Origin of the sequence: Saccharothrix sabaoui (assembly GCF_051756985.1) — a bacterium.
GTDB lineage: Bacteria > Actinomycetota > Actinomycetes > Mycobacteriales > Pseudonocardiaceae > Actinosynnema.
This window is the reverse complement of sequence record NZ_JBPKJK010000001.1, coordinates 57,672-115,342: the sequence shown is the minus strand read 5'-3', so window position 1 is coordinate 115,342 and position 57,671 is coordinate 57,672. Positions and strand designations below refer to the sequence as shown.

Sequence of the window (57,671 nt, the reverse complement as noted above, 5' to 3'; positions counted from 1 at the left end):
GCTCCAGTCGTCCTGTAGCCGCATTCTTACGCTAAGCGTGTCCGACCAACCACACAGGGCGAACCCCGAAGGGCGAGGTTGGACCAGACAGCGGAACACCCGCTGCTCCACGAACGACGAGGGCAGGCCGGCGTGCAAGGGGCATCCAGCCCGCGGCGGCGGAACGCCGGCCCGCCCTCGTCCCCTTCTCCACCTGGAGACGGGTCATCCGGTAGGGGATGGCCCCGATCCTTTGCCCTCCCCCCAGTGGAAGGGGCCGCGGCCGGGAACCGAACCCCCGACCGCGGCCCCTTCGACCATTCCGGGGCGGTTGTCCCGGGGCTCCGGCTCAGGCCACTTCCTCCAACTGGGCGGGCACCGCCGCGGCGCGGGCGGCGGCACGGCGGCGGCGCAGCACCACCACGGCGCCCACCGCGACCGCGACCCCCATGAGCACCCACATCGCCCCGTTGAAGACGGACTCGATGTACTTCGCCGAGGCGCCCGCGGCCGACCCGATGCCGATGTGCAGCGCCGACCAGCCGACCGCGCCCGCGATCGAGGCGGGCAGGAACCGGCGGTACTCCAGCTTCGAGGCGCCCGCCGAGGCGGGCACCAGGGTGCGGACCACCGGCATGAACCGGGCGAAGAACACCGCCCACGCGCCGCGCTTGCGCAGCAGGGCACCCGCGTTGTCCCAGTGCTCCTGGCCGAGCTTGCGCACCACGCGGCTCTCGCGCATCCGGTCGCCGTACCGGCGGCCCAGGAAGTAGCCGATGCTGTCGCCCGCGATGGCGCAGACCGACACCACGAGCCACATCACCAGGAACCGGGGCACGCTGGTGACCGTGGTGGCGGCGAGCAGCAGGGCGCTCTCGCCCGGTGCGATGAACCCGACGCCCAGCGTGCACTCCGCCAGCGTCAACGCCCCCGTGACCGCCAGGACGGCGGGTTGGGGCAGACCGGCCAGCCCTTCCAGGGCGTCGGTCAGCAGAGCCATGTGTCGTCCCCCAGTGATCGCGGTGTGCGCCCGACCCGGTGGAGCGGCCCGCGGCGCCGTTGCGACGCGCAGGGTAGGGCCTCCGGGTGCGGGGCGGGTGGAGTGGACCCGGTCCAGCGGGGTCCTGGACCAGTCCACCGCGATCACGACCGGGCGCGCATCGGACTTAAGTCTGATGCGACCCCTGATCTTCGGGGGGTGGCCGGGGCGGGGGGAGGCAGGGGCGCTCGGCCGTGCGCCCGGCTCCCGCACCGGTCGGCCTAAGGGTCAGCGCGGGTCTAGCGCGCCCGCCTTCGCGGAACCGAGGAACCGCGACCACTGCGCGGAACCGAAGTCCAGCTCGCCGCCGGCCCGGTTCTTCGAGTCCCGCACGCCGGCGCGCGCGGTGTCGAGCGCGATCTCCACGCACTCCGGACCGCCCGCGGACGACCTCGTGCTCTTGCGCCACTCTCGCTGCATGGGTCCCACGCTCCTGGTTCAGGTGTGCTCCCGCGCCACCCGCTCGATCAGCTCGGCCGAACCGGCCGGGTCGAGGGATCGGGCGCAGAGCCGCGCGAACGTGTCGGAATACCCGAGCACGTCGGCCGGCTGCTCCAAATAGACGTCGCTCCTCGTGCTTTCGATGTATACCACGTCCGGGTCGAGCTTCTCCGGGAACGAGAGGATCACGAACCGGCCGTCCATCGCGGGGTGGCCGCCGGTGGCGAAGGGGACCACCTGGAGGGTGACGTTCGCGAGCCCGCCGACCTCGCGGAGCCGGTGCAGCTGCTCGCGCATCACGGCGGGGCCGCCGACCACCCGGCGCAGCGCGGCCTCGTCGACCACGACGTGCAGGCGCAGCGGGTCGTCCTCGCGCAGCAGGGCCTGCCGCGCCTTGCGCAGCTTCACCCGCCGGTCGACCTCGGCCGGGGCGGCGCCCGGCAGCACGTCGCCGATCAGCGCCCTGGTGTAGGTCTCGCACTGGAGCAGGCCGGGCACCATCAGGCCCTGGTAGGCGCGCACCGACTCGGCGTCGGCCTCGAACCCGACGTAGCGGCCGGGCGCGATGTCGCCGAACTCGTCCCACCACGCCTTGCGGCGCGCCTCGCGGGCCAGCTGCACCAGCTCGTCGCTGGTGTCCCGGTCCGCGCCGTAGGCGGCCAGCATGTCGCGGACGTCGCGCGGCGTGACGCCGACGCGGCCGGTCTCGATGCGGCTGATCTTGGAGGCGGAGCACTCCAGGCGCTCGCCGACCTCCTCGATGGTGACACCGGCGGCCTCGCGCAGCCTGCGCAGCTCGCTGACCAGCCTGCGCTTGCGCAAGGTGGGGCTGCTGCCGCGGGGCATCCGCACCTCCTCGTGACGACGACCGCCCACCAGTTTGTGCCGGTCACCCGGTGGAGCAAAGAGACGTCATCCATTCGTGTAGTGCAACTTGCAGTCCGGCGGTGGGCGGGCACAGGCTGCTGGGGCAACCGACCCGGAAGGAGCGCTGAAAAGGTGTCCGCCACCGTCTTCAGCCAGCTCGACAAGTCCTTGCACGAGCACCTGGACACCCTGGTCCGCCTCGCGGCGACCGGCGACGACGAGACGGCGGTGGACCTGGCCCGGGGCGAGCTGCCCCGCGTGGTCACCGCGCTCCGGTCGCTGCTCGCCGAGCACGCGCCCGACGAGCACGGCCGCTGCCCGACGTGCCGCACGCGCCGCTGGAGCCGCCGGCTGCCCGCGCCGTGCCGCGCCTACCTCGGCACGCAGCTGTGCCTGACCGCGGCCGGCGACGAGCCCTCCGGTCGGCGCAGGCACCTGCGCCGCGTCGGCTAGCCCCCCGACGAGCGGGTTCGCCCGCTCCCCCGCCGGACGACGCCGCTCCCCCGAGCACGAGCCCGTCAGCGCCGTCCGGCGCGGGCGCCCGGGGCGGGACCCCCGCACCCCCGACCGGGTCGGTCCCGCCCCGCGGCCCCGCCGTCACACCCGCACCGGCTCCAGGCGGTCGCGCTCCGGGTCGACCAGGTAGACCCGGGCCGCCGAGATGTCGAAGTACGTGCCGACCAGGCGCAGCGACCCCGCCGCCACGGCCTCCCGCACGCTCGGGTAGGTCATCAGGTTGTCCAGCTGCTGGGCGACGTTGGCCACCGCCAGCCGCTCCACCGGCGGCAGGTCCGACTCGCCCGCGTGGAACCGGATCAGGCTGGGCTCGGCCGCCCGCAGCCACGCGTGCAACCGCGTGCCGGGCTTCGCCGAGCCGTGCACGACCGCCTTCATCGCGCCGCAGTCGGAGTGGCCGCACACCGCGATCGTGTCGACCGCGAGCACCTCCACCGCGTACTCGATCGCCGCGCCCACCGAGTCGTCGGCGGTCGGCGGCACCAGGTTGCCGATGTTGCGCACGCAGAACAGGTCGCCCGGCCCGCTGGTCGTGATCAGGTTCGGCACCACGCGGGAGTCGGCGCAGGTGATGAACAACTGGCGCGGGCGCTGGCCCCGTTCGGCGAGCTCGGCCAGGAAGGGGCGCACGAGCGGCGCGGTGGTGCGCTCGAACTCGTGCATGCCGCGGATCATCGGGTCGGTGCCCACCAGGCCGGTGCCCACCAGGTCGGTGACGGCCGGGTCGGTGACGGCCGGGTCGGCGCTCGTCCGGTCGGCTCTCGTCCGGTCGGCGCCCACCGGGTCGGCGTCGCCGCGCTGCCGGGGCACGGTGACCGCCCGCGCGCGCTGCCAGTGCGCCCACGGCGCGAACCAGCGCGGCAGCGGCGACAGCGGGGTCTTGCGCCGGGCCGGGATGCCCCTGGTGGCCTTGCTGAACCAGGTGTCGTGCACCTCGTCCACCTCGACGGTGCCGCCCAGCCGCTCGTAGCCGGTGCGCCAGTCGTCGATCGCCTCGTAGGCGCCGTGGTCGAGGAAGTCGATGTGCAGCTCCAGCACGACGTGCCGCCCGAGCGGGATGCCGCGCAGCGCGCGCACGAGCCGGCCAACGCCGAGGAACACCAGCGAGCCGCGGATGACCACGCGCCACCCGTCGTGCTCGGGCTCGACCCGCACGGAGCTGCGCGTGAGGCGGTGCAGCGACCGCAGCGCCGCCGCCGCGACGCCCAGCAGCACGCCCTGCACCAGGCCGAGCGCGACCACGCCGAGCGCGGTGACCGCGTAGGCGGTGAACTCGCCGTGCCGCCGCAGGGCGCGCATCCGCCGCACGCTGACCAGCCGCACGCCCACGACGAGCAGCACGCCCGCCAGCGCGGCCAGCGGGATCAGCTCCAGCACCGAGCCCAGCGCGAGGGTGAACACCGCGATCCACACGCCGTGCAGCACGGTCGAGGCGCGGGTGCGGGCGCCGGCGGCGACGTTCGTGGAGCCGCGGGCGATGCCACCGCTGACCGGCAGGCCGCCGAGGGCGCCGGAGACGGTGTTGGCGACGCCCTGGGCGACCAGTTCGCGGTCGAGGTCGGCGCGCGGTCCGGCGTGGAGCTTGTCCACCGCGACCGCGGACAGCAGGGACTCGACGGCCGTCACCAGGGCCACGGCGACCACGGCGAACGCGATGCCCGCGACCGCGCCGGACGGCATCCGGGGCAGCACGAGCTGCTCCAGGGCGTTCTCCGGCAGGTCGACCCTGGCCACGGGCAGCCCGCTGCCCACCGCGGTCGCGGCGAGCACGGCGACGAGCGGGGCGGGCACGTACGAGGAGCGCGGCACCCTGGGCCACAGGACGAGCACGACCACCGCGACGCCGCCGACGAGCAGCGCGTGGCCGTCCACCGGGCCGACCAGCCGGGCGAGGTTGTCGAGCACCGCGGGACCCGCCTGGCCGCCGAGCACGACGACGAGCTGGCCGACCGCGATGGTCGCGCCGATGCCCGCGAGCAGGCCGTGCACCACGGCGGGCGAGAGGGACAGCGCGACGCGGCCGACGCGGGTGAGGCCGAGGGCGACCTGCACCAGGCCCGCGCCGGCGGTGATCATCGCGGTGGCGGCCCAGCCGTACTCGGCGATGAGGCCCGAGGTGATCAGCACCATGCCCGCCGCCGGGCCGCTGACCTGCAACGGGGCCCCGCCGAGCGCGCCCGCCACGACGCCGCCGACGACGGCCGAGACCAGGCCCGCGATGAGCGGCGCGCCGGTCGCGGCGGCGAAGCCCAGCGACAGCGGCACGGCGATCAGGAACACCACGACCGAGGCAGGCAGGTCGTACCGCAGCACGGTGGCCAGGCCGCCCGGTGGGCCCGCCGTCGTGTGCTCGCCGGCGTGGGACTTGGTGGGGCGTGGTCGGTCCATCGGAGTCCGTCCTGTGTGGAGTGTCTGTTGTGTCCGGTCCGCGCCGGGTGCGCGGGTCCGCCGCCCCGGTCGGGGCGGTGCGTCGGTGGGTGGGTGCCTACCGCCGCGCTAAGGGCAGCGGAAGGCGCGGCCGTGGGGCGTCGAGTCGGGACTCGGCCCGGGCGCGGTGGTGGGTGGTCGCCACGGTGGCACCTCCGTGTCGGCACAGGGGACGTGTCGGCACAGCCCGCGTCGTACAGGTCGCGTTGAGACCATCATGACGACGGAGTGGCTGATCTGACAGCGGTTCCACCCGGTCGTGTTGATCACCGGGGAGGCCGTCACTGCTGGTGACGGCCTTCGGCGGACGACGGCGGCGCGGGAGGGGAGGGGGTCACCCGCGGGGCGGGGCAGAGCGGCGGGGGGCGGGGCGGAGGGCTCGGGCACACCCCCCCACCGACAGCACAACGCCCGCCACTGCCGGCGGGTGGCCGGCCGTGACGGGCGTGGCGGGGGCGGTCCCGCGCCCGGTCGCGCCCCGGGCGCGGGTGTCGGGCGTCAGGTGTCGGGCGTCAGGCGTCAGGCGTCGGGCGTCAGGCGTCAGGCGTCCACTTGGGACCTGTCACCCGACCAGAGGGTGTGGAAGCTGCCCTCTCGGTCGGTGCGGCGGTAGGTGTGCGCGCCGAAGAAGTCCCGCAGGCCCTGGACGAGCGACGCGGGCAGGCGCTCGGAGCGCAGGCCGTCGTAGTAGGCGAGCGCGGACACGAAGCCGGGCGCGGGCACGCCCGCCTCGACCGCGCCGACCACGACCCGCCGCCACGCCTCCTCGGCCGACTTCACCGCGTCGCGGAAGTAGTCGTCGACGAGCAGCGAGGGCAGCTCGGGCGCCTTGTCGTACGCCTCGCGGATGCGGTCGAGGAAGCGGGCCCGGATGATGCAGCCGCCGCGCCAGATGGTGGCCATCGCGCCCAGGTCGAGGTCCCAGCCGTACTCGGCGCTCGCGGCCCGCATCTGGTCGAAGCCCTGCGCGTACGCGACGACCTTGGACGCGTACAGCGCCTGCCGGACGTCCTCGACGAGCTGCCCGGCGAGCTTGTCGGAGGCGAACACCGCGGACGAGCCGAACGCCTCGCGCACCGCCGCGCGCTGGTCCACCCGACCGGACAGGGACCGGGCGAACACCGCCTCGGCGATGCCGGTGACCGGGACGCCCAGCTCCAGGGCCTCCTGCACGGTCCAGCGGCCGGTGCCCTTCTGCTCGGCCGCGTCGGCGATCACGTCCACCAGCGGCACGCCGGTGTCGGCGTCGAAGTGGCCGAGCACCTCGGCGGTGATCTCGACCAGGTAGGACTCCAGGTCGCCGGTGTTCCAGCCGCGGAAGACCTCGGCGATCTCGGTGGGCGTCATCCCGCCGACCCGCTTGAGCAGGTCGTACGCCTCGGCGATGAGCTGCATGTCGGCGTACTCGATGCCGTTGTGCACCATCTTGACGAAGTGCCCGGCGCCGTCGGGTCCGACGTGGACGCAGCATGGCACGCCGTCCACCTCGGCGGCGATGGACTCCAGCACCGGTCCGAGGTGCCGGTAGGACTCCTCCGAGCCGCCGGGCATGATCGACGGGCCGTTGAGCGCGCCCTCCTCGCCGCCGGAGATGCCGGCGCCGACGAAGTGCAGGCCCGCCTCCTTCAACGCGGCCTCGCGGCGGCGGGTGTCGGCGTAGTGGGCGTTGCCGCCGTCGATCACCGTGTCGCCGGGCTCCAGCAGCGGGACCAGCTCGTCGATGACGGCGTCGGTGGGCGCGCCCGCCTTCACCATGATGATGATCTGCCTGGGCGCCTGGAGGCTCGCGACGAGCTCCTCCAGGGTCTCGGCGGGCACGAACTCGCCCTCGTGGCCGTGCTCGGAGATCAGCGCTTTGGTGCGGGCGGAGCTGCGGTTGTGCACGGCGACGCGGAAGCCGTGCCGGGCGAGGTTGCGCGCCAGGTTGCTGCCCATGACGGCGAGCCCGGTGACGGCGATCCGCGCGGGTGCCTCGGAGGTGGTCATGGCACAAGCCTGCCGAAATCCGCGCCCGCGCGCACCTGTGCGGACCCCTGAACACGAAGCGCGCCACCGGATGCGCCCGAAGCTGTAACATCGTGAAACAAATCGTGGAACAAGGGGGGCGGCATGACCAGGGCTACCGTGCGGGACGTGGCGAGGGCGACGGGGTTGTCGATCGCCACCGTCTCCCGGGTCCTCAACGGCCAGGCCAACGTCGCCCAGCACACCCGCGAGCTGGTGCTGCGGACCGTCGACCAGCTCGGGGCGCAGGCGCCGAGGCCGCGGGGCGCGAAGCCGGCCGGGTCGATCTACGTGCGCTGCCCGTACCTGCTGACCGACTACTTCGGCCTGATCGTGTCGAGCGTGGCCGAGACGCTGGCCCTGCACGGCAGGCAGGTGCTGCTGGACGCGGGCACGTCGGCGCAACGCGTCGGCGCCCTGCCCGGCCTGCCGAGCCGCTCGGACGTCGGCGGCGCGGTGCTGATCCTGCCGCCGGAGCCCGCCGACGAGCTGGTGCGGCTGCGCGACCGGCGGTTCCCGTTCGTGGTGGTCGACCCGCGCACCGAGCTGCCGCGCGACGTGGCCTCGGTGTCGGCGGCGCACTTCGCGGGCGCGCGGCGGCTGATGGCGCACCTCGTGGAGCTGGGGCACCGGCGCATCGGCATCATCGGCGGCCCCTCCGACTGGCTGGCCGGCGACGGGCGGCTGGCCGGGTACGCGGCGGCGCTGTCGGACGTCGGCGTGCTGCCGTCGGCGGAGCTGCTGCGGCACGTCGACGAGCCGACCGCCGAGCACGGCTACCGGGTGGCGCGCGAGCTGCTCGACCTGCCCGAGCGGCCGACCGCGCTGGTCGCGTTCAACGACAAGATGGCCGTCGGGGCCCTGCGCGCGGCCCGCGAGCTGGGGTTGTCGGTGCCGGGTGACGTGTCCGTGGCCGGGTTCGACGACCTGGACCTGAGCCGCGCCACCCGGCCGGAGCTGACCACCGTGCGGCAGCCGTTGCAGGAGATGGGCCGGATGGCCGTGACGCTGCTGATGCGGCTGCTCGACCGGCACGAGCTGGAGGCGCTGCACGTCGAGCTGGCCACCGAGCTGGTGGTCCGGGAGTCCACCGGGCCGGCCCGCCCCGCCCGGGACCGGCCGGCCCGGAACTGACCGCTCCCCCGCTTTTCACGGTCTTTACCGGGCTGGGGGCGCGACCTTGACACCCGTTGCGGGTCATTGTTTCCTTTCATCTGCGAGCTAGTTCCAGGTTTGTTCCATTTGTTACAGGCCGCCGATGACCCTGTCCACAACGTCGTGAAAGGAGTCCGGGGTGCCCTTTTCCCACCGTCGGGCTTTCATCAGCGCCGGCGTCGCGGCGGTAGCCGTCGCCGCCACCGCCACGGCCCTGCCCTCCCCCGCCGCGATCGCCGCGGGCGAGTCGGTCGCCGTCCACCTGACCACCACCTCCGACAGCGGTGGCCGCACGGTCACCCGCGGGCTCCAGCCGCAGGCCCCCGTCGCGTTCAGCACCAGCGCGGGCGGCGCCGCGCACACCGTCACCGTCAACGAGGGCACGACCTACCAGCAGTTCGAGGGCGGCGGCGCGTCGATCACCGACACCACCGCCTACCTGCTGCGCGGCGGCCCCGTCTCCGCGGCGACGCGCGACGCGGTGATGCGCAAGCTGTTCCACCCCGTCGACGGCATCGGCCTGTCGTTCGTGCGCAACCCGATCGGGGCGTCCGACCTGTCGCGGCCGGGCAACGTCTCGCTCGACGACACGTGCTGCGACCTCAACGACTTCGGGGCCAACGGCTACGACACGAACGTGCGGCTGCTGACCCAGCAGGCCAAACAGCTCAACCCGCAGCTGCGGGTCAAGGGCGTGCCGTGGAGCGCGCCGGGCTGGATGAAGGACAACGGCCGCATGGACCAGATGGGCTGGCTCAAGTGGGAGCACTACCCCACCTACGCGCAGTACCTGGTCAAGTACGTGCAGAGCTACCAGAACGCGGGCATCCCGGTCGACTACGTCTCGGTGCAGAACGAGCCGAACTGCTGCAAGGCGGGCAACCCGACCGAGATGGACTACCCGGGCATGAGCTGGAACCCGGCCGGCCTGGTCGAGTTCACCAAGAACTTCGTCTACCCGGCGTTCCGCGCGGCGGGCATCACCACCAAGGTGCTGGTGCACGACTGGAACTACGGCGACTACGCCAACTTCGGCGCGGGCATCCTGAACGACGCGGGCGTGCGCAACGACCCGCTGTTCGGCGGCATCGCCTGGCACGGCTACTTCGGCGAGCCGACCGTGGGCACGCAGGTGCACGACCAGTACCCGAACGTGAAGCAGTTCAGCACCGAGCACTCCGGCGGCACGTGGATCTCGAACCAGCACAACGAGGACATGGCCGACATCGTCAACTACGCCCGCAACTGGAGCGGCAGCCTGGTCAAGTGGAGCCTCGGGCTCAACCAGAACATGGGCCCGCACAACGGCGGCTGCGGCACGTGCACCGGCCTGATCACCGTGCAGGAGGGCGGCTCGCGCGCCGGGCAGGTCGACTACACGATCGAGTACTACACGACCGGTCACCTGACGAAGTTCGTGAAGCCGGGCGCGCACCGGATCGACTCGACCGCCAACGGCACCGTGCAGAACGTGGCCTACAAGAACCCGGACGGCTCGAAGGCCCTGATCGCGCACAACGGCGGCACGTCGTCCCAGTCGGTGCGGGTGAACTGGGGCAACCAGGCGTTCACCTACACCCTGCCGGCGCGCACCACGGCCACGTTCACCTGGTCGGGCACGCCGGGCGGCGGCAACCCGCCGGTGGGCGGCGGCGCCATCACCGGCCTGGGCGGCAAGTGCGTCGACGTGGCGGGCGGCTCCTCGGCCGACGGCACGGCGGTGCAGCTCCACACCTGCAACGGGTCGGCGGCGCAGCAGTGGACCCGGCCGGGCGACGGCACGGTCCGCGCGCTGGGCAAGTGCCTCGACGTGAAGGACCGGTCGACGGCGGACGGCGCGCAGCTCCAGCTGTGGACGTGCGGCGGGACCCCGAACCAGCAGTGGACCCACACGGCCGGGCGCGACCTGGTGAACCCGGCGGCGGACAAGTGCCTCGACGTCACCGGCAACACCAGCGCGGACGGCACCAGGCTCCAGCTGTGGACCTGCACGGGCGCGGCGAACCAGAAGTGGACCGTCGCCTGAGCCGATGACGGCGGGGACCCGTCCCGATGACGGGGTCCCCGTTCCCCGGGTCCCCCGGGGAGAGCGGGCCCGCCCCGGTGACGGCGGCTGCCGGGCGGGCCCGCTGCGGTGCACGCCCTGCGGTGCACGCCCTGCGGTGCACGCCCTGCGGTGCACGCCCTGCGGTACACCCGCTGCGGTACACCCGCTGCGGTGCGGCCATCGCGGTGCGGCCATCGCGGTGCGGCCATCGCGGTGCGGCCATTGCGGTGTGCCGAACCGCGTCCCGGTCGCGGGGCGCGGTCCGGCGCCGGGCGGCCCACGATCGAGCGATGAGACGACCTCGCGCGACCGCGCTCGTGCCCGCCCTCGTGGCGGCGCTCGTGGCGGCCACCCTCCTGGTCCCCGGCCAGGCGTCGGCGGCGTGGGCGCTGACCGCCGCGCAGCGCCGGGCCTACCTGACCCACTACGCGCCGGTGATCCTCAAGCGCGGCGACGAGAACGACGGCAAGGCCGGCCGCGACTGGATCACCAACTTCGACTTCGACCGCGACGGGAACCACGCCACGAACCGGGCGAACTGGCGCGACGTTCCCTCGTACGTGGCGGGCGGTCACCCGGACTGGCGAATCCGGCCCACCCTCTACACCGCGCTGCTGGAGTTCACCGAGAACGGCTCCAAGTCCCTGGTCCTGCTCTACCACGTCTACCACGCGGCCGACAAGGACGCGAAGGAGATCCACGACTGGGAGCGGGTGGAGGTCGTCGTGCGCGGCGTCACCGGCACGCCGGGCGGGGCGGGCGAGTCGTTCGCCAACGCCACCGTCACCCACCACAAGGACCACGTGATGCGCCGGGCGTCCGACCCGGACGTGCGCTTCCTCGGCTCGCACCTGCTGCTGTGGCAGGCCGACGAGAGCGACTTCGACCTGCCGGACATCGGGCCGCACGGGCACGAGCTGCGCTACGCCACCGACCCGTGGGCGACGATCGCGGACCGCATGGCGTCCGGGGCGAAGGCCGAGGTGCACATCTCCGGCGCCGACGACGCGCGCAACGTGCACTACGCGTTCGTGCCCGGTGGCGCGGCGGACGCGGTGGCGGCGTTCGGCGCGGTCCCGCTGACCCCGTCCGCCGCGAGCCGGGTCGACAACGGCACGAAGGTGACGTGGCCGCAGGTCAAGCGGCTGACCTACGAGTTGCAGGACCTGGCCGACATCGTGCCGACGCACTGGTCGGGCGGGGACTGGCAGCGGCACTGGCTGGCCGACGAGTCCGTGGACGTGCTGCTGGAGGAGCCGGCGCTCGGCGTCCCCGCGGGCCGGCAGCGGTTCCTGACCCGGTCGCGCGACGACGCCGCGCCCGACCTGAGCGACGGCCGCGAGGGCTACCCGTCGAAGGCGTGGTTCTTCGGCGCGTACTCCGCCGAGCTGGGCGAGGACACGCCGTCCGGCTCCGACGACTTCGGCGGGTTCGCGGGCACCGGCGTGGACAGCGCCGGCCGCACGCGCGGCGCGGTGAGCGGCGACCCCGCCTCGCACGGCGCGTACTGGCGGCAGCACGAGTACTTCGTGCACGACGGCGGTCTCGACGACGCGCGGAGCCGTGAACGCGGCACGTGGCTGCCGCCGGGCTGGCACCTGGCCGCCAACGGCGGCTTCGACGGCCGCTGGGAGCGGTTGTTCGACGACCTCCCGTGAGGGGGCGGAGCTGCCCGCCGCCGCTGCACGACCAGCGGCGGCGGGCGCTCACCTAACCGGTGGCGCGGTATGCCTCGCCGGCCCGGTTGGGCGTGCCGCCGGGCAGGTACAGCCCCGTGCCCGGCTTGTCCGCGGGCAGCGCGAACCACGCGTACCGCTCCAGGTAGGACAACCCCTCCAGCATCCGCGACGACCCGCCGGCGAAGTCGGCCAGCTGCCGCTCGTCCGGGTAGCGCACGCCGCCGCCGGAGAAGTCCATCAGCGAGTACTCGGTCAGCCAGACCGGCAGGCCGTACCGGGCGCTCACCGCGTCCAGGTAGTTCTTCAGGTGCCCGACGGCGGCCGGGCCGAAGTCCGAGCCGTACCAGTGCAGCGCGATGAAGTCGACGCGCAGGCCCCGCGCCCTCGCCCCCGCCATGAACCGGTCGAGCCAGCCGCCCGGCTTGTCGCCGCTGTGGGCCACGGCCGGGCTGCCCAGGCGCATCCCCGTCGCCTGGAGCTGCGGCCACAGGTCCAGCGCCTGCTCCACGGTCATGTTCGACTGCTCGCCGAGGTCGGGCTCGTTGAACCCGAGCAGGGTGGTGCCCTGCCGCTTCACCGCCTCCAGGTTCGCCGGGGTCACCGCCTTCGCGCCCCAGATCATCGGCACGTACTCGACGCCCGGCGGGACCCGCACGTCCTCCGGGTTCGTCGCCCAGTTGTAGACCCAGCCCGCGCCGACGTCGGACAGCGCCGTCGAGACGCCGTCGAAGTTCCAGGTGCTGACGCCCTTCTTGACCGACCTGGTGGCGGGCGGCCGGGGCGGCGGCGGTGCGGCGACCACCTCGGGCGCGGTCGTCGTGGTGGTCGTCGTCGTGGTGGTGGTCGTGGTCGTCGTGGTGGGCGCGGCCGTGACGGGCACGGTCGTGGTGGTCGTGGCGGCGACCGGCGCGGCCACCGGCAGGGGCCGCGGCGGCGGGTCGTTCGGCAGCAGCACCACCCCGCCGGCGACCGCGACCACGGCCGCCGCGGCGACCAGCGGCTTGGCGGCGGCGTGCGCCCAGAACCCCTTCTTCACCGCGAGCGCGCCCTTCGACGCGGGGTGCGCGACCGACGCGGGGTGCGCGACGACCGTCGGGTCCGCCGGGAGGGCGGCGACCCCCGTCTGCCCGAGCAGGTCGAGGCCGGGCGGCAGCGGCACGAGCGGGATGCGGGCGACCAGGCCGTCCACGTTCGCCAGGTCGTCGAAGCCGCGCGCGCACCGGGTGCACTCGCGGGCGTGCCGCACGATCCGCTTGCGCCACAGCGCGCTGGGCGCGCCGTCCCAGTCGGAGGTGACGGCGGCCAGGTCGCCGCAGCGCGGCATGGCCAGCACCCGCACCACCACGCGGGCGGCGTCGAGCTGCGCCTTCATCCGCTGCACGCGCACGGCGGCGTGCTGCGGCGTGAGGCCCAGCGCCTCGGCCAGCTCGGCGCGGGTGATCCGGCCGACCGACTCCAGCCACCACAGCGACAGCAGCTCGCGCTCGTCGTCCCCGATCCAGCGGGTGGCGGCCACGACCTCGCGCCGCTGCCCGCGCAGCTGGAGGCGCGTGATGGCGAAGTCGGCGAAGTCGGCGCCGGGGTCGGCGCGGTCGAGCACCTCGTGGTCCACCGGCAGGGGCGTGTTCCGCCGGTGCCGGTCGCGGACCTGGTTCATCGCGATGACGAGCAGCCAGGACCGGAACGACCCGGGGTCCTGGAGCTTCGACAGGCCGTCCACCGCGCGCAGCATGGTCTCCTGCACCACGTCGTCGGTGTCCGGGTGCCCGCCGAGGGCGTGCCCGACGACGTTGTAGACCAGCGGCAGGTAGGCCGCCACCAGCGCGTCCAACGCGCCGGGCTCACCGCGCTGCGCGGCCGTCACCGCGTCGGCGTCCCCTGGTGTGCGCATACCGATCCTCTCGCCCGAGCCGGACTTACCCCCAGGAGACGGCTGGTGCGCGACACCATAACGACTTTCCCCGCCCCCCGAGAGTCCAACGCCCAGGTCCCGAGAGTCCAACGCTCAAGACCCGAGAGTCCAACGCCAGGGCCTCGAGAGTCCAACGCTCAGGACCCCTGAGTTCTGCGTTCGGGACTCACACCGTTCGGCGTGGGTGAAGAACTCACCGGGCCTGAGCGTTGGACTCTCGGGACCTGGAGGTTGGACTCTCGAGGTCTGGGGGTTGGACTCTCGGGTCAGGCGACCAGGACGGAGGCGGCCATGCCGAGGAGGGCCGTGCCGCACAGGCGGTCGAAGGCGGGGCGGACGCGGGGGTGGGCCAGCCAGGTCGACAGGCGGCCCGCCAGGGGCACGACGACCGCCCAGAAGCAGGCGAAGACGGCCACCGCGACCGCCGACAGCAGCGCCGCCTGGGGCAGCGGCGGGGCGGTCGGGTCCATCGCCTGCGGGACGAGGCTGAGGAAGGTCAGCATCACCTTGGGGTTGAGCAGGTCGCACAGCAGGCCGCGCAGGAACAACGACCGGTCGGACGTCGCCGCACGGCGGATCGGGCCGCCGCGCCGGGCCGCGCGCAGCGTCGTGAACCCGAGGTACACGAGGTAGGCCGCGCCCACCGCCTTCACCGCGAGCAGCGCCGCCGGGGCCGCCGCCACCAGCGCGGACAGGCCCGCGGTCGCGAGCGCGGCGTGCGCGAGCAGCCCGGTCACCACGCCCAGCGCCGTCACCGCGCCGTGCCGCACGCCGCGCACCGCGGCACCGGTCACCAGCACGAAGTCCGGACCGGGCACGACGGTGACCACGACGAGCGCGAGCAGGAAGGACGTCCAGGCGATGTGCACGACGCGATCGTGTGACGCGCGTTCGGTTCGTTCCACCCCACCCGTACGGTGTGCGGTTGTGGGCGGAACAGCCGAACTGGATTCGGTCGACTGGCAGATCCTGGAGGAGTTGCAGAACGACGCCACCCTCCAGAACCGGGCGCTGGCCGACCTGGTGGGCATCGCGCCCTCGACGTGCCTGCAACGGGTCCGCCGGCTGCGCGAGCTGGGCGTGATCACCGGTTTCCACGCCGTGGTCGACCCGCGCGCGGCCGGCCTGCCGCTGGAGGCCGTCGTCTCGGTGAACGTGCGCCCGCACACCCGCCCGGTGGTGGCCGCGTTCCGGGCGTACGTGATGGCGCAGCCGGAGACCCGCTCGCTGTTCCACGTCAGCGGCACCGCCGACTTCCTGGTGCACATCGCGGTCGCCGACAGCACGCACCTCCAGGCGTTCCTGGTGGACAAGATCGCCTCCCGCACCGAGGTGCGGAACCTGACCAGCTCGGTGGTGCTCGAACGCGTCGAGACCCGCGCCCTGACCCCGCCCGGCGACCGGCGGCCGACCCACCGCAGGCGGCGCGTCTACCGTGCTGCGCATGAAGCCTGAGGAGTTCCGCCGGATCGGCCACGAGGTGGTCGACTGGATCGCCGACTACCGCGCCCGCGTCGAGGAGTTCCCGGTGCGGTCCCGGGTGGAGCCGGGCTGGGTGCGGGAGCGGCTCGCCGCCCTGCCCGAGCACGGCGAGGGGTTCGGGCCGCTGCTCGCCGACCTCGACCGGGTCGTGCTGCCCGGCACGACGCACTGGCAGCACCCCGGGTTCTACGCGTACTTCCCGTCGAACGCGTCCCTGCCGTCGGTGCTCGGCGACCTGCTGTCGTCGGGCCTGGGCGTGCAGGGGATGCTGTGGTCCACCTCGCCCGCCGCGACCGAGGTCGAGCAGCACCTGATGGACGAGCTGGTCGGCGCGATGGGCCTGCCGGAGTCGTTCCTGGGCGGCGGCGTCGTCCAGGACACCGCGTCGTCCGCCGCGCTGGTCGCGCTGCTGGCGGCGCTGCACCGGTCGTCCGGCGGCACGTGGCGGCGGTCCGGCGTGGACGGTGCGGAGACCGTGTACGTGTCGTCGCAGACCCACTCGTCGCTGGAGCGGGCGGCGCGGATGGCCGGGCTCGGCGAGCGGGCCGTGCGGTCCGTCCCGGTCTCGCCGTCCACCCTGGCCATGGACGCCTCGGCGCTCGCCGAGGTGGTGCGCGCCGACGTGGCGGCGGGCCGGCGGCCGGTCCTGGTGTGCGCGACGGTCGGCACCACCGGCACCGGCGCGGTCGACCCGGTGCGCGAGATCGCCGCCGTGTGCGCCGAGCACGGGACCTGGCTGCACGTGGACGCCGCGTGGGCGGGCCCGGCGGCCCTGTGCCCCGAGTTCCGCGACCTGTTCGACGGCCTGGAGCGGGCCGACTCGTTCACCGCGAACGCCCACAAGTGGATGCTCACCGCGTTCGACCTGTCGCTGTTCTGGACGGCCCACCCGGACGTGCTGGTGGACGCCCTGACGATCCTGCCGGAGTACCTGCGCAACACCGCGACCGAGTCGGGCGCGGTCGTCGACTACCGCGACTGGCAGGTCCCGCTGGGCCGCCGGTTCCGCGCGCTGAAGCTGTGGGCGGTGCTGCGCTGGTACGGCTTGGAGGGCGTGCGGGCCCACCTGCGCGGGCACGTGGCGCTGGCCGCCCTGCTGGAGTCGTGGGTCGGGGCGTCGGCGGACTGGGAGCTGGTCGCGCCGCGCACGTTGTCGCTGGTCACGATCGCGCACCGGGGCGGGGACGAGGTGACCAGGGCCGCCGCGGAGCGGGTCAACGAGTCGGGCCGCGCCTTCGTCACGCACACGACGGTGGGCGGCCGGTTCGCGATCCGGGTGGCGATCGGGGCCGAGGGGACCCGGGAGCACCACGTGCGGGCGCTGTGGGAGGCGCTGGACGGGTGACGGGATGCGCCACCAGGGGCCTCCCGGTGGCGCGTCCCCGGCATCACCCGAAGGTGAAGGCGATGGTCTCCAGCACCGCGCCGGCGGCGTCGCGGGTGGTCACCGTGCCCGTCGCCGTCATGTCCCCGTCGCCCGGCACGGGGACGGCGACGCTGCCGGCGACCGGTGCCGCCGACGCCTCGCCGTGGCCGGGCACGGTCAGGACGACGGTGGCCACCCGGTCGTCCACGACCTCGCCGAGCAGGGCCAGCGAGTCGCTCGACCAGGACTCCCCGCCGCTCTCGGGATCGGTCCGCGCGGTGAACCCGTAGAAGACGGCCGTCCCGCGCACGGTGTCGCCGAGGACCCCGGTGCGGGGCGCACGCGCCTCGGGCACGCGGGCCGTGTCCACCACCTCGCTCTCGCCGTCGTGGCAGGTCACGACCAGCCCGTCGTAGAAGCCGAGCTGGATCGACTCGCCGAGCACGGCGGTGGTGTCCATCCCCGCCCGCCACGCGTCGGCGTCGGCCACCGGCGGGTTGCGCGCCTCCAGGCACCGCGCCAGGCGGAGGGCCGCCGCCGGGTCGGTGCGGTCGCCGTCGGGCACCTCGCGGTCGGTGACGGTCGCCGCGGGGGCCGGGGCCGCCAGTACGACGTGCTCCTGGATCTCGGCGGAGTCGCGGACCTCGCGGACGGCGGTGACCCGGTCGCCGTCGACCCGGTGGGAGTTGGGCGCGAGCCAGACGGTGCCGAAGCGCGCGGTGTACGCCCGGGGCGACCCCGCGTCGGGCCCCAGCGCGAAGTCCCTCGGGTCGGGGCCGGTGAACCCGGCCAGCGAGCCGGTGGCGGTGCTGAACGACACCGCGAGGGCGCCGGGGTCGGCGACCGGCGGCGACACCGCCACCGCGGCGGGCGTCAGCTCGCAGAACACCACGCCGGCGGGCGTCGTGAAGGCGACCAGGTCCACCCGGTCCTTGGACGCGGTGGCGACCGGCGCCCACCCCGGCGCCGCCCCGCAGCGGTCCGGCGCGCCGGCGGGCGCCACGCCCTCGCGGACCCGGTACCGGTGGTCCTGGTCGGGCATCGGCAGTTCGGGGATCGCCGACCGCCGCGCCGCCTGGTCGGCGGGCGCGCCGCCGGGGAGCAGCGCCGCCTGGTCGGCGGGCGCGCCGCCGGGGAGCAGCGCCGCGACCGCCGCACCGATGCCCAGGACCGCCACCGCGGCCACCGCGATCGGCGCCCGGGACCGCCGGCGCATCCCCTCGTGGAGCTTCAGCCGGGCCGAGCCGCGCACGTCGTCGGGCAGGGGGCGTTCGGCGGGCAGGCCGAGGTCACTCATCGTCGTCCTCCTGGGTCAGGTCGCGGAGCCGGGCGCGGGCGCGGGACACGCGGGAGCGCACGGTCGCCTCGGTGACGCCGAGCAGTTCGGAGGCGTCCGCGGTGGACATGCCGCCGAGCAGGCACAGGCGGGTGGCCTCGCGCTCGGCGCGGGGCAGCCGCTCCGCCGCCGCGAGGACCCGCCGCAGCCGGCGCCCGGCGGCGTCGGAGTCGGCGACCCCCTGGGCGTGGTCGGCCTGCGGCTCGCGCGCGCCCAGCCGCCGGACCAGCCGCAGCAGCCGCGCCCCGGCCCGCCGCTCGTCGCGGGCCAGGTTGGCGGTGACGGTGAACAGCCAGGGCCGGGCCGACTCGCGGGTCAGCACCACCCGCGCCCGCAGTCGCCAGGCGGTGAGGAACGTCGCCGACAGCAGGTCGTCGGCACTGGTCCAGGACGCGGTCAGCCGGTAGGCGTAGTTCCACACCGCCTCGGCGTGCCGCTCGAACAGCCCGGTGAACGCGGCGTCCGCGTCCGGCCCCCGGGAGGTGGCGCGCAGCCACAGCTCCCGGTCGCCCTCGGGTGGTGGCCCCTCGCGGGCGTCGGACGGCACCGTCACCCCGGTCGCACTGGTGGTCATGCCCTGGTGGGGCCGGCTCACCCGCCGACGTGGCACTCCGGGCGCGTGACGCGGGTCACAGGACGCGGAGCAGGCCCTCCTGGACCACGGTCGCCACGAGCTGGCCGTCGCGGCTGTAGAAGCGGCCCGTCGCGAGGCCCCGCGCGCCCGACGCGGACGGCGAGGCGCAGTCGTACAGGAACCACTCGTCGGCGCGGAAGCGGCGGTGGAACCACATGGCGTGGTCCAGGCTCGCGCCCAGGACCTTGTCCGTGCCCCAGTACACGCCGTGCTTGACGAGCACCGAGTCGAGCAGGGTCATGTCGGAGGCGTAGGCCACCACGCACACGTGCAGCAGCTCGTCGTCGGGCAGCTTCCCGTCCGCCCTCATCCACACCTGGCTGCGCGCCTCGGTCGGGCCGACCTCGCGGGCCTTCCACGGCGGCGTCGTCACGTACCGGATGTCGATGGGCCTGGGCAGGCGGGCCATGCCGACCTTCTCCAGGTACCCGGCGGCCGACTCGGCGTAGGTGGGCAGCGACTCCGGCTCCGGCACCTCCGGCATGGGGTCCTGGTGGTCCAGGCCCGGCTCGTCGCGCTGGAACGACGCGGAGAGGGAGAAGATCGCCTTGCCGTGCTGGACGGCGACCACGCGCCGGGTCGTGAACGAGCGGCCGTCGCGGATGCGGTCGACCTCGTACACGATCGGGGCCCTCGGGTCGCCGCCGCGGATGAAGTACGAGTGCAGGGAGTGCACGTGCCGGTCGGGCTCGACGGTCCGACCGGCCGCCACCAGCGCCTGCCCGGCGACCTGCCCGCCGAACACCCGCACGGGCGACTCGGCGGGCGACACCCCGCGGAAGATGTTCTCCTCGATGCGCTCCAGGTCCAGCAGCGCGACGAGGCGGTCGAGCACGGGCTGCCCGTGGGGCACACCGTCCGCGTCCCGGGGTACGTCCGAGAACTCGGCGGTCGCCGCGGCACGGGCAGCCTCGGTCACGTCATCTCCTAAGCGTGGTCTTCCTCCCCCAGGCGGTGCACCCGGATGAGGTTGGTGGACCCGATGGTCCCCGGCGGGGAGCCTGCCACGACCACCATCAGGTCGCCCGCCTGGTAGCGGCCGATCGACAGCATGGACAGGTCCACCTGGCGGACCATCTCGTCGGTGGAGTCCACCTTAGGCACGATGAACGTCTCCGTGCCCCAGGTGAGAGAAAGCTGACTGCGCACGCTCGGCTCCGGCGTGAACGCCAGCAGCGGCAGGTGCGTGTGCAGGCGGGCCAGCCGCCGCACGGTGTCACCGGACTGGGTGAACGCGACGAGCGCCTTGGCGTTCAGCCGCTCGCCGATGTCGCGCGCCGCGTAGGAGATGACGCCGCGCTTGGTGCGCGGGACGTGCGTCAGCGGCGGCACCTGCACGGACTCGGTCTCGACGGCCTCGATGATGCGGCCCATGGTCTTGACCGACTCGATGGCGTACCGGCCGACCGAGGTCTCGCCGGACAGCATCAGCGCGTCCGCGCCGTCGAGCACCGCGTTCGCGACGTCGGACGTCTCGGCGCGGGTCGGGCGGGAGTTGGTGATCATCGAGTCGAGCATCTGGGTGGCGACGATCACCGGCTTGGCGTTCTCGCGGGCGATCTGGATCGCCCGCTTCTGCACCAGCGGCACGTGCTCCAGCGGCAGTTCGACGCCCAGGTCGCCGCGGGCGACCATCACGCCGTCGAACGCGAGCACGATGGCTTCGAGGTTGTCGACCGCCTCGGGCTTCTCGATCTTGGCGATGACGGGCTTGCGGCCGTGGCCGACCCGGTCCATGACCTGGTGGACCAGGTCGATGTCGGCGGGCGAGCGCACGAACGACAGGGCGATGAAGTCCACGCCCAGGTTGAGCGCGAACTCCAGGTCCTCGATGTCCTTCTCGGACAGGGCCGGCACGGAGACGTCCATGCCGGGCAGGGACAGGCCCTTGTTGTTGCTGACGGGGCCGCCCTCGGTGACCTCGCAGACGACGTCGGGGCCGTCGACCTCCAGGACGGTCAGGCCGACCTTGCCGTCGTCCACCAGGAGCCGGTCACCGGCCCTGGCGTCCTGGGCGAGCTGCTTGTAGGTGGTGGAGACCCGGTCGTGGGTGCCCTCGACGTCCTCGACGGTCACCCGCACGACGTCGCCGGTGCGCCACTCCACGGGACCGTGGGCGAAGCGGCCGAGCCGGATCTTGGGGCCCTGGAGGTCAGCCAGGATGCCCACCGCGCGGCCCGATGCCTCGGCCGCGTTGCGGACGAGGTCGTAGACCTGCTTGTGGTCGGCATGGCTGCCGTGGCTGAAGTTCATCCGAGCCACGTCCATACCGGCTGCCACCAGCTCGTTGACCTTGTCCTCGGTCCCGGTGGCAGGGCCCATCGTACAGACGATCTTCGCGCGTCGACTCACGTTAGGTCAGAGTAGTCCTTGTCACTGGACCGATCAGGATGTACCCGGGGGTAATCTCCGCGAAACAGGGAGAATGGCCCTCGTGGGCACCAGAATCCTTCCGTTCGTGACCGCGGTGTTGCTCAGCGTCATCATCCTGTTCACCCCGCAGTCAGGTGTGCCCGACTCCCCTCCCGGGACCGACAAGGTCGTCCACTGCCTGCTGTTCGCCCTGCTCGCGGTCACCGGCCTGTACGCCCGGCTGCCGCGCGTCCCGCTCGTGGCCGGCCTGGTCGGCTACGCGGTGGTCTCGGAGGTGCTCCAGTGGCTCCTCACCGCGCTGGGGCGCGGCGGCGACGTGCTGGACGGGCTGGTGGACGTGGCGGGCGTCGCGGTCGGGGTGCTGGTGTTCCGGCTGCTGCCGGTCAGCGGCGGAAGCCGACCTCGCTGAGCCCGACGTGGTCGGCGCACCAGTCGACCAGCGGGGTGACCTCGCGCCAGGCGGCGCGGACGCGCTCCAGGCACTCCGGCTCGTGCAGGGCGTCGTCGGGCGGCCACACCTTCGCCACGTAGATCCGCCGGTGCTTGAGCAGCTCGATCCGGGGGTGCTCCGGGTCACCGCCGCGCGGCGCGCGCTTGAGCTTGTCCCCGCGCAGCTCCCAACCGGCCTCGACGAGGCCCGTGACCAGCTTCTCCAGCTGCTCGCCGCGCAGGTCGTCGACGACGGAGGCGCGGTAGCGGGCGAGCTGGTCGGGGGCCATCGCGAACGACCCGCCGGCCACGAACAGGCCCTCGGTGCCGACCTGGACGTAGTGCGCCCCGCCGCCGCGGCCGAGTTCGACCACGCCGCCGCAGTGGTCCTTGTAGGGCGTCTTGTCCTTGCTGAACCGCACGTCCCGGTACGGCCGGAACACCTTGCCGGGGCCGAACTCCGGTTCGAGCGCCGCGAGCAGCGCCTCCATCGGCGCCCGGACGTCGGCCTGGTAGACGTGCCGGTGCTCGTCCCAGTACGCCTTGGAGTTGTCGACCACGAGCCCGTCGAAGAAGTCGACCGCGTACTCGCCGAAGCCGGTGAATTCCACGGCGCACAGCTTACGTCCGCGCTTCGGGCCCCTTCGGGACGTGTCGCCGCGATCCGCGACCAGGTGATCACGCCCGGTGCATAATCGTCCGGATGGGCAGGAAATCGGCGCTGGTCGCCTGGCTGCGCGCACTCGACGCGCCGGAGCTCCGGGAGGTCCTGGCGCTGCGCCGGGACGCGGCCCGCGCCCGCCCCCGCACGGTCCGGGCGCTCGCCGACGAGCTGACCACCGCGTCGTCGCTGCGGCGGGCCGTCGACGGCCTCGACCGGGCGTGCCGCGACGTGCTCGACACGGCGGTGCGGCTGGGCGAGGGCGCGAGCACCGAGGCGTTGGCGGAGGCGTTGCGCTGCAACGGGAAGGCGGCGCGCGCCGAGCTGAAGCGGGTGCTGGGCGTGCTGCGCGCGCACGCCCTGGTGTGGCCGGCTGAGCCCGCCCCCGACCCGGCCGGCCCCTCGGGCCCGGCCGCGGCTCCCGCCCTGGTCACCTCCCCGGGGCTGCGCCCGTCGGACGGCGAGCCGGCGCGCCGGGTCACGCCCGCGCCGCGCGCGCCCCGCCGGGCGCGGCAGGACCGGGGGTTCGCCGACCGGGCCGCCACCGCGCCCGCCACGTCCACTGTGGACGGTGTGACCAGGTTGGTGGAGCTGTGCGACACCCGGCACGTGGCGTGCGGCAGCGGCGTGGGCCTGCGCGAGCTGCGGCGGGTCGCGGCCGCGCTGGGCGTCGAGGAGGACCGGGCGCGGCTGTGGCTGGAGCTGGCGGCCGAGGCGCGGCTGCTGGGCGTGGACGAGGACTCGCGCCGGCTGGTGCCGACCGGGTCGTCGGACCGCTGGCGCGCCGCCCCGCCCGCCGCGCGGCTGGCCGCGCTGGCCGACGCGTGGCCGCGGATGACGTGGGCCGCGGTCGGGCAGCGGGCGGCGCTGGCCGGACCGCCCCCCGCGGGCGCGGGCGACCGGGCGCGGCGCGGCGTGCTGGAGCGGTACGCGCGGCTGGCACCCGACGAGGCGTTCGAGCACCGGCACGAGGTGGTGGCCGACCTGGTGTGGTCGCGGCCCGCCGTGCACGACCCGGCGGCGACGGGTGCCGTGCTGGCGGAGGCCGAGTCGGTGGGCCTGGTGGCGCTGGGCGCGCTGTCCGCGCTGGGCCGCGCCGTGCTGGGCGGGACGACGGCCGCGGTGGCCGACCGGTTCGTGCCGCCCGCCGCGACGACCGCGCACCTGCGCCCCGACCTGACCGCGGCGGTGGCCGGGCTGCCGTCGCGGGAGCTGTGCGAGGTGCTGGACCTGGCGGCCGACGCCGCGAGCGGCGGCTGGCGGTTCAGCGGGGCGAGCGTGCGGCGGGCGCTGGACGCGGGCCACGAGCCCGGGGAGCTGCTGGCGCGCCTGGGTTCCGCCGCCTCGCACGGCGTGCCGCCCGCCCTGGAGCGCCTGGTGCACGAGGTGGCGCGGCAGCGCGGTCAGGTCGCGGTGACCGCGGTGGCGTGCTGCGTGCGGGCCGAGGACCCCGTCCTGCTGGCCGAGATCGCCGGGCACCGCGCGCTGGCCGGGCTGTCCCTGCACCCGCTGGCCCCGACCGTCCTGGCCTCCGCCCGGCCGGTGCCGGAGACGATGGCGCTCCTGCGCGCCGCGGGCTACGCCCCGACGTCGGACGGCGGCCCGTTCGTGGCCCGCGTGCCCCGCCGCCGCGTCGAGCCGCCCCCGCCCGCCGCACGGGCGCCGCTGACCGGGAACGCGCCGGCCGGGAACGGGCTGACCGGGAGCGGGTCGGCCGGGAACGCGCCGACCGGCGGTGAGCCGACCGGGAAGGACCTGACCGAGGAGGAGCTGACCGCGCTGGCCGCCGCCCTGGTGGACCGCGAGCGCCCGCACCCCGCCACGCCGCAGGTGCGGTCCCGCCGCACGGGCGCGGTGCGGCTGCTGCGCGACCAGTCGCTGGTGCTGCGCGACTCGGAGGTCGTGCTGCTGGCGGACGCCCTGGTCAGCCGCACGTCGGTGGAGATCGCCGTGGCGAACGGCCCGCGCACCACCGTCCGGCACGTGGTCACGCCGGTCGACCACGCGGCGGGCAACCTGACCGCGACCACCGACGCGGGCCACCGCGAGTTCCCGGTGAGCCGCATCCGGTCGGTGCGCCCCGTGCCGTCGGCCACCTGACCGGCGGGGGTGGTGCGTGGCCGCCCCGACGCCGTTGTCGGGGCGGCCGGGGCACCTACACCACGGCGAGCGGAAGCTGGTTGGGGATCACCGGCGACGGCAGGTCGGACGAGCCGGTCAGGAAGCGGTCCACCGCGTTGGCCACCGAGCGGCCCTCCGCGATGGCCCACACGACCAGGGACGCGCCGCGGTGGGCGTCGCCGCAGACGAACACGCCGGGGGCCTGCGTCTGCCAGTCCGAACCGCACGAGATGGTGCCGCGCGAGGTCAGCGCGATGCCCAGCCGGTCGAGCAGCGGCATGTGCTCGACGCCCTCGAAGCCGATCGCCAGCAGCACCAGGTCGGCGGGCAGCAGCTCGACCTCCTCGGACATCGGCACGACCACGCGCCGGCCCGAGGCGTCCCGCTCCACGCGCACCTTGCGCAGCTTGATCTGCTTCACGCGCCCGTGCTCGTCGCCGACGAACTCCTCCACGGCCACCGCGAACCTGCGCTCCCCCGCCTCCTCGTGCGCGGGGTAGGTGCGCAGCACCCACGGCCACACCGGCCACGGCGAGCGCTCGTCGTCGCGCTGCGACGGCGGCATCGGGTACTGGTCGAGCTGGAGCACCGAGGCCGCGCCCTGGCGGGCCGCCGTGCCGTAGCAGTCCGCGCCGGTGTCGCCGCCGCCGATGATCACGACGTGCTTGCCCGCCGCGTCGATCGACGGCGCGCCGTCGCCCTCGCACGCCCGGTTCGCCGGGACCAGGTGCTCCATCGCCAGGTGGATGCCGGTCAGCTCGCGGCCGGGCGTCGTGGTGTCGTCGCGACCGCGCAGGGCGCCCACCGCCAGCACCACGGCGTCGAACTGCCCGCGCAGCTCCTCGACGGTCAGGTCCACGCCGACCTCGCAGCCGGTGACGAACCTCGTGCCCTCCTTGCGCAGCTGCGCGAGGCGGCGGTCGAGGACCTTCTTCTCCATCTTGAACTCGGGGATGCCGTAGCGCAGCAGGCCGCCGAGCCGGTCGTCCCGCTCGAAGACGGTGACCTCGTGGCCGGCCCGCGTCAGCTGCTGCGCCGCCGCCAGCCCGGCCGGGCCGGAGCCGACGACCGCGACCCGCTTGCCGGACGCGACGTGCGACTGGCTGGGCTGCACGAGCCCCTGCTCCCAGGACACGTCCGCGATGGCCTGCTCGACGCGCTTGATCGCGACCGCGCCGCCCGCGTCGTGGCTGATCGACAGCACGCACGCCGCCTCGCACGGCGCGGGGCACAGCCGCCCGGTGAACTCCGGGAAGTTGTTCGTCGCGTGCAGCCGGTCCGACGCCTGGCCCCAGTCGCCCCGGCGCACCAGGTCGTTCCACTCCGGGATCAGGTTGCCCAGCGGGCAGCCCGCCGACCCCGAGTGGCAGAACGGGACGCCGCAGTCCATGCACCGCGACGCCTGGGTGCGCACCTGCGCGTCGCGCGCCTCGGGCCCGAGGTCGAGGTAGACCTCGTCCCAGTCGCCCAGCCGCTCCTCGGCGGGGCGCTTCTTCGCCTCGCCGCGGGGGTGCTTCAGGAAGCCGTACGGGTCAGCCACGGGATGCCTCCATGATCGCCTGGTCGACGTCCCTGCCCTCCGCGCGGGCGAGCCTCATCGCTTCGAGCACGCGCTGGTAGTCGCCGGGCATGACCTTGGTGAAGCCGGCCGAACGCCGGGGCCAGTCGCCGAGCAGCGACGCGGCCACGGCGGAGCCGGTGAGCTGGTGGTGCTTCTCGACCACCTCGCGCAGCCAGCGCAGGTCCTCCGCGCCGGGCCGCTGGAGCTCGACCTGCGCCCGGTTGACCGCGGCGGGGTCCAGGTCGAGCACGTACGCGATGCCGCCGGACATGCCCGCGGCCAGGTTGCGGCCGGTCGGCCCGAGCACCACGGCCCGGCCGCCGGTCATGTACTCGAACGCGTGGTCGCCCACGCCCTCGGCCACGGCCAGCGCGCCCGAGTTGCGCACGCAGAACCGCTCGCCGACCCGGCCGCGCAGGAAGATCTCGCCGGACGTCGCGCCGTAGCCGATCACGTTGCCCGCGATGACCTGCCGCTCGGCGGCGAACGGCGCGTCCGGGTGCGGCCGGACCACGATCCGGCCGCCGGACAGGCCCTTGCCGACGTAGTCGTTGGCGTCGCCGACCATCTCCAGCGTGATGCCGCGCGGCACGAACGCGCCCAGCGACTGGCCGGCCGAGCCGGTGAACGTCACGTGGATCGTGTCGTCGGGCAGGCCGTCGCCGCCGAAGCGGCGGGTGACCTCCGCGCCGAGCAGGGTGCCGACGGTGCGGTTGACGTTGCGCAGCGGCAGTTCCAGCCGCACCGGGTGCGCGTCCTCCAGCGCCGCCTCGGCGAGCTGGATGAGCGTGCGGTCCAGGGCCTGCGCGAGGCCGTGGTCCTGCTCGCGGACCTTGCGCTTGGCCGTGCGGTACGGGGTCTCGGGCACCTCGAACACCGGCGACAGGTCCAGCCCGGCCGCCTTCCAGTGCTCGACGGCCCGGTCGGTCTCCAGCAGCTCGGCGTGGCCGACGGCCTCGTCGATGGTGCGGAAGCCGAGCGCGGCCAGGTGCTCGCGCACCTCCTGGGCGACGAAGTGGAAGAAGTTCACCACGTGGTCGGCCTGGCCGGTGTAGCGCTTGCGCAGCTCCGGGTTCTGCGTGGCCACGCCCACCGGGCAGGTGTCGAGGTGGCAGACCCGCATCATCACGCAGCCCGCGACGATCAGCGGCGCGGTGGCGAAGCCGAACTCCTCGGCGCCGAGCAGGGCGGCGACCACCACGTCGCGGCCGGTGCGCAGGGCGCCGTCGACCTGCACGGTGATGCGGTCGCGCAGGCCGTTGAGCAGCAGCGTCTGCTGGGTCTCGGCGAGGCCGATCTCCCACGGCGTGCCCGCGTGCTTGAGCGAGTTGAGCGGGGACGCGCCGGTGCCGCCGTCGTGGCCGGAGATGAGCACGACGTCCGCGTGCGCCTTCGCCACGCCCGCCGCGACCGTGCCGACGCCGACCTCGCTGACCAGCTTGACGTGCACGCGGGCCTGCTCGTTGGCGTTCTTCAGGTCGTGGATGAGCTGGGCGAGGTCCTCGATCGAGTAGATGTCGTGGTGCGGCGGCGGCGAGATGAGGCCGACGCCCGGCGTGGAGTGCCGGGTGCGCGCGATCCACGGGTACACCTTGTAGCCGGGCAGCTGGCCGCCCTCGCCGGGCTTCGCGCCCTGCGCCATCTTGATCTGGATGTCGCTGGCGTTGACCAGGTACTCGGAGGTGACGCCGAACCGGCCGGACGCGACCTGCTTGACCGCGCTGCGCCGCTCCGGGTCGTACAGGCGCTCCGGGTCCTCGCCGCCCTCGCCGCTGTTGGACCGGCCGCCGAGCCGGTTCATCGCGATGGCCAGCGTCTCGTGCGCCTCGGCCGAGATGGAGCCGTAGGACATGGCGCCGGTGTTGAAGCGCCGGACGATCGAGGAGACCGGCTCGACCTCGTCGATCGGGACGGGCGTGCGGTCCCCGGTCCTCAGGGAGAACAGGCCGCGCAGCGTGCCGCCCTGGCGGGACAGCGCCTCCACCTCGTCGGTGTAGCGGCGGTAGACCTCTTCCCTGCCGGTCCTGGTGGCGTGCTGGAGCAGGAACACCGTCTCCGGCGTGAACAGGTGCAGCTCGCCCTCGCGGCGGTAGGCGTACTCGCCGCCCACCTCCAGCCGGCGGTGCACCCGGTCGGTCGGGTTGTCCGGGTGGGCGCGGCGGTGGCGCAGCGCCACCTCCTCGGCCAGCACGTCCAGGCCCGCGCCGCCGAGCTTCGACACCGTGCCGGTGAAGTACTCGTCCAGCAGGTCCTTCGACAGGCCGACGGCCTCGAACACCTGGGCCGCGGTGTAGGCGCCGACCGTGGAGATGCCCATCTTGGACATGATCTTCAGGGTGCCCTTGACCAGCGCGGTCACGTAGTTGCGCACGGCCTTGCGCGGCTCGATGCCGGTGATCGCGCCCTGGGCGATCAGGTCCTCGATCGTCTCGAACGCCAGGTACGGGTTGACCGCGGCGGCGCCGTAACCGAGCAGCGCGGCGATGTGGTGCACCTCGCGGGCGTCACCGGTCTCCACGACGAGCGCCACGCGCAGCCGCTCCTTGGTGCGCACCAGGTGGTGGTGCACCGCGGAGACCAGCAGCAGCGACGGGATGGGCGCCATCCGGTGGTCGGAGTCGCGATCGGACAGCACGAGCGTGCGCGCGCCGTTCGCGATGGCCTCGGACGCCTCGCGGCGCACCCGCTCGATCGCCGCCGCCAGCGCCGGGCCGCCGCCGTCCACCTCGTACAGGCCGGACAGGACGGTGCACGCGAAGCCCGGCAGGTCGCCGTCGTCGTTGATGTGGATGAGCTTGGCCAGCTCGTCGTTGTCGATGACCGGGTAGGTCAGCTTGATGTGGCGGCAGCTGACCGGGCCGGGCTCCAGCAGGTTCTGCTCCGGGCCCATCACCCGCGAGACGCTGGTGACGATCTCCTCGCGGATCGCGTCCAGCGGCGGGTTGGTGACCTGGGCGAAGTTCTGCACGAAGTAGTCGTAGAGCAGGCGCGAGCGCTGGGAGAGCGCGGCGACCGGGGTGTCGGTGCCCATCGAGCCCAGCGGCTCGGCGCCCGCCGTGGACATCGGGGCGAGCAGGACCCGCAGCTCCTCCTCGGTGTAGCCGAACGTGCGCTGGCGGCGCACCACGGACTCGTGGCTCTGCACGACGTGCTCGCGGTCGGCGAGGTCGGCCAGCTCCAGCAGGCCCGCGTGCAGCCACTCGTCGTAGGGCGACTCCCCGGCCAGGCGCGACTTGACCTCGTCGTCGTCGACCAGGCGGCCCTGCTCGGTGTCGACCAGGAACATCTTGCCGGGCTGGAGGCGGCCCTTGGCCACCACCTGGTCCGCGGGCACGTCGAGCACGCCGGTCTCGGAGGCCAGCACGACGCGGCCGTCGGCGGTCTGCCACCAGCGGGCCGGGCGCAGGCCGTTGCGGTCGAGCACCGCGCCGACCAGGGAGCCGTCGGTGAACGTGACGCAGGCCGGGCCGTCCCACGGCTCCATCAGGCTGGCGTGGAACTCGTAGAACGCGCGGCGCTCGGGGTCCATCGACGCGTGGTTCTCCCACGCCTCGGGGATCATCATCAGCACCGCGTGCGGCAGGCTCCGGCCGCCGAGGTGCAGCAGCTCCAGCACCTCGTCGAAGCTCGCCGAGTCCGACCCCTCGGGGTGGCAGATCGGGAACAGCCGGGTCAGGTCGCCCGGGATGAGGTCGGAGGCCAGCAGCGCCTCGCGGGCCCGCATCCGGTTGCGGTTGCCGCGCACGGTGTTGATCTCGCCGTTGTGGGCGACGTACCGGAACGGGTGCGCCAGCGGCCACGACGGGAAGGTGTTGGTGGAGAAGCGGGAGTGGACCAGGGCGATGGCGGACGCGAGCCGCTCGTCGCGCAGGTCGGGGAAGAACGCGGGCAGCTGGCCCGTGGTCAGCATGCCCTTGTAGACGATCGTCCGGGCGGACAGCGACGGGAAGTAGGTGCCCGCGCCGGCCACGACCGACTCGTGCTCGACCCGCTTGCGCAGGGCGAACGTGAGGCGGTCCAGGTCGACGCCGGTGCGGCCGTCCTCGCCGCGGACCAGCAGCATCGCGAAGTGCGGCATCACCGAGCGGGCGGTGGGGCCGACCCCGGCGTTGTCCGGGTCGGTCGGCACGTCGCGCCAGCCCAGGACCTCCAGGCCCTCCTCGGCGGCGATCCGCTCGGCCAGCTCGACGGCCTTGGCGCGCTCGTCGTCGGCGGCGGGCAGGAACGCGATGCCGGCCGCGTAGCCGCCCGCGGCGGGCAGCTCGAAGTCGAGCACCTCGCGCAGGAACGCGTCGGGCAGCTGGAGCAGGATGCCCGCGCCGTCGCCGCTGGTGGGCTCTGCGCCCGCGGCGCCGCGGTGTTCGAGGTTGGCCAGCGCGGTGAGCGCGTCGACGACGATGTCGTGCGAACGCCGGCCTCGGGTGTCGGCGACCATCGCCACGCCGCAGGCGTCACGCTCCGCAGCGGGGTCGTAGAGCCCCTGCGGGGACGGGATGGCGGAGAAGATCACTGCGCAGACCTCCTTCGTCGTCCTGCTAGAGAACGAGTCCTCGTGTCCAGTTCCTGGAATCCGGCTGCTGGGCACGGGACGACGATGGCCCGCGTGTTGACGCGACTTTAACAGTCGCGAAACCGAACCACACCATCCTCCGGGTGATCTCGGCCGCTGACGTGTAACGATTCGACCCCCTGGAGCGATTACTAGGGTCGGTGTTGTTACGCGTTGTTAAGCATAACCGACCGACAACCGGGTCGCGCGGTGGTGAGAGCTGCACGACACGGGCTGGTCGGGCCGCGGTCGTCCGGTGTCCGGACGCCCCTGACGATCACTCGGCGCACGCGCCGAGGCCGTCGCCCTTGCCTCTTCCGCACCAATGGATACCCCAGCCCGCGCCGCCGGACCCGCAGCGGTGACCCGGGTCACAGCGTCTCGAATGACGGGGCCCCGGCGCTCTCGGGAGCGCCGGGGCCTCGTGCGGGGGTCGGTGTCAGCGCGCGCCCGCGCCGGCGGGCCGCTTCTCCTCGACGTCGTCGTCGCCGTGCTGCCGGTCCATCAGGGCGTCCACGTCGACCGCGGACGGGTCGTCCAGGACCTCCTTGAGCCGCTCCCGGTCCAGCTGGCCCTGCCAGCGCGCCACGACGAGGGTGCCCACGCCGTTGCCGATGACGTTGGTGATGGCCCGCGCCTCGGACATGAACCGGTCGATGCCCACGATCAGCGCGATGCCGACCGCCGGGATGGCGCTGTTCGCCTCGAACGCGCTCAGCGACGCCGCCAGGGTGACCAGGCCCGCGCCGGTGACGCCCGCCGCGCCCTTGCTGGCCAGCAGCATGAACAGCAGCAGGCCGATCTGGGTGCCGAGGCCGACCTCCGTGCCGGTGGCCTGGGCGATGAAGATCGCGCCCATGGTCAGGTAGATGCACGTGCCGTCGAGGTTGAACGAGTAGCCGGTCGGGATGGTCAGGCCGACCACCGACTTGTCCGCGCCCGCGGCCTCCATCTTGACCAGCATCCGGGGCAGCACCGACTCGCTGGACGACGTGCCGAGCACGATCAGCAGCTCGTCCTTGATGTAGCGGAGGAACTTGAAGATCGAGAACCCGGCGTACAGCGACACCCCGCCGAGCACGACCAGGACGAACAGCAGGCACGTGGCGTAGAACGAGCCCATCAGCCAGGCGAGCTTGCCCAGGATCGTGCCGCCGAACTTGCCGATCGTGTAGGCGATGCCGCCGAACGCGCCGATCGGGGCCGCGTACATGACGATCTTGATGACGCCGAACATGACCTTGGCGACGGTGTCCAGCGACCGCACGACCTTCTCGCCGGCCTTGCCCATGCCCGCCACGGCCACCGCGACCAGGACCGCGACCACCAGGACCTGGATGAGCTGGCCGTCGGTGAACGCGCCGAAGAACGACTTCGGCACCAGGCTGAGGATGAACCCGGTGACGCCGGTCTCGGCGGTCTTGGCGTCCGCGAGGGTCTTCTCCGCCGCGTCGTCGTTGATCGGGATGGCCGGGCCGTGGTGGCCCGGCTGCACGATGTTCACCACGAGCAGACCGATCGCCAGCGCGACCGTGGTCATGGCGGTGAAGTACAGGATGGTGCGCAGCGCCAGGCCGCCCGCCTTGGCGAGGTTGCCCAGGCCCGCGATGCCCACCACGATCGTGCAGAAGATCGTCGGGGCGATGACGACCTTCACCAGCGCGACGAAGAAGTCGGCGAGCCACTTCATGCCCGACGCCTGCGCGGGGAAGGCGTAGCCGACGATGACGCCGAGCACGATCGACACCAGCACCCAGAAGTACAGGTGTTTCCAGATCGGTTTGCGCGTCTCGGTCTTCGCGACCACGACTCCTCCAGGGCTTCATCGCGACGGTGGGGTTGGGTGGTGATCCTGAGCACAGGCCGACTTCCCGTAAAGGAGGTGCGGGGAAACTTCAGGTCCCTCTGACGTAACGCCCCGTTCACCCGCGACCGGGGTTAACCTGCACCTCGTGCACGTCTCCCGGCGCTCGGTGCTGCTCGCCGCCCTCGCCGCGGGCGTCGGCGCGCCCGCCTGCACGGCCGCCGAGCCGCCCGCCCCCGGCGAGCTGGTGCTCGCCACCGGACCGGACGGCGCGGTGTTCCAGGCGGTCGGCGGCGCGCTCGCGGCGGCCCTCGCCGACCGGCTCCCGAACACCCGCGTCACCGCCCGGCCGACCGGCGCCTCGGTGGAGAACGTGCGGCTGCTCCGCGAAGGGCAGGTCCACCTGGGACTGTCCTCCTTGGACCCGGTGGACGGCGCGCCGCTCAGCGCCGACGACCCGGGCGGCATCAGCGCCGTCGGCCGGCTGTACGACAGCTTCATGCAGGTCGTCGTGCCCGCCGCCGCCCCGGTCCAGCGGCTGGCCGACCTCGCGGGCCGCTCGGTGTCCTTCGGGCCGGTCGAGTCGGGCTCCCAGTTCACCGCCACCCGCCTGCTGGACCTGCTCGGGGTGCGGGTGGACGCGCGGAACATGGCCCACGACGAGGCCGCGCGCCGGCTGGTCGCGGGCGAGCTGGACGCGCTGCTCGCGCTGACCGGCATCCCGACCCCCGCGATCAGCGGCATCCTCGACGGCTTCCCGCTGCGCCTGCTCAACCTCGCCGAGGAGGCCGAGCTGCTCGCCGACACCTACCGCGGCCCGTACGTGCCCGCGACGATCCCGGCGACGACCTACGGCGACCTCGGCCCGTGCCGCACGTTCGCCGTCCCCAACCTCCTGCTGGCCCGCAGCTCGCTGTCCCCCGACCTGGTCGAGGTCGTGACGAGGACCGTCTACACCGAGTCCGCGCGCATCGCGGCGGGCCACCCGGAGGCCGGGCGGATCAACGTGCGCACCGGCATCGCCACCGGCCGGGTGCCGCTGCACCGCGGCGCCGAGCGCTGGTTCCGGGCGAACAAGCGCTGACCGCCGAGCGCCGCCGAGCGCCGCCGTCAGCCGGTCAGCCCGTCAGCCGGTCAGCCGGTCGAGCGCCGCCCGCAGGAACGCGTCGCGGCGGCGCGCCAGCACGTCCGCCGTCAGGTCGGTGCGGCCCTGGTCGTGGATCGCGGGCAGCCAGGCCGCCACGTCGCCCGGGGTGCTCAGCGCGGCCTCCGCGTCCCACCGGGCGACCTCCGGCGCCGGTCCGCCCACCGCCGCGCACCACCCGTCGAGCACCAGGTCCGGGGCGTCCCCGCCGAGCAGCATCGCCGCGTCGCAGCGCAGGTTCCCGAGGTCGAGGCCGGGCGCGCCGACACCCGCGTACTCCCAGTCGACGACCCCCGTCACCTCGTCGCCCACCCACAGCACGTTGCCCTGCCACAGGTCGGCGTGGACGAGCACCGTCGGCCCGACCGGCGCGGGCAGCCGGTCCACCAGCGCCACGGCCTCGGCCACCAGCGACGACCCCGCCGCGTCCCGGGCGAACCCGCCGCCCACCCCGTCCAGCGGCCACCGTCGCCGCGGCAGCCCCGGCATGGGGTCCGCGACGACCTCCCGGAGGGCCGCCGCGACGGCGCCCAGCGCCCTGAGCCGGGCCGGGGACGGGGTGGGCGGCATCGCGCTGCCACCGGGCAGCGCCGTCGTGAGCAGCACCGGGAAACCGGCCTCCGCGCCGTCCACGTCGGCCGCGAGCACCCTCGGCGTCGGCAGGGCGTGCCGCTCCGCGAGCCGCAGCGCCGCGACCTCGGTGACGAGCCGCGCGCGACCGCCCGGGTCGTCGCGGCCGACCCGCAGCACGGCCCGCTCAGCCCCGTCGAGGTCGAGCGACCAGGGCGAACCTCCCTCGCGCAGCCCCCGTGCCCCCACCACCCGCGCGGCGTGGCGTTCGACCCAGCGCAGCACGCCTTCACCCGGACCGGTCATGGCGGCACGCTACCGGTGCCGCGCGCCGAGCAGCACCACCGCGTCCAGGCCGTGCGGTTCGGCGGCGCGCAGCGCCAGCGCGCCCCCCGCCGACTCGATCAGCTCCGCGCAGATCGCCAGGCCCAGGCCCGTGCCCGCCGTGTTCTGGTGGCGCGGGGCGCGCCAGAAGCGGCGCAGGGCGTCGGCCCGCTCCTGCTCGGTCAGGCCCTCGCCGTCGTCGGTGACGTGCAGCTCCACCCGCCCGTCGGCGGCGCGGCCCCAGACGCGCACGCGCGTGCCGCCGGACAGCCGGACCGCGTTGCCGACCAGCTCGTCCAGCACGCTGCCGAGCCCGCCGGGCGGTTCCAGCGCGCGCAGGCCCGGCGGCACGTCGACGTCGAGGCCCACCCCGGCCGCCGACGCCAGCGCGCGCCAGCCCGGCACGTGCGTGGCGAGCAGGCCGTCGACCTCGACCGGTTCGGCGGCCGAGGCGCTGTCCAGGCGGGTCGCGGCCAGCAGGGTGTCCAGCACGCGCCCCATCTCCTCGGCCTCGTCCACCGCGATGCGGTGCGCCTCGCGGGCCGCCTCGCCGTGCAGGTGCGGCTCCAGGTTGTCCACCGCGAGGCGCAGGCTGGCCAGCGGGTTGCGCAGCTGGTGGGAGGCGTCCGAGACGAACGCCCGCTGCCGGCGCAGCGCCCGGCCGACCACGCCGACCATGGCGTTGAAGCTCGCCGCGAGCCTGCGCAGCTCCGGCGGCCCGCCCACCTCGTCGGCGCGGGCGTCCAGCTCGCCGCCCGCGACCGCCGCGGTGGCCTCGTCCAGCTTGCGGACCGGCCGCAGCACCCACCGCGACAGCGGCCACGCCACCGCCGCCACCGCGAGCATCGGCACCAGGCCGACGAGGGCCAGCAGGCCCCACTGGCGCAGGACCGCCGCGCGCAGGCCGTCGGTGGGCGAGATCGTCACCACGGCGGCGACCACCTCGCTGTCGCGGCCCACCGGTTCGACGACGACCAGGTCCACGTCCTCCCACGGCCACACCGACCGGTCCGCCTCGCCCCGGTAGCCGCTGAACGCCGCGTCCAGCCCCGCGTCCACGGTCGGGTCGCCCAGGTCGAACGGCTCCCGCGACGCCGCCACCACCGCGCGGTCCGTGCCGATCAGGGCCGCCCGGATGCCGTAGAGCCGGTCGTAGCGGACCAGCTCGTCGCGCAGCGCCGTGAGGCGGCCCGACGCCAGGGCGTTCTCGGCGAGCGAGGCGAACCGGCTCGCGTCGCCCAGGCGGTCCAGGTGGACCTCCTGGCTCTCCCGCTGCACCAGCGCGAACGCGAGCGGCACGCCCAGCGCGGCTACCAGGGCGACCAGCAGCGGCACGATCAGGGCCAACAGGCGGCGGAGCACGGCCGTGCAACCTCCCCGCGGTGACGCGCGTCATCCCCGTCGAGGGCCGCGGTGGCCCTGACGAGGGGGAGTGGGAATGGTACGCAGGAGTGCGCTGCTGCTGGTCGCGGCACTGGGGTTGGCCCTCGCCGTGCCGGGCGCGGCGATCGCGGCGAACGCGTGCGCGCCGGTCGACTGGGGCTCGGGCGCCAAGCACGCCCCGTCCGGCAGCCCCCCCGCGCGGCTCAGCCGCCGATCGCGTCGAGTTCGGCGACCACGTCGGCGGGCAGCTCCAGCGCGCCCGCGGCGACGTTCTCGCGCAGGTGCGCCACCGACGACGTGCCGGGGATCAGCAGGACGTTCGGCGACCGCTGGAGCAGCCACGCCAGGGCGACGGCCATCGGGGTCTCGCCCAGCCGCCCCGCCACCGCGTCCAGGGCCCCGGACTGGAGGGGGCTGAACCCGCCCAGCGGGAAGTACGGGACGTAGGCGATGCCCTGGGCCGCGGTCAGCTCCACGAGGGCGTCGTCCTCGCGCCGGGCGATGTTGTACATGTTCTGCACGCACACGACGGGCGCGATCGACTGCGCCTCGGCGAGCTGGTCGGCGTCGACGGTGCTCAGGCCCAGGTGCCGGATCAACCCCTGCTCCCGCAGCTCGGCGAGCGCGCCGAACTGCTCGGCGATCGAGCCCGGCTCGGGCGTTTCGAGGCCGCCGACGCGCAGGTTCACCACGTCGAGCGCGTCGAGCCCGAGCCGCCGCAGGTTGTCGTGGACCTGCTCGCGCAGCTCGTCGGGCGTGCGGGCGGGCGGCCACCCGCCCTGCTCGTCGCGGCGGGCGCCCACCTTCGTGACGACGTGCAGGTCGTCCGGGTACGGGTGCAGCGCCTCGCGGATGATCTCGTTGGTGACGTGCGGCCCGTAGAAGTCGGCCGTGTCGATGTGCCGGATGCCCAGGTCGACCGCGGTGCGCAGCACCTCGACCGCGGCCGCGCGGTCCTTCGGCGGCCCGAACACACCGGGGCCGGCCAGCTGCATGGCGCCGTAGCCGACCCTGGTGAGGTCCAGGTCGCCGACGCGGTACGCGCCACCGGGCAGATCGTGGAGAGCCATCGTTCCCTTCCCGCTCGCCCGCGTCCGCGGCGAGCTGCGTCCACTGTGCACCCGTCCGGCCGGCGCGGTCAGCACCCCGTCGTCCCCGGGGGTGGCAGGACCAGGACCGGACCGGGCCGCCGACGTACGATGGTGGCGTGACCAGGTCGAACGCGCTGGGCGAGTACCTGCGTGCGCGGCGGGAGCTGGTGGACCCCGCGGACGCCGGGCTGCGCGTCGTCGGTGTCCGGCGGACCCCGGGGCTGCGCCGCGAGGAGGTCGCCACCCTCGCCGGCATCAGCGCCGACTACTACCTGCGCCTGGAGCAGGGCCGGGACCGCAACCCGTCGCCGCAGGTGCTGGAGGCGCTGGCCCGCGTCTTCGGGCTCGACGCGAGCGCGACGGCCTACCTGCTGGGCCTGTCCCCCGCCCGGCCCGCGCCGGCCAGGAGGCCGCGGCGCGAGGTCGTGCCCGACGGCATCCGCCAGTTGCTCCACACGATCGGGCTGCCCGCGTTCGTCGAGAGCCGCGCGTTCGAGGTGCTCGCCGCCAACCGGCTCGCGACCGCGCTGTCGCCGGGCATCCGGCCGGGGGACAACCGGCTGCGGTCGGTGTTCCTCGACGAGGCCGAGCGCGAGCTGAACCCCGACTGGGAGCAGCAGGTCGGCGGCATGGTCGCCGCGTTCCGCGCCTCGATCGGCACCGACGTGGACGACCCGCGCACCGCCCAGCTGGTCGGTGAGCTGTCGCTGGCCAGCGAGCTTTTCCGGCGGCTGTGGGCGCGGCACGACGTCAAGCCGCTCGCCGGGGGCGCGACCCGGCTGCGCCACCCCGTGCTGGGGATGCTGGAGCTGCGCCGGGAGAAGCTGCCGATCGGCGACTCCGGCGGCCAGCTGCTGGTCGTCTACCACGCCGAACCGGGCTCGGCGAGCGCCGAGGCGCTCACCCGGCTCGGCGAGATCGCCGGCGACGGCGACACCCCCGGCGGCGACACCGGCGGAGGGGACGCGCGCCGGCCGGCCTCCCACCGCCGGTAGCGGGGCGTCGGCCCGGTCAGGGGGCGACGCGCAGCACGACCTTGCCCCGCACGCGGCCGGTCTCCAGCAGCTCGTGCGCCCGCGCGGCCTGCTCCAGCGGGAACACCGCGGCCACCTCGACCTCGACGACGCCCTTGTCGATCAGCTCCGCCAGGCGGGTGAGGGCGGTGCCGTCCGGCTCGACCAGGAACGAGCGGGCCCGCACGCCCCGGTCGTGCGCCGCCCGGGCCAGCTCGGGCGACACGCCGCTGGGGACGGCGACCAGCAGCCCGCCGGGGACCAGCGTCGACAGCGACCGCGTGCTCGTGCCGTCGACCTCGTCGCCGACCAGGTCCACCACCACGTCGACGTCGCGCACGGCGGTCTCGAAGCGGGTGGTGGTGTAGTCGACGACCTCGTCCGCGCCGAGCCCGCGCAGCCAGTCGTGCTTGTCGGCGCGGGCGGTGCCCACGACGTGCGCGCCCAGGTGCTTGGCGACCTGCACGGCGAAGTGCCCCACGCCACCGGCGGCGGCGTGCACCAGCACCCGCTGACCGGCGCGGAGCCCGGCCGCGTCCACCAGGACCTGCCACGCGGTCAGCGCGGCCAGCGGCACGGCCGCCGCCGCGTCGTGGTCGAGGCTCGCGGGCTTGCGGGCGAACTGCCGGGCGGGCGCGGTGACGTACTCGGCGTAGCCGCCCGCGGCGCGCGGGAACCACGGCATCCCGTAGACCTCGTCGCCGACCTCCAGCGTGTGCACGCCGAAGCCGACCTCCTCCACCACGCCGGAGACGTCCCAGCCGACGGTGAACGGCGGCTCGCCCAGCACACCGGCCATCCCGCCGCCCGCCCTGGTCTTGTGGTCGACCGGGTTCACCCCGGCGGACACGACGCGGACCAGCACCTCCGTCGGCAGCGGCGCCGGCTTCGGCACCTCGGCCACCCGCAGGACCCCCGGACCGCCGAGGACGTCCTGGACGACGGCGCGCATGGTGCTCATCTGCTTCCTCCCACCCGGCCGGGCCCCGCGCCCGGCGACGGGCCGAACGCTACGCCGAAGGGAGTAGTAACCCGCAAGGGAGTCTACTATCCATCGGGAAGCATGCAGTTCAGAGCGACGAGGAGAGCGGTTGTGACGGCGACCTGCGCCACCGGGCAGCACGACAAGCACGACGTGTACGCCGCCCAGTGCCCCTGCCGGGACGTGCTGGACCTGCTGGCCAACAAGTGGGCGGCGCTGGCCATCGGCGCGCTGGAGGACGGGCCGCGGCGCTTCGGCGCGGTGCAGCGGCAGTTGGAGGGCGTGAGCCCCAAGGTGCTGACGAACACGCTGCGCAGGCTGGAGGAGGGCGGGTTCGTCGACCGCACGGTCTACCCGGCCGTGCCCCTGCACGTCGAGTACGCGCTGACCCCGCTGGGCCGCGGCGTCGCCCGGCCGCTGGGCGCGCTGCGCGACTGGGTCGAGGAGCACCTGCACGAGATCGGCCCCGCCTGAGGCCGGCCGGGTCCGACCGACTCGGGCTGGGCAGGGCAGGCCGGGTCGGGTCGGGCAGGTCGGGTCGGGTCGGGTCGGGCAGGCCGGGTCGGGCAGGCCGGGCGATCGTCCGCGGGCGACACCCGCTCCGGGGCCCTTCCGCAGGTGGGAGCCCCGGCGCCGGGCGGGGAGGCTACCCTGGGCGCATGCGGAGATCCGGGCTGGTGACGCGCACGCGTGGGCTGGGTGCCCACGACCACGTGTGCTGGCGCTACGACGACCCGCGCGACTTCCACGGGCACGTCCGCGAGTTCCTCGCCGAGGGCATGGCCGAGGGGCAGCGGGTCTGCTACGTCGGCACCGGCGACGTCGCCGACCTCGTCGGGCACCTGCGCGGCGTCGAGGGGGTCGACGAGGCCCTGCGCTCCGGCGCGGCCGCGGTCGCCTCGTTGGACGCCACCTACCCCGTGGACGCGGTGATCGAGCCCTCCGCGCAGGTCAGGACCTACGCCGAGGCCACCCGGGCCGCCCTGGCCGCGGGGTTCACCGGCCTGCGCGTCGCCGCCGACTGCACCTCCCTGGTGCGCACCCCCGAGCAGCTGGCGGCCTTCGCCCGCTACGAGCACCTGATCGACCGGTACATGACCGGGCACCCGTTCTCGGCGATGTGCGCCTACTCCGGCGCGGAGCTGGAGGACCGGGCGATCGCGGAACTGGCCTGCATGCACCCGAACACCAACAGCTCCTCCGCCGGTTTCCGGCTGCACGCCGCCGAGGGCGGGGTGGTCGTCCTGGGCGGCGAGGTGGACCTGTCCAACGGCGACCTGTTCACCCTCGCCCTGACGCGGGCCGCGCTGCGCCCCGACGGGGGGCGGCTCGTGGTCGACGCGAGCGAGCTGGCGTTCCTGGACCACCGCGCCCTGCTGCACCTGGCGGACCACGTCGCCGACCTGGGCGCGACCGCCGTGCTGCGCGCGCCGTGGCCCGGGATCGACACGCTCGTGGACCTGCTCGACATCACCGGCGTCCGGGTGGAGCGCGCCGCATGACGGTCACCGAGCTGCCGCCGGCGGGCGACTTCGTGCACCCTGCCCTGTTCTACGGGTCCGACGAGGAGTACCTGCGGGTGCTCGTGCCCTTCGTCACCGACGGCCTGGCGCTGGGCCACCCGGTCGCCGCGGCGGTCCCCGGCGAGCGGGTGGCGCTGCTGCGCGAGGCCCTGGCCGACGCCGCCGACGACGTGCTGCTGCTCGACATGGAGGTCGAGGGCCGCAACCCCGGCCGGATCATCCCGGGCGTGCTGCGCCGGTTCGCCGACGGCCACCCCGACGCGCACGTGCGGATCATCGGCGAGCCGATCTGGGCGGGGCGCTCCGCCGACGAGTACCCCGCCTGCGCCCAGCACGAGGCCCTCATCAACCTCGCGTTCGCCGGGCGCGACGTCAGCATCGTGTGCCCCTACGACACCACCGCGCTCGACGAGCGCGTGCTGACCGACGCGCTGGCCACCCACCCCGAGGTGTGGGAGGCGACCCGGCGGTACGGCAGCGGCCACTACGCCCCCGACGCCGTCGTCGGCCGCTACAACGAGCCCCTCGACACCCCCGCGGACGCCGCGGCGCTCGACGCGGCCACGACCGCCGACATCCGCGGCGCGCGGCGGTTCGCCACGGCGGAGGCGCAGCGCCTCGGCCTGACCGCCGAACGGGTCGCCCAGGTCGCGCTGATCGTCACCGAGCTGGTGACCAACAGCCTCCGGCACACCGGCGGCGGCTGCCGGCTGACCGTCTGGCGCGACCCCGGGCACGTCGTCTGCGCGGTTCGCGACGGCGGTCACCTCACCGACCCACTGGCGGGCCGCCGACCGGCCGGCGCCGACCGGTCCGGCGGGCGCGGCCTGCTGGTCGTCAACCACCTGGCGGACCTGGTTCGCACGTACACCACCCCGCACGGCACGACCGTGCGCGCCTACCTGCGCACGACCCCCTGACGGGACGCGACCGCCGGGTCAGGCCGGCCGGACGCGGCGCAGGGCGTCGAGGTACTCGGTGATCGCGTCGCGGTTGCGCACGAGGCTGCGGATGCGCCGGTCCATCTGGTCGCGCTCGTGCTCCAGCTGGGCGATCATCTCCGGCGTGGTCTCGGGGTCCGCGAACGAGTGGATGTCCCGGGGCGTGGTCAGGCACGGCAGGATCTGCTTGATGATGCGGGTCGGCAGGCCGGCGGCGAGCAGCTCGCGGATCTGGAGGACGCGGTCGACGTCGCCCTCGGCGTAGTCGCGGTACCCGTTGGGGTTGCGCGCGGCCTTGATGAGGCCCTGCTCCTCGTAGTAGCGCAGCAGCCGGCGGGACGTGCCCGTGCGCTCCGACAGGCACCCGATGCGCATGTGACCCACCCCATGTCGTGCCGGCTTGACCCTCACACCGGTGTGAGGGTTCGAGCATACGATCATGGCGAACCCCCGCACCGCACCACCGGGCCGCACCACCGCGGCACGGGGTGGCGAACTGCCCCTGTCGGCCCTGACCGCCCTGTCCACGGCGGCCTTCCTGGCGATCCTGACCGAGGCCCTGCCCGCCGGCGTGCTGCCGGCGCTGAGCCGCGACCTGTCCGTCGGCGAGCCGGCCGCGGGGCAGGCGCTGACGGTCTACGCGGTCGCGACCGCCCTGTCCGCGATCCCCCTGTCCGCGCTCACCGCGACGTGGCGGCGCAAGCCGCTGGTGCTGGGCGCCGTGGCCGGGTTCGCGGTCGCCAACACGGTCACCGCCCTGTCCTCCGACTACGCCCTCACCCTGGTGTTCCGCTTCGCCGCCGGGGTGGCCGCCGGGCTGGTCTGGGCGCTGCTCGTCGAGTACGCCCGCGGCATGGCACCACCGCACCTGCAGGGCCGCGCCATCGCGGTGACCATGGCGGGCGTGCCGCTCGCGCTGTCGCTGGGCATCCCCCTGGGCACGTTCCTCGGCGAGGTGTTCGGCTGGCGGCTCGCGTTCCACCTGGTGACCGCGACCGCGGTCCTGCTGCTCGGGTGGATCGCGCTCGTCGTGCCCGACCTGCCGGGGCGCGGGCGCGGGACGCGGGCGCCGTTCCGGCAGGTCCTCGCGCGCCCCGGCGTGGCGGCGGTGCTCTTCGTGGTGGCCGCGTGGGTGTTGGCGCACAACGTGCTCTACACCTACGTCGCCACGTTCCTCGCCGACCGGGGCATGGGCGACGCGGTCGACGTCGTGCTGCTGGTCTTCGGCGTCGCCTCCCTGGTCTCCATCTGGGTCACCGGCGCGGGGGTGGACCGCCGGCTGCGGCACCTGACGATCGCGAGCGCCTGCCTGGTCGCGGCGGCGGCCTCGCTCCTGGCGGTCCTCGCGGACGTGCCCGCCCTCGTGCACGTCGCGGCGGCGCTGTGGGGCCTGGGCTGGGGCGGCGTCACGACCCTGCTCCAGACCGCGGTGACCGACGCGGGCGGTGACGAGGCGCAGGCCCTGCTGGTCACGACGTGGAACGCCGCCATGGCCGCGGGCGGCGCGGTCGGCGGCGTCCTGCTCGACGCGCTCGGCCCGCGCTCGTTCCCGTGGAGCGTGCTCGCGCTGGTGCTGCCGGTGCTGCTGGTCGTCGTGCTGGGACGCGCGCACGCCTTCCCGCCGCACCGGCCGGGGACCGCCGCCGGGCCGGTCAGCGCACGCTGACCGAGCCGTCGCCGGAGCGGGCGCACGCCACCGAGCGGGTGGTCGCGGTGGCCGCCCCGGCGAGGCACCGGCCGAGCACCTCGTGACCGGACGCGTTGGGGTGCCAGGACTCCTGGCAGGTCTGGAAGTGCTGCACGCAGGTCTGGGCGATCCGCTGGACGGCGATCTTGTCGCGGCCGGCGAGGCTGGTGACGAACACCCCGCTCGGGCCGTCCTGCAACCGGATGGGCGTGGCCAGGGCGTTCGCCGGGCTGCCGGGCTGCTCGCACAGCCGCGCGCCGTCGAAGGCCCGCTGCACGTCGAGGTGCACCAGGTCGGCGCCGGGGAACTCGGCGGACAGCGCGGTGTGCGCGGACCGGACCACGGTGCCCAGCCCGGCGGAGAACACGTGCCCCGGCGCGAGGCTCGCGCGGTGCACGGGGCAGCCCGCCGCGTACCGCTCGGCGCCGAGGTCGCGGAACTTGTCCCGGGTGTCGCTGCGCCCGTCCTCCTCGTGGTACTGGGCGGCGATGTCGAGCGGGAGCGGGTTGGTGTAGTCCTGGAGGACGACCCGGTGCCGCCCGTCGGCGTCGACCTGCGCCAGGGTGGTCAGCAGCAGGCGCAGCGCCGCGGTGGTCTCGGCCGTCGCCGCCGCGATCTCGGCGTCGGTGGCCAGGTCGGACACCGCGCACGGCTCCTGCGGCACGTCGCCCGCCCAGAACTCCCACCAGCCGGTCCAGGCGTCGGCGATGAAGCGGTTGGCGCACAGCGAGGCGACGTCGCCGAAGGTGAACGCGCTGTTGTTCGAGCCGAGCCCGACCAGGACCAGGTCCACGTCGTGCGTGCTCGCGACGGCGCGGAGCTGGTCGAGCTGGGAGGCGACGGACCGGCCCTTGGCCCGGTTCGCGGAGGGGTTGGCGATGTCGTGCGGCTGCCCGCCGGAGCACGCCAGGTTGACCCTGGCCTGGATGCCGGGCAGGTCGGCGCGGTGCAGGGAGGCGTTGGCCGAGCGGTGGCAGAAGAACGCGTTGGCGTTGGGCGCGGACCAGCCGGGGAAGCCCTGCGGCACGCCGTCGACGTCGGTCACCGGCAGGTAGTCGCCCGCGCCCTCGCCGCTGACGAAGCTGTCGCCCAGCGCGACGGCCGCGGTCGGCAGGGCGGCGGCCCCGACGTCCGGGGTGGCGGGGGCGGCGGTGGCGCCCTGGGCGCCGGACCAGGCGAGCGCGACGGCCAGGACCGCCGCGGTCGCGGAGCAGCGGAGCAGGGACACCACGGCCTCCTCGATGACACCGCGCTGACGTGAAAAGATTTCGAGTCGCATGGCAGCACAGGGCGGTGCGACCGTCAAGGCGGCGCGGGGCCGTCGCCGGCCGTTCCCGCCGGGTGGACGCGCAGACCTTCGGCAACCCGTCCGGCGGCGCGGGCGAACGCGGCGGTGGCGCGGCTGCGGGACCCCTCCGGCCAGGCCACCGCGATCGTCGTGAGCGGACCGTCCGGCACCGGGACGGCGACCACGCCCTCGACCAGGTGCCGCCGCGCCGACGCGGGCAGCACGGCCGCGGTCCGGCCCAGCGCGATCAGCTGCATGAGCTGCCCGGCGTCGCGCACCACCGGCCCGCTCCCCCGCGCACCGGGGTGCCCCCCGCCGGCGGCCCCCTCCGCCCCCGCCCAGCGGGGCAGGCGCTCCCCCGCCAGGTCGGCCGGCGTGACCGCGGACCGACCGGCCAGCGGGTGGGTCGCGGGCAGCACCGCGACCGCGGGCTCCACGAGCAGCGGTTCGGTGTCGAACCCGGTGACGTCCTCGTGCGGCAGGTGCAGGATGCCGACGTCGGCCCGCCCGTCGCGCAGGATGCCCGCCGCCTCGCCGATGCCGCACACCAGCACGTCGACCGGGAGGGCGTCCGGCTCGGTCGCGTAGGCGTCCAGCAGCGGGCCGAGCAGACCTCCGTCGCCGCCCGGTTTCGTCACCAGCACCAGCTCGGGTCGCGGCTGCCCGGCCCGGGTGGCCCGCCTGCCCGCCGCCGCCACCGCGTCCAGCGCCCGGCGCGCGCCGTCCAGCAGCACCTCGCCCGCGGCGGTCAGCTCCACCCTCCGGCTGGTCCGCTCGAACAGCGCCACGCCCAGCCGGTGCTCCAGCCGCCGGATCGCGCGGGACAGCGGCGGCTGCGCGAGCCCGAGGCGGCCGGCGGCGCGGCCGAAGTGCAGTTCCTCGGCCACCGCGACGAAGTAGGCCAGCTCCCGGGTCTCCAGGTCCACACCCCCAGGGTATTGATCGAGACCGGAGTCGTCATCGCCCCGACCGGGCCGCCCGTGGTGGGGTCGGTGGCATGACCGACAACAGGATCGCGCTCGTCACCGGCGCCAACAAGGGCATCGGCTACCGGATCGCCGAGCAGCTCGCCGGGCTCGGCCTGACCGTGCTGCTCGCCGCCAGGGACCGGCGGCGGGGCGAGGAGGCCGCCGCCGCGCTCGGCGTCCACCCGATCGTCCTCGACGTGACCGTCCCCGCCACCGCCACCGCCGCGGCGGCCGAGGTGGAGCGGCGGTTCGGCCGGTTGGACGTCCTGGTCAACAACGCCGGGATCACCGGCCCGCACGGGCAGGCGCCGGGCGCGGTCGGCCTCGACGTGGTGCGGGAGGTGTTCGAGACGAACGTCTTCGGCGTCATCGCGGTCACCGACGCGATGCTGCCGCTGCTGCTGCGCTCACCGGCCGCGCGCGTCGTGAACGTCTCCAGCGGGGTGGGGTCGCTGACCGCCCTGGGCGATCCCGGGCACCCGCTGGCCGCCCTGCCGGCGGGCCTCGCCTACCCGCCGTCGAAGACCGCGCTCAACGCCGTCACCGTGCAGTACGCCAAGGCACTCGCCGACCGGGGTGTCCTGGTCAACGCCGTGGACCCCGGCTACTGCGCCACGGACCTCAACGGCCACCGCGGCTCCCGCCCGGCGTCTTTGGGCGCGGCGGTCGCCGTGCGCCTGGCGACCCTGGGCCCGGACGGCCCCACCGGCGGTTTCCACGACGAGGACGGACCGGTCGCCTGGTGAGGTGACGCCGAGCGGGTCGGCGTCACCTCGGCGGGGTCGCGTCGGCGGGGTCGCGTCGGCGGGGTCGCGTCGGCAGGGGCGCGTCAGCAGGGGCGCGTCAGCAGAGGCGCGTCAGCAGGGTCGCGTCGGTGGGGTCGCGTCGGTGGGGTCGCGTCGGTGGGGTCGCGTCGGTGGGGTCGCGTCGGTGGGGTCGCGTCGGTGGGGTCGCGTCGGTGGGGTCGCGTCGGTGGGGTCGCGTCGGTGGGGTCGGGTCGGTGGGGTCGCGGCCCGCGCGCCGGCCTGGGTCCCGCGCCGGTCACACCCCGACCGGGTCGAGGTAGCCCACGAGCCGCTCGGCCAGTTCGACCGGGTGGCTGGTGGCGACGCAGTGCGCGCCGTCGATCTCGTCCGGCTCCAGCCCGAGCCGCTCGCGCGCCACGCGGCGCTGGAAGTCCGGCGTGAAGAACCGGTCGTCCCGGCACAGCAGCACGCGCGTCGGCACGTCGGGCAGCGCGTCCAGCGGCCACGGCTCGCCGTACTCGGCGCTGACCTGCGGGCGGCCGTGGGCGAGTGCCCGTGCCGCCACGTCGGCCGGGACGCCGGTGAAGAACGTCTCGGCGTCGCTGAGCCCCTCCGGTCCGGCGAAGCCGGTGTTCGCCCACCAGTCGCCCGGCGCCTCCCCCGGCGACGGGATCATCCCGGCGAGGAACACCAGCAGCCGCGCGGGCAGCTCCGCGCACACCAGCGGCGCGGTGAAGCCGCCGTAGGAGTGGCCGACGACGACCAGGTCCCGGCGGTCGCCGATCGCGTCGACCGCGGTCCGGGTGAACTCCGCGAACCCGGCCGCCGGGTCCTCGATCGGCAGGTCGGGCGCGACCACGTCGTGCCCGCGGCGGCGCAGCTCCGGTTCGAGGAGCTCGAAGTCGTGACGGCTGCCGCCCCCACCGTGGACCAACACGAAGGTGCTCATGGGGCACAGCGTGCCAAAGGGGTCCGACAGCGGACCGGAAACGGCGGGAACGCTCGGCCCGGCCGCCGCTGGGCGGCAGCCGGACCGGGCCTCGCAGGCCCCCTCGCGGGAGGCGGGCTACAGGGGCGCGGGACCGCGCACCGGCCGGGAAAGCGGGAGCCGCCCGGATCGGTTCCCCGATGGGCGGCTCCCGTCGACACGACCTGGTGCGGGTCAGGGCGGGGAGACCGCGCAGGTTCGCGGGCACCGGCGCACGACGACCGGGTGGCAGCGCCGCGCGCCCCGCTCCCGCGTTCCCGTCATGACCGGCTCCTCGTCCCCGTTCCTTCGCACGGCGAAGTATGCGCGACGCCGGAACGGCCTCGCAATCGCATTTCCGTCCCGGGTGGACCGGTGGACGGGGCAGGTGGGGTGAGCGGGGTGGACGGGTGGTCCGGTGACGCCGTCGCGATGACCGCGCACTCCCGACGCCCTCGCTGCGCCGGGACGCACCGCGCCGCCCGTGCCGCTCCGGCACGGGCACCGCCGGTCACGCCGCCGACCGGGCGACACCGGACCACCCTCTCCCACTCCCCGCCCGCTCCCGGCCAGTCGGGAGCGGACACCCGCACGGCACGTGACCGGCCCGGCGCACCACAGGTACCGCGGGAAGATCAGTTCTAAGCGCACCGCCCACCGCGACCACCCGATCGTGTCCACCTCGCCGGCGGTGACGCGGAGCGCCCCCTGCCCCTACGCTCGCCCCCACGACCGACCGCCCGGCCACCCCACCAGGAGGGGACGGGCCCGGAAGGAGGCGGGCACCACGTCCACCCCACCCGGCGCACCGCGCGACGACCCCGACCTCACCGTGCCCTCGGCCGCCCGCGCCTACGACTACTTCCTCGGCGGCGCGCACAACTTCGCCGTCGACCGCGCGTTCGCCGAGGGGGTGCTCCGGATCGCGCCCTCGGTGCCCGCCGTCACCCGGCTCAACCGCTCCTTCCTGCGCCGCGCGGTCACGTTCTGCCTGGACCAGGGCATCCGCCAGTTCCTCGACCTCGGCTCGGGCATCCCGACCGTCGGCAACGTGCACGAGATCGCCCGGCAGGTGGACCGGCTGTCCCGCGTCGTCTACGTCGACCACGAGCCGGTGGCCTGCGTCCACGCCCGGCGGCTGCTGGCCGGCGACCCGCTCGCCACGATCGTCAAGGCCGACATCCGCGACCCCGCCGCCGTGCTCGACCACCCGGACACCCGACGGCTCCTCGACTTCACCGAGCCGATGGCGCTGCTGATGGTCGGCGTGCTGCTGTTCGTCGCCGACGAGGACCGCCCCGGCGACCTGGTCGCCACCTACCGGGAGCGGTTGGCGCCCGGCAGCCTCCTGGCCATCTCGCACATCGCCGACGAGCACGCCGCGCCGGAGCTGCGGGCCGAGGTGGCGCGCCTGGTCGACGCCTACGCGGCGGCCGACGAGTACGTCCACGTCCGCACCCGCGCGGAGGTCCTGGCGTGGTTCGGCGGCGCGGACCTGGTCGAGCCCGGCCTGGTGTTCCTGCCGGACTGGCGGCCCGACACCCCGTCGGAGCTGGACAGCCCCGCCAGGGCGCTCGGGTACGGCGGCGTGGCCCGGATCGGTCACCCGGCCGGTCGGGAGCGCCGGTAACCGGGGCGGACTCAGCGAGCGCGGCGGACGCGGCGAGCGCGGCGGACGGCTCAACGTTGAAACGTACCAGCGCGGAACCGCACCGCGGGAACACCTCCCACTACGGTGCCGCAACGATGAACTCCGCATCTCGGGGAAGTTGCCGGAGGACCGTTGACGCTCACGCGAACTGCACCTAACCTCGCGCTTCATCACCTCTTTGAAACATTTCAGCGCGGGAGGTCGCGGATGGGCCCGGAGCGGGCGGCTCCACTGCTGGAGGTGCGCGACGTCGCCAAGTCGTTCGGTGCGGTCGCGGCGGTCCGCGGCGTGTCGTTCCCGCTGTTCGGCGGTGAGGCGCACGCGCTCGTCGGGGAGAACGGGGCGGGCAAGTCGACCGTCGTGAAGGTGCTGGCCGGCGTGCACGAGCCCGACTCGGGCGCGGTCGTGCTCGACGGCGAGGAACTGCGGCTGACCGGACCCGCGTCCGCGCGGGAGGCGGGCATCGCGGTGATCTACCAGGAGCCGACGCTGTTCCCGGACCTGTCGGTGGCCGAGAACATCTTCATGGGCCGCCAGCCGCTGGGCGGGTTCGGCCGGATCGACCGGGCGGCGGTCAGGGCGGGGGCGGTGCGGCTGTTCGAGCGGCTCGGCGTGCGCCTCGACCCGGACCGCCCCGCGCGCGGCCTGTCCATCGCCGACCAGCAGCTGGTGGAGATCGCCAAGGCGCTGTCGCTGGACGCCCGGGTGCTGGTGATGGACGAGCCGACCGCCGCGCTGTCCGGGGTCGAGGCGGAGCGGCTGTTCGCCGTCGTCCGGGCGCTGTGCGCGCAGGGCGCGGCGGTGCTGTTCATCTCCCACCGGTTCGACGAGGTGTTCGCGCTGTGCGAGCGGATCACCGTGGTGCGGGACGGCGCGTGGGTGTCGACCGACCGGGTCGCCGACGTGACCGTGGACCAGGTGGTGCGGCGCATGGTCGGCCGCGACGTCTCCGCGCTGTTCCCCAAGGAGGACGTCGAGCCCGGTGACGTCGTGCTGGAGGTCGACGGGCTGACCCGGCACGGCGTGTTCGCCGACGTCTCCTTCTCCGTGCGGGCGGGCGAGATCGTCGCGCTGGCGGGCCTGGTGGGCGCCGGGCGCAGCGAGATCGTGCGCGCGGTGTTCGGGGTCGACCGCTACGACGCGGGCGAGGCGCGGGTGGACGGGAAGAAGCTGCCGGTCGGCTCCCCCGCCGCCGTGGTCGCCGCCGGTGTCGCGCTGGTCCCGGAGGACCGCCGCCAGCAGGGCCTGGTGGTGGAGATGTCGATCGAGCGCAACGCGACGCTCACCCGGCTCGGGCCGCTGGCGCGGCTGGGCCTGCTGGGCGGGCGCGCCGAACGCCGTGCCGCGCGCGAGTGGACCGAGCGGCTGCGGGTGAAGTACGGGCGGCTGTCGGACGCCGTCGGCACCCTGTCGGGCGGCAACCAGCAGAAGGTGGTGCTGGCCAAGTGGCTGGCGACCGGCCCTCGGGTGCTGATCGTCGACGAGCCGACCCGCGGCATCGACGTGGGCACGAAGGCCGAGGTGCACCGGCTGCTGTCGCGCCTGGCCGCCGACGGCGTCGCCGTCCTCATGGTGTCCTCGGAACTGCCCGAGGTGCTCGGCATGGCCGACCGGGTGCTGGTCGTGCACGAGGGGCGGATCACCGCCGAGCTGTCCCGCGCGGAGGCGACCGAGGAGTCCGTCATGTTCGCGGCGACCGGGCAGGTGGCCGCGTGAGCACCGCGCGGGGCGGGGACGTGCCGCGCGACGGGGCCGCGCGGTTCGCGCGCCGGCTGTGGGCCGTGCGCGAGGTCGGCATCGTGGTGGCCCTCGGGCTGCTGGTGCTGGTCACCACCCTGGACAACCCGGGTTTCCTGTCGCCGCAGAGCCTGCGGGACCTGCTGCTGGGCGCGGCGGTCCTGGTGGTGCTCGCGGTCGGGCAGACCGCGGTGGTCGTGTCCCGCAACATCGACCTGTCGGTGGGCGCGGTGCTGGGGCTGTCCGCGTTCGCCACCGGCACGCTGCTCAGCTCCGCGCCCGGCACGCCGATCGTGCTCGTCGTGCTGGTGGGGCTCGGGCTCGGCGCGCTGTGCGGCGTGGTCAACGGCGTGCTGGTGGCCGCCGCGCGGGTGCCCGCGCTGGTGATCACGCTGGGCACCCTCTACGTCTTCCGCGGCGTGGCCCACTCGTGGGCCGGGGGCCGGCAGGTCAACGCCTCCGACATGCCCCGCGACTTCCTGCGCCTGGGCACGTCGACCGTGCTCGGCGTGCCGGTGCTGGCGCTCGTCGCGCTGGTCGTGGTGGTCGTCGTCGGGTACTACCTGCGCTCCTACCGCGGCGGGCGGGAGCTGTACGCGATCGGCTCCGAACCGGCCGCCGCCCGGCTGTCCGGCATCCCGGTGGGCCGGCGGGTGTTCGGCGCGTTCGTCGCCTGCGGCGCGCTGGCCGGGCTCGCCGGGGTGCTGTACGCGGCGCGCTTCGGCACCCTCGACGCCACCGTGGGCACCGGCATCGAGCTCCAGGTCGTCGCCGCGGCCGTGGTCGGCGGGGTGGCGATCTTCGGCGGCAGCGGGAGCGTCTACGGGGCGGCGCTCGGCGCGCTGCTGCTCACCACCATCGGCAGCTCGCTCGCGGTGCTGCGGATCAACCCGTTCTGGCAGCAGGCGGTGGTCGGCGCGCTGATCCTGGCCGCCATCGGCATCGACCGGTTGCTCGCGCTGCGCGCGGCGAACCGCCTGCGGGGGAGGTCTTCCCATGGCGCCTGACACCGGGCGGCGGGACGTGCTGCGCTCCGCCCTGGCCCGCTGGGACGTGCTGCTGCTCGTGGTGCTGGCCCTCGTCGCGGTGGTGGCCGGGCTGCTGGTGGACGGCTTCGCCAGTGGCCGGAACCTCCAGTTCCTGCTGCTCGACGTGGTCGCCGTCGCGCTGATCGCCCTGCCGCTGACGCTCATCGTCGTCACCGGCGAGATCGACCTGTCGGTGGCCAGCACGCTCGGCCTGTGCAGCGCCGTGATGGGGCGGCTGTGGGTGGCGGGCCTGTCGCTGGAGGTCGTCGTCGTGCTCACCGTGCTGCTGGGCGCGGTGCTCGGCGCGGTGAACGCCGTGTTCGTCACCCGGTTCGCGCTGCCCTCGCTCGCGGTCACGATCGGCACGCTCGCCGCCTACCGCGGCCTGGCGTTCGTCGTGCTGGGCGACCAGGCGGTGGCGGACTTCCCGTTCAGCTGGACCGGCGCGGCGAGCAGCACGGTCGGCGGCGGCGCCGTGCCGTGGGCGGTGGTGGTGGCGCTGGTGCTCGCGGTCGTGTTCGGCGTCGTGCTGCACGCGACCCCGTTCGGCCGGTCGCTGTACGCGATGGGCAACAACGCCGAGGCGGCCTCGTTCGCGGGCATCCGGGTGGCCAGGGCGAAGTTCCTGCTGTTCGTCGTGTCCGGCGCGGTGTCCGGCCTCGCGGGTGTCTACTGGACGCTGCGGTTCGCCAGCGCGCGGGCGGACAACGCCGCCGGCCTGGAGCTGGCGGTGGTGGCCGCCGTGCTGCTCGGCGGCGTCTCGATCTTCGGCGGGCGCGGCACCCTGCTCGGGGTGCTGGCCGGGGTGCTGCTGCTCGGCGCCGTCCGCAACGCCCTCCAGCTCGCCGACGTCGCCGCCGACACGCTCAACGTGGTCACCGGCGGCCTGCTGATCGCCTCGGTCGTGGTGCCCAACGCGGTCGGCCTCGGCCGCGCCCGGTGGCGGCGACGACGGCGCACGGCCTGACCCGGCCCTGCCCTGCACCACCTCCGCCCTGCACCACCTCTGCTCAGCGCCACCTCTGCTCAGCACCACCTCTCTCCGCACCACCTCTCTCTCCGCACCGACGACGAAGTCACCTGCCGAGAAAGGACAGCCGATGTCACAGCCCAAGCGCACCCCGCGCCTCGGCATGATCGCGACCGCGCTGGCGGTCGTGCTGGTCACCGCCGCGTGCGGCGGCACGACCCGGGGCTCCGAGGAGGACGCCCCCGCGGGCAACCGGGCCACCGGGCAGGCCGACCCGGACGCGCCGCTGACCGAGGGCCTGGACGTGGCGTTCCTGCCCAAGCAGGTGAACAACCCGTACTTCACCGTCTCCGACGGGGGCGGCAAGTCGGCCGTCGAGGAGTTCAAGGGCTCCTACAAGGAGGTCGGCCCCTCCGAGGCGAGCGCCTCGTCCCAGGTCAGCTACATCAACACGCTGACGCAGCAGGGCACGGACGTCATCGTGACCTCCGCGAACGACCCGAACGCGATCTGCGGCGCGCTCAACGGCGCGCGCCAGGCGGGGGCCAAGGTCGTCACGTTCGACTCCGACACCAAGCCCGAGTGCCGCGACGTGTTCGTCAACCAGGTGACCGGCGAGGGCATCGCCAAGACCCAGGTCGAGCTGATCTCGGAGCAGATCGGCGGCGAGGGCAAGATCGCGATCCTGTCGGCCACGCCGAACGCGACCAACCAGAACGCCTGGATCGAGCTGATGCGCGCGGAGCTGGGCAAGCCCGAGCACAGCGGGATCGAGCTGGTCACCGTCGCCTACGGCAACGACGAGGACCAGAAGTCGTTCCAGGAGACGCAGGGCCTGCTGCGGTCCTACCCGGACCTGAAGGGCATCGTCTCCCCCACCACGGTCGGCGTCGCCGCGGCGGCCCGCTACCTGTCCGGCTCGGAGTACCGGGGCAAGGTCGCGCTGACCGGGCTCGGCACGCCGAACCAGATGCGCGAGTTCGTCAAGGACGGCACGGTGCGGTCCTTCGCGCTGTGGAAGCCCGCCGACCTGGGCTACCTGGCCGCCTACGCGGGCGCGGCGCTCGCGTCCGGGCAGATCACCGGCAAGGAGGGCGAGAAGTTCAAGGCGGGCAGGCTCGGCGAGTACACCGTGGGGGCGGACGGCGTGGTCGTGCTCGGCCCGCCGACCGTGTTCGACGCGGCCAACATCGACGAGTTCCGGTTCTGAGCGGGCGGGGGACGTCGGTGCACCGCGTGTGCTTCACGCTCCGGGTGGACCCGGAGCGGCTGGACGAGTACCGGGCCCGGCACGCCGAGGTGTGGCCGGAGATGCTGGCCGCGCTGCGGGACGCCGGGTGGCGCTCCTACACGCTGCACCTGGCCGACGACGGCCTGCTGGTGGGCGTGCTGGAGACCGACGACTTCGCGGCGGCGCGGGCTGCGATGGAGGCCACCGACGTGAACCGGCGGTGGCAGGCGGAGATGGCGGGGTTCTTCCCGGACCTCGCGGACGGCCGCGCGGACCGCGGGGTGCGGGTGCTGGACGAGGTGTTCGACCTGGACGCGCAGCTCGCCCGGCACGGCGGGGCGACGACGTCGTGACGACGCGGCCGGTCGGCGTGCCGAGGTGCGCCGACCGGCCGCGGTCGACCGGCCGCGGGCCGGGCGATGGCGAGCCGGGTGGTCGCGGATCGACCGGGAGAGGACCGATCGCCGGCGGGTCAGCCGATGGCGCTCGCCGGGCGGGTGCGGGTGGACTCGCGCATGACCAGCTCCGGTTCGAACACCCGCCGCTGGTGGACGTGCCCGCCCGGGTTGCGCGCCTCGTCCAGCAGCAGTTCGGCCGCCGTGCGCCCGAGGAGCTGCCGGGGCTGGGCCACCGAGGTCAGCGGCACCGCCGCCGCGGCGGCGAACTCGATGTCGTCGTAGCCCACGATGGCCAGGTCGTCGGGCACCCGCAGGCCGAGCCGCACGGCCTGCTGGAGCAGCCCGAGCGCGAGCATGTCGTTGGCGCAGAAGGCCGCCGTGGGACGCCGCGCGGTGGGCAGCCCGGCCAGGCGCTGACCGGCGCGCCTGCCCTCGGCCACGTCCAGCCGGTCCGTCTCCAGCACGGTGAGCGGTTCCGCGCCCGCGCGGGCGAGGGCCTGCTCGGCGCCCGCCACCCGGTCGGCGACCTGGCCGATGGAGCGCGGGCCGCCGACGAAGGCGATCCGGCGGTGGCCGGTGTCGAGCAGGTGGGAGACGGCGAGGTCGCCGCCGAGCACGTCGTCGACCGACACCGAGCACCGGTCGGGCCCCGCGCCCCGGTCGACGAGCACGACGGGCGTGCCCCGCGCCGCCAGCGCCGCGATGCGCGGGTCGTCCTCCTGGACGGGGGTGATCAGGATGCCCTCCACCCGCTGCTGCTCCAGCAGGTCCAGGTAGTGCACCTGGCGGTCGCGGTCCTCGCCGCCGTCGCACAGGAACAGCGCGAGCCCGGCCTCGTCGGCCACCCGCTGCGCGCCCGCGGCCACGTCGGTGAAGAACGGGTTGCGGGTGTCCAGCACGACGTAGGCGAGGGTGCGGCTGGTGCCGCCGCGCAGCTGCCGGGCGGACTCGTTGCGCACGAACCCCAGTTCGGCGATCGCGTCCAGCACCCGCCTGCGGGTCCGGTCGGACACCATCTCGGGGCGGTTGAGGACGTTCGACACCGTGCCCAGCGCGACCCCGGCGCGCGCGGCGACGTCCTTCATGCTCGGTGCCGACACCGCGTTCCCTGCCCCTCCGGACGACGTGGGTGCGGGCTGAAACGTCCAGGCACCCGGTGGTCACAGGAGCCTAGCAGGCGAAACGCACCGCGCTCGGCCACACGGGGATCTTCGGGTGACACTGTTGTGAAACGTTCCAAAAACAGCTACCGTCCGGGTGGCCGGAACCCCACCGCGGTCGAGAGGAACGACGTGTGATGTCCCCACAGGAGGTCCCACCGGAGGCCCTGTCCGGCCTCGACGGGTTCACGATCGAGGTGCCCAGCTGGGCGTACGGGAACTCCGGCACCCGCTTCAAGGTGTTCACCACGCCGGGCACGCCGCGCGACCCGTTCGAGAAGATCGCCGACGCCGCGCGGGTGCACGCGCTGACCGGCCTGGCGCCGCGGGTGTCGCTGCACGTCCCGTGGGACCGGGTCGAGGACTTCGACCGGCTGCGCGCGCACGCCGAGGGCCTGGGCGTGCGGATCGGCGGCATCAACTCGAACCTGTTCCAGGACGACGACTACAAGCTCGGCTCGCTGACCCACGTCGACCCCCGCGTGCGGGCCAAGGCGGTCGCGCACCACCTCGACTGCGTCGACGTGATGCGCGCGACCGGCTCGACCGACCTCAAGCTGTGGCTGCCCGACGGCACGAACTACGCGGGCCAGGACTCGTTGCGCGGCAGGCAGGACCGCCTGGCCGAGTCGCTGCGCGAGATCTACGCGGCGCTCGACCCCGAGCACCGGCTGCTGGTGGAGTACAAGTTCTTCGAGCCGTACTTCTACTCGATGGACATCCCCGACTGGGGGACCGCGCTGCTGCACTGCCAGGCGCTGGGCGAACGGGCGCAGGTCGTGCTGGACACCGGGCACCACGCGCCGGGCACCAACATCGAGTTCATCGTGATGCAGCTGCTGCGGGCCGGGCGGCTGGGCGCGTTCGACTTCAACTCCCGCTACTACGCCGACGACGACCTGGTCGTGGGCTCGGCCGACCCGTTCCAGCTGTTCCGGATCATGGTCGAGATCGTCGCGCAGGGCGCGCACCGCCCGGAGTCGGGCGTCAACTTCATGCTCGACCAGTGCCACAACATCGAGGACAAGATCGCGGGCCAGGTCCGGTCCGTCCTCAACGTGGAGCAGGCGCTGGCCAAGGCACTGCTGGTGGACGCGGAGGCGCTGGCCGCGGCGCAGGGGGCGGGCGACGTGATCGGCGCGCACGACGTGCTGATGGACGCCTTCGACACCGACGTGCGCGGCGCGCTCGCCGACCGCCGCGAGGCCAGGGGCCTCCCCCGCGACCCGATGGCCGCCTACCGCGCCTCCGGCTACGCCGCGGAGATCGCCGCCGAACGCGTCGGCGGCACCCAGGCCGGCTGGTCCTGACCACCTCCCCCTCCCCGAGGAGCTCCACCGCATGACCGACAACACGACCGCGCCCGACGACACCGCGGCGCGGCTGGTCGAGCGCTCGAACCGGCTGGGCGCCGACCCGCGCACCACCAACTACGCCGGGGGCAACACCTCCGCCAAGGGCACGGGGACCGACCCGGTGACCGGCGGGCCGGTCGACCTGCTGTGGGTGAAGGGCTCGGGCGGCGACCTGGGCACGCTCACCACCGACGGGCTGGCCGTGCTGCGCCTGGACCGGCTGCGCGCGCTGGCGGGCGCCTACCCCGGCGTGGACCGCGAGGACGAGATGGTCGCCGCGTTCGACCACTGCCTGCACGGCAGGGGCGGTGCCGCGCCGTCGATCGACACCGCCATGCACGGCCTGGTCGACGCGCCGCACGTCGACCACCTGCACCCGGACTCCGGCATCGCGCTGGCCACCGCCGCCGACGGCGAGGAGCTGACCGGGCGGTGCTTCGGCGGCCGGGTCGTCTGGGTGCCGTGGCGGCGTCCCGGTTTCCAGCTGGGCCTGGACATCGCGGAGGTCGCGCGGGCCAACCCGGACGCGATCGGCTGCGTCCTGGGCGGGCACGGCATCACCGCGTGGGGCGCCACCTCCGAGGAGTGCGAGGCCAACTCGCTGGAGATCATCCGCACGGCGGAGGAGTTCCTGGCCGAGCACGGGAGCCCGGAGCCGTTCGGCGCGGTCGTGCCGGGCAACGAGCCGCTGCCCGAGGCCGAGCGCCGGGCCAGGGCCGCCGCGATCCTGCCGACCGTGCGCGGCCTGGCCTCCACCGACCACCCGCAGGTGGGGCACTACACCGACTCCGACGTGGTGCTGGACTTCCTGTCCCAGGAGAAGCTCGGGGCGCTCGCCGGGCTGGGCACGTCGTGCCCCGACCACTTCCTGCGCACCAAGGTCAAGCCGCTGGTGGTCGACCTGCCCGGCACGGCCACCGTCGAGGAGGTGGTGGCGCGGCTCAAGGAGCTGCACGCCGCCTACCGCGAGGACTACCGCGCCTACTACGAGCGGCACGCCGACGCCGACTCGCCGGCGATGCGCGGCGCGGACCCGGCGATCGTGCTGGTGCCCGGCGTGGGCATGTTCTCCTTCGGCCGCACCAAGCAGACCGCGCGGGTCGCGGGCGAGTTCTACGTCAACGCCGTCAAC

Annotated in this window: 47 protein-coding genes (1 of these 47 only partly in view); 23 read left to right on the top strand and 24 right to left on the bottom strand. The window is 74.6% G+C overall.

The genetic code is table 11. From position 1 onward, the window contains the following. Positions 1-328: 328 nt before the first annotated feature. The 3 genes from ACR807_RS00365 to ACR807_RS00355 form a co-directional block, all read right to left on the bottom strand. A complete protein-coding gene (locus tag ACR807_RS00365) occupies positions 329-979 on the bottom strand; it encodes a DedA family protein (protein ID WP_438919111.1) in 651 nt (216 codons plus the stop codon). 267 nt (positions 980-1,246) lie between these two features. Next, the gene (locus ACR807_RS00360; protein WP_438919110.1) at positions 1,247-1,438 is read right to left on the bottom strand and encodes a DUF397 domain-containing protein; all 192 of its coding nucleotides are present in this window, start codon (positions 1,436-1,438) and stop codon (positions 1,247-1,249) included. Positions 1,439-1,456: 18 nt separating this feature from the next. Then, the gene (locus tag ACR807_RS00355) at positions 1,457-2,305 is read right to left on the bottom strand and encodes a helix-turn-helix domain-containing protein (RefSeq protein ID WP_438919109.1); all 849 of its coding nucleotides are present in this window, start codon (positions 2,303-2,305) and stop codon (positions 1,457-1,459) included. Positions 2,306-2,458: 153 nt separating this feature from the next. Here ACR807_RS00355 and ACR807_RS00350 point away from each other — a divergent pair, with 153 nt between their 5' ends. Next, positions 2,459-2,779 (top strand): hypothetical protein, encoded by a 321-nt coding sequence (locus ACR807_RS00350; protein WP_438919108.1) that lies wholly within the window; start codon positions 2,459-2,461, stop codon positions 2,777-2,779. A gap of 144 nt (positions 2,780-2,923) precedes the next feature. Here the strand turns inward: ACR807_RS00350 and ACR807_RS00345 are convergent, their stop codons facing one another. After that, positions 2,924-5,230, bottom strand: a complete 2,307-nt coding sequence (locus ACR807_RS00345; RefSeq protein WP_438919107.1) for a SulP family inorganic anion transporter — start codon at positions 5,228-5,230, stop codon at positions 2,924-2,926. Between the two features lie 579 nt (positions 5,231-5,809). Further along, positions 5,810-7,255 carry an NADP-dependent phosphogluconate dehydrogenase gene (gene gnd / locus ACR807_RS00340; RefSeq protein WP_438919106.1) on the bottom strand — a complete coding sequence of 482 codons (1,446 nt, stop codon included), beginning with the start codon at positions 7,253-7,255 and terminating at the stop codon, positions 5,810-5,812. Positions 7,256-7,378: 123 nt separating this feature from the next. Between gnd and ACR807_RS00335 the strand changes: the two genes are divergently transcribed. From ACR807_RS00335 to ACR807_RS00325, 3 genes are all read left to right on the top strand, one after another. Beyond that, positions 7,379-8,407, top strand: coding sequence for a LacI family DNA-binding transcriptional regulator (locus ACR807_RS00335; RefSeq protein ID WP_438919105.1), 1,029 nt, complete (start codon positions 7,379-7,381; stop codon positions 8,405-8,407). Positions 8,408-8,567: 160 nt separating this feature from the next. Continuing rightward, positions 8,568-10,454, top strand: a complete 1,887-nt coding sequence (locus ACR807_RS00330; protein ID WP_438919104.1) for a ricin-type beta-trefoil lectin domain protein — start codon at positions 8,568-8,570, stop codon at positions 10,452-10,454. Positions 10,455-10,765: 311 nt separating this feature from the next. After that, positions 10,766-12,133: a hypothetical protein gene (locus ACR807_RS00325; RefSeq protein ID WP_438919103.1), complete on the top strand. Its 1,368-nt coding sequence runs from the start codon at positions 10,766-10,768 to the stop codon at positions 12,131-12,133. Between the two features lie 52 nt (positions 12,134-12,185). Here ACR807_RS00325 and ACR807_RS00320 read toward each other — a convergent pair whose 3' ends face one another. Then, complete coding sequence (locus tag ACR807_RS00320) at positions 12,186-14,045, bottom strand: sigma-70 family RNA polymerase sigma factor (protein WP_438919102.1); 1,860 nt, start codon at positions 14,043-14,045, stop codon at positions 12,186-12,188. Positions 14,046-14,332: 287 nt separating this feature from the next. Then, entirely contained in the window at positions 14,333-14,935 is a 603-nt protein-coding gene (locus ACR807_RS00315; RefSeq protein WP_438919101.1) for a LysE family translocator, read from the bottom strand. 58 nt (positions 14,936-14,993) lie between these two features. Between ACR807_RS00315 and ACR807_RS00310 the strand changes: the two genes are divergently transcribed. Beyond that, complete coding sequence (locus ACR807_RS00310) at positions 14,994-15,521, top strand: Lrp/AsnC family transcriptional regulator (RefSeq protein WP_438919100.1); 528 nt, start codon at positions 14,994-14,996, stop codon at positions 15,519-15,521. Next, on the top strand, positions 15,511-16,893 hold the full coding sequence (locus ACR807_RS00305; protein ID WP_438919099.1) for a pyridoxal phosphate-dependent decarboxylase family protein: 1,383 nt from the start codon (positions 15,511-15,513) through the stop codon (positions 16,891-16,893). The genes ACR807_RS00310 and ACR807_RS00305 overlap by 11 nt, the downstream gene beginning before the upstream one ends. A gap of 43 nt (positions 16,894-16,936) precedes the next feature. Here the strand turns inward: ACR807_RS00305 and ACR807_RS00300 are convergent, their stop codons facing one another. The 4 genes from ACR807_RS00300 to pyk are packed head-to-tail and all read right to left on the bottom strand — an operon-like array spanning position 16,937 to position 21,236. Continuing rightward, positions 16,937-18,211, bottom strand: coding sequence for a hypothetical protein (locus ACR807_RS00300; protein WP_438919098.1), 1,275 nt, complete (start codon positions 18,209-18,211; stop codon positions 16,937-16,939). Continuing rightward, a complete protein-coding gene (locus ACR807_RS00295; RefSeq protein ID WP_438919097.1) occupies positions 18,204-18,824 on the bottom strand; it encodes an RNA polymerase sigma factor in 621 nt (206 codons plus the stop codon). The genes ACR807_RS00300 and ACR807_RS00295 overlap by 8 nt, the downstream gene beginning before the upstream one ends. Before the next feature lie 55 nt (positions 18,825-18,879). Beyond that, complete coding sequence (tesB, locus tag ACR807_RS00290) at positions 18,880-19,803, bottom strand: acyl-CoA thioesterase II (RefSeq protein ID WP_438919096.1); 924 nt, start codon at positions 19,801-19,803, stop codon at positions 18,880-18,882. Between the two features lie 8 nt (positions 19,804-19,811). Further along, positions 19,812-21,236, bottom strand: coding sequence for a pyruvate kinase (gene pyk / locus ACR807_RS00285; RefSeq protein WP_438919095.1), 1,425 nt, complete (start codon positions 21,234-21,236; stop codon positions 19,812-19,814). 106 nt (positions 21,237-21,342) lie between these two features. Here pyk and ACR807_RS00280 point away from each other — a divergent pair, with 106 nt between their 5' ends. After that, positions 21,343-21,666, top strand: a complete 324-nt coding sequence (locus ACR807_RS00280) for a VanZ family protein (protein WP_438919094.1) — start codon at positions 21,343-21,345, stop codon at positions 21,664-21,666. On the opposite strand, the gene ACR807_RS00275 is transcribed toward ACR807_RS00280, so the two are convergent. After that, positions 21,641-22,297 (bottom strand): DUF2461 domain-containing protein, encoded by a 657-nt coding sequence (locus tag ACR807_RS00275; RefSeq protein ID WP_438919093.1) that lies wholly within the window; start codon positions 22,295-22,297, stop codon positions 21,641-21,643. The genes ACR807_RS00280 and ACR807_RS00275 overlap by 26 nt on opposite strands. Positions 22,298-22,389: 92 nt before the next feature. Here ACR807_RS00275 and ACR807_RS00270 point away from each other — a divergent pair, with 92 nt between their 5' ends. Beyond that, positions 22,390-24,447: a helicase-associated domain-containing protein gene (locus tag ACR807_RS00270; protein ID WP_438919092.1), complete on the top strand. Its 2,058-nt coding sequence runs from the start codon at positions 22,390-22,392 to the stop codon at positions 24,445-24,447. Positions 24,448-24,502: 55 nt separating this feature from the next. On the opposite strand, the gene ACR807_RS00265 is transcribed toward ACR807_RS00270, so the two are convergent. The 3 genes from ACR807_RS00265 to dctA all read right to left on the bottom strand — a co-directional run bounded on the left by ACR807_RS00265 (position 24,503) and on the right by dctA (position 32,385). Further along, positions 24,503-26,008 carry a glutamate synthase subunit beta gene (locus ACR807_RS00265; RefSeq protein WP_438919091.1) on the bottom strand — a complete coding sequence of 502 codons (1,506 nt, stop codon included), beginning with the start codon at positions 26,006-26,008 and terminating at the stop codon, positions 24,503-24,505. Next, the gene (gene gltB, locus ACR807_RS00260; RefSeq protein WP_438919090.1) at positions 26,001-30,539 is read right to left on the bottom strand and encodes a glutamate synthase large subunit; all 4,539 of its coding nucleotides are present in this window, start codon (positions 30,537-30,539) and stop codon (positions 26,001-26,003) included. Before gltB ends, ACR807_RS00265 begins: the two co-directional genes overlap by 8 nt. A gap of 478 nt (positions 30,540-31,017) precedes the next feature. After that, positions 31,018-32,385, bottom strand: a complete 1,368-nt coding sequence (gene dctA, locus ACR807_RS00255) for a C4-dicarboxylate transporter DctA (RefSeq protein ID WP_438919089.1) — start codon at positions 32,383-32,385, stop codon at positions 31,018-31,020. 145 nt (positions 32,386-32,530) lie between these two features. On the opposite strand from dctA, the gene ACR807_RS00250 reads away from it, so the two are divergent. Further along, the gene (locus ACR807_RS00250; RefSeq protein ID WP_438919088.1) at positions 32,531-33,466 is read left to right on the top strand and encodes a TAXI family TRAP transporter solute-binding subunit; all 936 of its coding nucleotides are present in this window, start codon (positions 32,531-32,533) and stop codon (positions 33,464-33,466) included. A 42-nt stretch (positions 33,467-33,508) separates the two neighbouring features. On the opposite strand, the gene ACR807_RS00245 is transcribed toward ACR807_RS00250, so the two are convergent. The 3 genes from ACR807_RS00245 to ACR807_RS00235 form a co-directional block, all read right to left on the bottom strand. Continuing rightward, positions 33,509-34,402 (bottom strand): phosphotransferase enzyme family protein, encoded by an 894-nt coding sequence (locus ACR807_RS00245; protein ID WP_438919087.1) that lies wholly within the window; start codon positions 34,400-34,402, stop codon positions 33,509-33,511. Positions 34,403-34,411: 9 nt separating this feature from the next. Further along, on the bottom strand, positions 34,412-35,782 hold the full coding sequence (locus tag ACR807_RS00240; protein ID WP_438919086.1) for a sensor histidine kinase: 1,371 nt from the start codon (positions 35,780-35,782) through the stop codon (positions 34,412-34,414). A 224-nt stretch (positions 35,783-36,006) separates the two neighbouring features. Then, entirely contained in the window at positions 36,007-36,873 is an 867-nt protein-coding gene (locus ACR807_RS00235; RefSeq protein WP_438919085.1) for an oxidoreductase, read from the bottom strand. A 137-nt stretch (positions 36,874-37,010) separates the two neighbouring features. On the opposite strand from ACR807_RS00235, the gene ACR807_RS00230 reads away from it, so the two are divergent. After that, on the top strand, positions 37,011-37,889 hold the full coding sequence (locus ACR807_RS00230) for a helix-turn-helix domain-containing protein (protein WP_438919084.1): 879 nt from the start codon (positions 37,011-37,013) through the stop codon (positions 37,887-37,889). A 16-nt stretch (positions 37,890-37,905) separates the two neighbouring features. On the opposite strand, the gene ACR807_RS00225 is transcribed toward ACR807_RS00230, so the two are convergent. Then, positions 37,906-38,859 (bottom strand): NADP-dependent oxidoreductase, encoded by a 954-nt coding sequence (locus tag ACR807_RS00225; RefSeq protein WP_438919192.1) that lies wholly within the window; start codon positions 38,857-38,859, stop codon positions 37,906-37,908. A gap of 141 nt (positions 38,860-39,000) precedes the next feature. Here ACR807_RS00225 and ACR807_RS00220 point away from each other — a divergent pair, with 141 nt between their 5' ends. The 3 genes from ACR807_RS00220 (at position 39,001) to ACR807_RS00210 (ending at position 41,332) form a co-directional block, all read left to right on the top strand. Beyond that, complete coding sequence (locus tag ACR807_RS00220; protein ID WP_438919083.1) at positions 39,001-39,363, top strand: winged helix-turn-helix transcriptional regulator; 363 nt, start codon at positions 39,001-39,003, stop codon at positions 39,361-39,363. 185 nt (positions 39,364-39,548) lie between these two features. Then, the gene (locus ACR807_RS00215; RefSeq protein ID WP_438919082.1) at positions 39,549-40,391 is read left to right on the top strand and encodes an MEDS domain-containing protein; all 843 of its coding nucleotides are present in this window, start codon (positions 39,549-39,551) and stop codon (positions 40,389-40,391) included. Beyond that, entirely contained in the window at positions 40,388-41,332 is a 945-nt protein-coding gene (locus ACR807_RS00210) for an anti-sigma factor RsbA family regulatory protein (protein WP_438919081.1), read from the top strand. Before ACR807_RS00215 ends, ACR807_RS00210 begins: the two co-directional genes overlap by 4 nt. An 18-nt stretch (positions 41,333-41,350) precedes the next feature. Here the strand turns inward: ACR807_RS00210 and ACR807_RS00205 are convergent, their stop codons facing one another. Further along, positions 41,351-41,728 (bottom strand): MerR family transcriptional regulator, encoded by a 378-nt coding sequence (locus ACR807_RS00205; protein WP_438919080.1) that lies wholly within the window; start codon positions 41,726-41,728, stop codon positions 41,351-41,353. A 64-nt stretch (positions 41,729-41,792) separates the two neighbouring features. On the opposite strand from ACR807_RS00205, the gene ACR807_RS00200 reads away from it, so the two are divergent. Then, entirely contained in the window at positions 41,793-43,019 is a 1,227-nt protein-coding gene (locus ACR807_RS00200; protein WP_438919079.1) for an MFS transporter, read from the top strand. Here the strand turns inward: ACR807_RS00200 and ACR807_RS00195 are convergent. Together ACR807_RS00195 and ACR807_RS00190 are read right to left on the bottom strand one after the other, a co-directional pair. Further along, positions 43,006-44,268 (bottom strand): SGNH/GDSL hydrolase family protein, encoded by a 1,263-nt coding sequence (locus ACR807_RS00195; RefSeq protein WP_438919078.1) that lies wholly within the window; start codon positions 44,266-44,268, stop codon positions 43,006-43,008. The genes ACR807_RS00200 and ACR807_RS00195 overlap by 14 nt on opposite strands. A 74-nt stretch (positions 44,269-44,342) precedes the next feature. Further along, positions 44,343-45,254: a LysR family transcriptional regulator gene (locus ACR807_RS00190; protein ID WP_438919077.1), complete on the bottom strand. Its 912-nt coding sequence runs from the start codon at positions 45,252-45,254 to the stop codon at positions 44,343-44,345. 71 nt (positions 45,255-45,325) lie between these two features. On the opposite strand from ACR807_RS00190, the gene ACR807_RS00185 reads away from it, so the two are divergent. Then, the gene (locus ACR807_RS00185) at positions 45,326-46,042 is read left to right on the top strand and encodes an SDR family oxidoreductase (protein WP_438919076.1); all 717 of its coding nucleotides are present in this window, start codon (positions 45,326-45,328) and stop codon (positions 46,040-46,042) included. 295 nt (positions 46,043-46,337) lie between these two features. Here ACR807_RS00185 and ACR807_RS00180 read toward each other — a convergent pair whose 3' ends face one another. Beyond that, positions 46,338-46,991 (bottom strand): alpha/beta fold hydrolase, encoded by a 654-nt coding sequence (locus tag ACR807_RS00180; RefSeq protein WP_438919075.1) that lies wholly within the window; start codon positions 46,989-46,991, stop codon positions 46,338-46,340. Positions 46,992-47,682: 691 nt separating this feature from the next. On the opposite strand from ACR807_RS00180, the gene ACR807_RS00175 reads away from it, so the two are divergent. From ACR807_RS00175 to ACR807_RS00150, 6 genes are all read left to right on the top strand, one after another. Beyond that, positions 47,683-48,639, top strand: coding sequence for an SAM-dependent methyltransferase (locus ACR807_RS00175; RefSeq protein ID WP_438919074.1), 957 nt, complete (start codon positions 47,683-47,685; stop codon positions 48,637-48,639). Positions 48,640-48,867: 228 nt separating this feature from the next. Beyond that, positions 48,868-50,376, top strand: a complete 1,509-nt coding sequence (locus ACR807_RS00170) for a sugar ABC transporter ATP-binding protein (protein ID WP_438919073.1) — start codon at positions 48,868-48,870, stop codon at positions 50,374-50,376. Continuing rightward, entirely contained in the window at positions 50,373-51,404 is a 1,032-nt protein-coding gene (locus tag ACR807_RS00165) for an ABC transporter permease (protein ID WP_438919072.1), read from the top strand. Before ACR807_RS00170 ends, ACR807_RS00165 begins: the two co-directional genes overlap by 4 nt. After that, complete coding sequence (locus ACR807_RS00160) at positions 51,394-52,392, top strand: ABC transporter permease (protein ID WP_438919071.1); 999 nt, start codon at positions 51,394-51,396, stop codon at positions 52,390-52,392. The genes ACR807_RS00165 and ACR807_RS00160 overlap by 11 nt, the downstream gene beginning before the upstream one ends. A gap of 133 nt (positions 52,393-52,525) precedes the next feature. Next, positions 52,526-53,605, top strand: coding sequence for a rhamnose ABC transporter substrate-binding protein (gene rhaS / locus ACR807_RS00155; protein WP_438919070.1), 1,080 nt, complete (start codon positions 52,526-52,528; stop codon positions 53,603-53,605). 26 nt (positions 53,606-53,631) lie between these two features. Then, positions 53,632-53,979: an L-rhamnose mutarotase gene (locus ACR807_RS00150; protein ID WP_438919069.1), complete on the top strand. Its 348-nt coding sequence runs from the start codon at positions 53,632-53,634 to the stop codon at positions 53,977-53,979. 119 nt (positions 53,980-54,098) lie between these two features. Here ACR807_RS00150 and ACR807_RS00145 read toward each other — a convergent pair whose 3' ends face one another. Next, a complete protein-coding gene (locus tag ACR807_RS00145; RefSeq protein WP_438919191.1) occupies positions 54,099-55,109 on the bottom strand; it encodes a LacI family DNA-binding transcriptional regulator in 1,011 nt (336 codons plus the stop codon). Positions 55,110-55,321: 212 nt separating this feature from the next. On the opposite strand from ACR807_RS00145, the gene rhaI reads away from it, so the two are divergent. Then, a complete protein-coding gene (gene rhaI / locus ACR807_RS00140) occupies positions 55,322-56,494 on the top strand; it encodes an L-rhamnose isomerase (RefSeq protein ID WP_438919068.1) in 1,173 nt (390 codons plus the stop codon). Positions 56,495-56,525: 31 nt separating this feature from the next. Then, positions 56,526-57,671, top strand: the 5' portion of a protein-coding gene (locus ACR807_RS00135; protein ID WP_438919067.1) for a bifunctional aldolase/short-chain dehydrogenase. 909 nt of this gene lie beyond the right edge of the window; only the first 1,146 of its 2,055 coding nucleotides appear in the window; it begins with the start codon at positions 56,526-56,528; its stop codon lies off the right edge, out of view.

Coding starts and splice junctions, on each gene's coding strand:
- ACR807_RS00365 (WP_438919111.1), bottom strand. CDS start 979: ATGGCTCTGCTGACCGACGCCCTGGAAGGGCTGGCCGGTCTGCCCCAA.
- ACR807_RS00360 (WP_438919110.1), bottom strand. CDS start 1,438: ATGCAGCGAGAGTGGCGCAAGAGCACGAGGTCGTCCGCGGGCGGTCCG.
- ACR807_RS00355 (WP_438919109.1), bottom strand. CDS start 2,305: ATGCCCCGCGGCAGCAGCCCCACCTTGCGCAAGCGCAGGCTGGTCAGC.
- ACR807_RS00345 (WP_438919107.1), bottom strand. CDS start 5,230: ATGGACCGACCACGCCCCACCAAGTCCCACGCCGGCGAGCACACGACG.
- gnd (WP_438919106.1), bottom strand. CDS start 7,255: ATGACCACCTCCGAGGCACCCGCGCGGATCGCCGTCACCGGGCTCGCC.
- ACR807_RS00335 (WP_438919105.1), top strand. CDS start 7,379: ATGACCAGGGCTACCGTGCGGGACGTGGCGAGGGCGACGGGGTTGTCG.
- ACR807_RS00325 (WP_438919103.1), top strand. CDS start 10,766: ATGAGACGACCTCGCGCGACCGCGCTCGTGCCCGCCCTCGTGGCGGCG.
- ACR807_RS00320 (WP_438919102.1), bottom strand. CDS start 14,045: ATGCGCACACCAGGGGACGCCGACGCGGTGACGGCCGCGCAGCGCGGT.
- ACR807_RS00305 (WP_438919099.1), top strand. CDS start 15,511: ATGAAGCCTGAGGAGTTCCGCCGGATCGGCCACGAGGTGGTCGACTGG.
- ACR807_RS00300 (WP_438919098.1), bottom strand. CDS start 18,211: ATGAGTGACCTCGGCCTGCCCGCCGAACGCCCCCTGCCCGACGACGTG.
- ACR807_RS00295 (WP_438919097.1), bottom strand. CDS start 18,824: ATGACCACCAGTGCGACCGGGGTGACGGTGCCGTCCGACGCCCGCGAG.
- ACR807_RS00270 (WP_438919092.1), top strand. CDS start 22,390: ATGGGCAGGAAATCGGCGCTGGTCGCCTGGCTGCGCGCACTCGACGCG.
- ACR807_RS00245 (WP_438919087.1), bottom strand. CDS start 34,402: ATGACCGGTCCGGGTGAAGGCGTGCTGCGCTGGGTCGAACGCCACGCC.
- ACR807_RS00235 (WP_438919085.1), bottom strand. CDS start 36,873: ATGGCTCTCCACGATCTGCCCGGTGGCGCGTACCGCGTCGGCGACCTG.
- ACR807_RS00225 (WP_438919192.1), bottom strand. CDS start 38,859: ATGCGCGCCGTCGTCCAGGACGTCCTCGGCGGTCCGGGGGTCCTGCGG.
- ACR807_RS00215 (WP_438919082.1), top strand. CDS start 39,549: ATGCGGAGATCCGGGCTGGTGACGCGCACGCGTGGGCTGGGTGCCCAC.
- ACR807_RS00210 (WP_438919081.1), top strand. CDS start 40,388: ATGACGGTCACCGAGCTGCCGCCGGCGGGCGACTTCGTGCACCCTGCC.
- ACR807_RS00205 (WP_438919080.1), bottom strand. CDS start 41,728: ATGCGCATCGGGTGCCTGTCGGAGCGCACGGGCACGTCCCGCCGGCTG.
- ACR807_RS00200 (WP_438919079.1), top strand. CDS start 41,793: ATGGCGAACCCCCGCACCGCACCACCGGGCCGCACCACCGCGGCACGG.
- ACR807_RS00185 (WP_438919076.1), top strand. CDS start 45,326: ATGACCGACAACAGGATCGCGCTCGTCACCGGCGCCAACAAGGGCATC.
- ACR807_RS00180 (WP_438919075.1), bottom strand. CDS start 46,991: ATGAGCACCTTCGTGTTGGTCCACGGTGGGGGCGGCAGCCGTCACGAC.
- ACR807_RS00170 (WP_438919073.1), top strand. CDS start 48,868: ATGGGCCCGGAGCGGGCGGCTCCACTGCTGGAGGTGCGCGACGTCGCC.
- ACR807_RS00160 (WP_438919071.1), top strand. CDS start 51,394: ATGGCGCCTGACACCGGGCGGCGGGACGTGCTGCGCTCCGCCCTGGCC.
- rhaS (WP_438919070.1), top strand. CDS start 52,526: ATGTCACAGCCCAAGCGCACCCCGCGCCTCGGCATGATCGCGACCGCG.
- ACR807_RS00145 (WP_438919191.1), bottom strand. CDS start 55,109: ATGAAGGACGTCGCCGCGCGCGCCGGGGTCGCGCTGGGCACGGTGTCG.
- rhaI (WP_438919068.1), top strand. CDS start 55,322: ATGTCCCCACAGGAGGTCCCACCGGAGGCCCTGTCCGGCCTCGACGGG.